At 69.7% G+C, this 57,671-nt stretch carries 46 protein-coding genes, 1 tRNA gene and 1 pseudogene (1 of these 48 running past the window's edge); 27 read left to right on the top strand and 21 right to left on the bottom strand.

Features of this window, described 5'->3' with window-relative positions:
* The 7 genes from KXR53_RS29820 to KXR53_RS29790 form a co-directional block, all read left to right on the top strand.
* On the top strand, positions 1-1,006 hold the 3' portion of the coding sequence (locus tag KXR53_RS29820; RefSeq protein WP_437379120.1) for an ABC transporter substrate-binding protein. Its footprint begins 71 nt before the window's first position; only the last 1,006 of its 1,077 coding nucleotides appear in the window; the start codon falls outside the window, past its left edge; it ends in the stop codon at positions 1,004-1,006.
* 196 nt (positions 1,007-1,202) lie between these two features.
* On the top strand, positions 1,203-2,108 hold the full coding sequence (locus tag KXR53_RS29815) for an ABC transporter permease (protein ID WP_437379118.1): 906 nt from the start codon (positions 1,203-1,205) through the stop codon (positions 2,106-2,108).
* Positions 2,105-2,884, top strand: a complete 780-nt coding sequence (locus KXR53_RS29810) for an ABC transporter permease (protein ID WP_437379116.1) — start codon at positions 2,105-2,107, stop codon at positions 2,882-2,884. The genes KXR53_RS29815 and KXR53_RS29810 overlap by 4 nt, the downstream gene beginning before the upstream one ends.
* Positions 2,871-3,935, top strand: coding sequence for an ABC transporter ATP-binding protein (locus KXR53_RS29805; RefSeq protein WP_437379114.1), 1,065 nt, complete (start codon positions 2,871-2,873; stop codon positions 3,933-3,935). Before KXR53_RS29810 ends, KXR53_RS29805 begins: the two co-directional genes overlap by 14 nt.
* Complete coding sequence (locus tag KXR53_RS29800) at positions 3,935-4,534, top strand: cysteine hydrolase (RefSeq protein ID WP_437379112.1); 600 nt, start codon at positions 3,935-3,937, stop codon at positions 4,532-4,534. The genes KXR53_RS29805 and KXR53_RS29800 overlap by 1 nt, the downstream gene beginning before the upstream one ends.
* A 157-nt stretch (positions 4,535-4,691) precedes the next feature.
* On the top strand, positions 4,692-6,917 hold the full coding sequence (locus tag KXR53_RS29795; protein WP_437379110.1) for an MGH1-like glycoside hydrolase domain-containing protein: 2,226 nt from the start codon (positions 4,692-4,694) through the stop codon (positions 6,915-6,917).
* Between the two features lie 259 nt (positions 6,918-7,176).
* Positions 7,177-8,103, top strand: coding sequence for a LysR family transcriptional regulator (locus tag KXR53_RS29790; protein ID WP_437379108.1), 927 nt, complete (start codon positions 7,177-7,179; stop codon positions 8,101-8,103).
* A gap of 187 nt (positions 8,104-8,290) precedes the next feature.
* On the opposite strand, the gene KXR53_RS29785 is transcribed toward KXR53_RS29790, so the two are convergent.
* The 9 genes from KXR53_RS29785 to KXR53_RS29745 all read right to left on the bottom strand — a co-directional run bounded on the left by KXR53_RS29785 (position 8,291) and on the right by KXR53_RS29745 (position 19,574).
* Entirely contained in the window at positions 8,291-9,679 is a 1,389-nt protein-coding gene (locus tag KXR53_RS29785) for an MmgE/PrpD family protein (RefSeq protein WP_437379106.1), read from the bottom strand.
* 20 nt (positions 9,680-9,699) lie between these two features.
* Entirely contained in the window at positions 9,700-10,740 is a 1,041-nt protein-coding gene (locus KXR53_RS29780; protein WP_437379104.1) for a serine hydrolase domain-containing protein, read from the bottom strand.
* A 19-nt stretch (positions 10,741-10,759) separates the two neighbouring features.
* Positions 10,760-11,527, bottom strand: a complete 768-nt coding sequence (locus tag KXR53_RS29775; RefSeq protein WP_437379102.1) for an ABC transporter ATP-binding protein — start codon at positions 11,525-11,527, stop codon at positions 10,760-10,762.
* Complete coding sequence (locus KXR53_RS29770) at positions 11,524-12,390, bottom strand: ABC transporter ATP-binding protein (RefSeq protein ID WP_437379100.1); 867 nt, start codon at positions 12,388-12,390, stop codon at positions 11,524-11,526. The genes KXR53_RS29775 and KXR53_RS29770 overlap by 4 nt, the downstream gene beginning before the upstream one ends.
* Positions 12,383-13,303, bottom strand: a complete 921-nt coding sequence (locus KXR53_RS29765; protein ID WP_437379098.1) for an ABC transporter permease — start codon at positions 13,301-13,303, stop codon at positions 12,383-12,385. Before KXR53_RS29765 ends, KXR53_RS29770 begins: the two co-directional genes overlap by 8 nt.
* Before the next feature lie 8 nt (positions 13,304-13,311).
* The gene (locus KXR53_RS29760; RefSeq protein WP_437379096.1) at positions 13,312-14,385 is read right to left on the bottom strand and encodes an ABC transporter permease; all 1,074 of its coding nucleotides are present in this window, start codon (positions 14,383-14,385) and stop codon (positions 13,312-13,314) included.
* 3 nt (positions 14,386-14,388) lie between these two features.
* The gene (locus KXR53_RS29755) at positions 14,389-16,026 is read right to left on the bottom strand and encodes an ABC transporter substrate-binding protein (RefSeq protein ID WP_437379094.1); all 1,638 of its coding nucleotides are present in this window, start codon (positions 16,024-16,026) and stop codon (positions 14,389-14,391) included.
* Positions 16,027-16,293: 267 nt separating this feature from the next.
* Complete coding sequence (locus KXR53_RS29750) at positions 16,294-17,721, bottom strand: M20 family metallopeptidase (RefSeq protein ID WP_437379092.1); 1,428 nt, start codon at positions 17,719-17,721, stop codon at positions 16,294-16,296.
* A 23-nt stretch (positions 17,722-17,744) separates the two neighbouring features.
* Positions 17,745-19,574, bottom strand: a complete 1,830-nt coding sequence (locus KXR53_RS29745) for a S9 family peptidase (protein ID WP_437379090.1) — start codon at positions 19,572-19,574, stop codon at positions 17,745-17,747.
* A 304-nt stretch (positions 19,575-19,878) separates the two neighbouring features.
* Here KXR53_RS29745 and KXR53_RS29740 point away from each other — a divergent pair, with 304 nt between their 5' ends.
* Positions 19,879-20,904, top strand: coding sequence for a lipase family protein (locus KXR53_RS29740; protein WP_437379088.1), 1,026 nt, complete (start codon positions 19,879-19,881; stop codon positions 20,902-20,904).
* A 147-nt stretch (positions 20,905-21,051) separates the two neighbouring features.
* Here the strand turns inward: KXR53_RS29740 and KXR53_RS29735 are convergent, their stop codons facing one another.
* Both KXR53_RS29735 and selD read right to left on the bottom strand, forming a co-directional pair.
* A complete protein-coding gene (locus KXR53_RS29735; RefSeq protein ID WP_437379086.1) occupies positions 21,052-21,657 on the bottom strand; it encodes a PAN domain-containing protein in 606 nt (201 codons plus the stop codon).
* A gap of 334 nt (positions 21,658-21,991) precedes the next feature.
* Entirely contained in the window at positions 21,992-23,071 is a 1,080-nt protein-coding gene (gene selD, locus KXR53_RS29730) for a selenide, water dikinase SelD (RefSeq protein WP_437379084.1), read from the bottom strand.
* 263 nt (positions 23,072-23,334) lie between these two features.
* On the opposite strand from selD, the gene fdnG reads away from it, so the two are divergent.
* The 8 genes and pseudogenes from fdnG to KXR53_RS29690 all read left to right on the top strand — a co-directional run bounded on the left by fdnG (position 23,335) and on the right by KXR53_RS29690 (position 33,331).
* A complete protein-coding gene (fdnG, locus tag KXR53_RS29725; protein WP_437379082.1) occupies positions 23,335-26,424 on the top strand; it encodes a formate dehydrogenase-N subunit alpha in 3,090 nt (1,029 codons plus the stop codon).
* Between the two features lie 13 nt (positions 26,425-26,437).
* Positions 26,438-27,379 (top strand): formate dehydrogenase subunit beta, encoded by a 942-nt coding sequence (fdxH, locus tag KXR53_RS29720; RefSeq protein ID WP_437379080.1) that lies wholly within the window; start codon positions 26,438-26,440, stop codon positions 27,377-27,379.
* On the top strand, positions 27,376-28,086 hold the full coding sequence (locus KXR53_RS29715; RefSeq protein WP_437379078.1) for a formate dehydrogenase subunit gamma: 711 nt from the start codon (positions 27,376-27,378) through the stop codon (positions 28,084-28,086). The genes fdxH and KXR53_RS29715 overlap by 4 nt, the downstream gene beginning before the upstream one ends.
* A gap of 48 nt (positions 28,087-28,134) precedes the next feature.
* Complete coding sequence (gene fdhE, locus KXR53_RS29710) at positions 28,135-29,052, top strand: formate dehydrogenase accessory protein FdhE (protein ID WP_437379076.1); 918 nt, start codon at positions 28,135-28,137, stop codon at positions 29,050-29,052.
* 1 nt (position 29,053) lies between these two features.
* A complete protein-coding gene (selA, locus tag KXR53_RS29705) occupies positions 29,054-30,484 on the top strand; it encodes an L-seryl-tRNA(Sec) selenium transferase (protein WP_437379074.1) in 1,431 nt (476 codons plus the stop codon).
* Between the two features lie 70 nt (positions 30,485-30,554).
* Positions 30,555-31,286 carry a tetratricopeptide repeat protein gene (locus KXR53_RS29700; protein ID WP_437379071.1) on the top strand — a complete coding sequence of 244 codons (732 nt, stop codon included), beginning with the start codon at positions 30,555-30,557 and terminating at the stop codon, positions 31,284-31,286.
* Positions 31,283-33,118, top strand: a pseudogene (gene selB / locus KXR53_RS29695) (selenocysteine-specific translation elongation factor); the annotation flags it as partial. The gene KXR53_RS29700 and the pseudogene selB, both read left to right, overlap by 4 nt.
* A 117-nt stretch (positions 33,119-33,235) precedes the next feature.
* A tRNA-Sec gene (locus tag KXR53_RS29690) sits at positions 33,236-33,331 on the top strand.
* Between the two features lie 220 nt (positions 33,332-33,551).
* Here KXR53_RS29690 and KXR53_RS29685 read toward each other — a convergent pair.
* Genes KXR53_RS29685 through KXR53_RS29660 form a run of 6 tightly spaced genes read right to left on the bottom strand, consistent with a single transcriptional unit; the run spans position 33,552 to position 39,938 of the window.
* Positions 33,552-34,295, bottom strand: coding sequence for an ABC transporter ATP-binding protein (locus KXR53_RS29685; RefSeq protein ID WP_437379068.1), 744 nt, complete (start codon positions 34,293-34,295; stop codon positions 33,552-33,554).
* On the bottom strand, positions 34,292-35,146 hold the full coding sequence (locus tag KXR53_RS29680; RefSeq protein WP_437379066.1) for an ABC transporter ATP-binding protein: 855 nt from the start codon (positions 35,144-35,146) through the stop codon (positions 34,292-34,294). The genes KXR53_RS29685 and KXR53_RS29680 overlap by 4 nt, the downstream gene beginning before the upstream one ends.
* Complete coding sequence (gene nikC, locus KXR53_RS29675) at positions 35,143-36,054, bottom strand: nickel transporter permease (RefSeq protein ID WP_437379063.1); 912 nt, start codon at positions 36,052-36,054, stop codon at positions 35,143-35,145. Before nikC ends, KXR53_RS29680 begins: the two co-directional genes overlap by 4 nt.
* Positions 36,055-36,062: 8 nt before the next feature.
* Entirely contained in the window at positions 36,063-37,109 is a 1,047-nt protein-coding gene (locus tag KXR53_RS29670; RefSeq protein WP_437379061.1) for an ABC transporter permease, read from the bottom strand.
* Positions 37,110-37,115: 6 nt separating this feature from the next.
* Positions 37,116-38,699 carry an ABC transporter substrate-binding protein gene (locus tag KXR53_RS29665; protein ID WP_437379058.1) on the bottom strand — a complete coding sequence of 528 codons (1,584 nt, stop codon included), beginning with the start codon at positions 38,697-38,699 and terminating at the stop codon, positions 37,116-37,118.
* 42 nt (positions 38,700-38,741) lie between these two features.
* Positions 38,742-39,938, bottom strand: coding sequence for a mandelate racemase/muconate lactonizing enzyme family protein (locus KXR53_RS29660; RefSeq protein WP_437379056.1), 1,197 nt, complete (start codon positions 39,936-39,938; stop codon positions 38,742-38,744).
* A gap of 112 nt (positions 39,939-40,050) precedes the next feature.
* Between KXR53_RS29660 and KXR53_RS29655 the strand changes: the two genes are divergently transcribed.
* From KXR53_RS29655 to KXR53_RS29615, 9 genes are all read left to right on the top strand, one after another.
* Entirely contained in the window at positions 40,051-40,731 is a 681-nt protein-coding gene (locus KXR53_RS29655; protein ID WP_437379053.1) for a GntR family transcriptional regulator, read from the top strand.
* A 6-nt stretch (positions 40,732-40,737) separates the two neighbouring features.
* Positions 40,738-41,652, top strand: a complete 915-nt coding sequence (locus KXR53_RS29650) for a dihydrodipicolinate synthase family protein (RefSeq protein WP_437379051.1) — start codon at positions 40,738-40,740, stop codon at positions 41,650-41,652.
* Positions 41,653-41,799: 147 nt separating this feature from the next.
* On the top strand, positions 41,800-42,894 hold the full coding sequence (locus KXR53_RS29645; RefSeq protein WP_437379049.1) for a Gfo/Idh/MocA family protein: 1,095 nt from the start codon (positions 41,800-41,802) through the stop codon (positions 42,892-42,894).
* 27 nt (positions 42,895-42,921) lie between these two features.
* Positions 42,922-43,827, top strand: coding sequence for a sugar phosphate isomerase/epimerase family protein (locus tag KXR53_RS29640; RefSeq protein WP_437379047.1), 906 nt, complete (start codon positions 42,922-42,924; stop codon positions 43,825-43,827).
* Positions 43,828-43,993: 166 nt separating this feature from the next.
* Positions 43,994-45,046: a LacI family DNA-binding transcriptional regulator gene (locus KXR53_RS29635; protein ID WP_437379045.1), complete on the top strand. Its 1,053-nt coding sequence runs from the start codon at positions 43,994-43,996 to the stop codon at positions 45,044-45,046.
* Positions 45,047-45,089: 43 nt separating this feature from the next.
* Positions 45,090-45,929 carry a phytanoyl-CoA dioxygenase family protein gene (locus KXR53_RS29630; protein ID WP_437379043.1) on the top strand — a complete coding sequence of 280 codons (840 nt, stop codon included), beginning with the start codon at positions 45,090-45,092 and terminating at the stop codon, positions 45,927-45,929.
* 109 nt (positions 45,930-46,038) lie between these two features.
* Entirely contained in the window at positions 46,039-46,971 is a 933-nt protein-coding gene (locus tag KXR53_RS29625) for a sugar ABC transporter substrate-binding protein (RefSeq protein WP_437379041.1), read from the top strand.
* Positions 46,946-48,025 carry an ABC transporter permease gene (locus KXR53_RS29620; protein ID WP_437379039.1) on the top strand — a complete coding sequence of 360 codons (1,080 nt, stop codon included), beginning with the start codon at positions 46,946-46,948 and terminating at the stop codon, positions 48,023-48,025. Before KXR53_RS29625 ends, KXR53_RS29620 begins: the two co-directional genes overlap by 26 nt.
* A gap of 5 nt (positions 48,026-48,030) precedes the next feature.
* On the top strand, positions 48,031-48,813 hold the full coding sequence (locus KXR53_RS29615) for an ATP-binding cassette domain-containing protein (RefSeq protein WP_437379037.1): 783 nt from the start codon (positions 48,031-48,033) through the stop codon (positions 48,811-48,813).
* 48 nt (positions 48,814-48,861) lie between these two features.
* On the opposite strand, the gene KXR53_RS29610 is transcribed toward KXR53_RS29615, so the two are convergent.
* On the bottom strand, positions 48,862-49,842 hold the full coding sequence (locus KXR53_RS29610) for an ABC transporter ATP-binding protein (protein WP_437379034.1): 981 nt from the start codon (positions 49,840-49,842) through the stop codon (positions 48,862-48,864).
* Positions 49,843-50,022: 180 nt separating this feature from the next.
* Here KXR53_RS29610 and KXR53_RS29605 point away from each other — a divergent pair, with 180 nt between their 5' ends.
* Both KXR53_RS29605 and KXR53_RS29600 read left to right on the top strand, forming a co-directional pair.
* Complete coding sequence (locus tag KXR53_RS29605; RefSeq protein ID WP_437379032.1) at positions 50,023-51,663, top strand: formylglycine-generating enzyme family protein; 1,641 nt, start codon at positions 50,023-50,025, stop codon at positions 51,661-51,663.
* A gap of 34 nt (positions 51,664-51,697) precedes the next feature.
* On the top strand, positions 51,698-52,198 hold the full coding sequence (locus KXR53_RS29600; protein WP_437379029.1) for a hypothetical protein: 501 nt from the start codon (positions 51,698-51,700) through the stop codon (positions 52,196-52,198).
* Positions 52,199-52,281: 83 nt separating this feature from the next.
* Here the strand turns inward: KXR53_RS29600 and KXR53_RS29595 are convergent, their stop codons facing one another.
* Genes KXR53_RS29595 through KXR53_RS29585 form a run of 3 tightly spaced genes read right to left on the bottom strand, consistent with a single transcriptional unit; the run spans position 52,282 to position 57,498 of the window.
* A complete protein-coding gene (locus tag KXR53_RS29595; RefSeq protein ID WP_437379027.1) occupies positions 52,282-52,617 on the bottom strand; it encodes a hypothetical protein in 336 nt (111 codons plus the stop codon).
* A 2-nt stretch (positions 52,618-52,619) separates the two neighbouring features.
* On the bottom strand, positions 52,620-57,032 hold the full coding sequence (locus KXR53_RS29590; RefSeq protein ID WP_437379025.1) for an RHS repeat-associated core domain-containing protein: 4,413 nt from the start codon (positions 57,030-57,032) through the stop codon (positions 52,620-52,622).
* 10 nt (positions 57,033-57,042) lie between these two features.
* A complete protein-coding gene (locus KXR53_RS29585) occupies positions 57,043-57,498 on the bottom strand; it encodes a DcrB-related protein (RefSeq protein WP_437379023.1) in 456 nt (151 codons plus the stop codon).
* Positions 57,499-57,671: the final 173 nt, after the last annotated feature.

Here is a 57,671-nt window from a genome sequence, read left to right as displayed (position 1 = left end):
GCTGCCGCTGCGCCGGGCGCGGGCGGCGGAGACCATCTATGTCCTGAACTGGCAGGGCTACGGCACCGACGAGGCCTGGGCCCTGAAGGCCTTCGCCGAGAAGACCGGCATCGAGGTCAAGCACGACTACTTCAACTCCGAAGAGGAGATGCTGACCAAGCTGCGCACCAACCCCGGCACCTACGACGTGGTGCTGATCAACAGCGCCCGCACCCTGCAGGCCCAGGCCGAGGAGCTGCTGGAGCCGATCGACCTGTCCAAGGTCGCCAACGCCGCCGACCTGGCGCCGGCGCTGCGCGACCACGCCAATTTCCACGAGGACGGCAAGACCTATGGCGTGTCCTGGCTGTGGGGCATCAACGCCCTCGGCCTGCGCCGCGGCAAGGTGAAGACGGACAGCCTGGCGGTGCTGACCGACCCGGCCTATGCGGGCCGCGTCGCGCTGTTCGACGACGCCGTCACCGCGATCGGCATCGGCGCCCTGATGACCGGGCAGGACATCAACGCGCCCAAGGACATGGACGCCGTCGCCGCCAAGCTGAAGGAGCTGAAGCCGGGCGTGAAGCTGCTGTGGTCCAGCGAGGACCAGTGGAACAAGGCCTTCGCCGCCGGCGAGTTCGACGTGTCGATCTACTGGTCGGGCGCGGCCGTGCGGTCGCAGCGCAACTTCAAGCTGCCGGTCGATTTCGTGGTGCCGAAGGAAGGCGGCATTGGCTGGATCGACGGGCTGTCGGTGCCCGCCACCAGCACGAAGAAGGAGGCGGCGCTGACCTTCATCAACTATATGGTCGACCCCGGCTTCTACGATTATTGGGCCACCAATATCGGCGCCCCGGCCTCGGCCAACGCCAAGGCCATGGCGGCGCTGCCGGCCGACGACCTGAACAAGCAGATCCACAAGCAGGAATACCTGTCGCAGCTGCAGTTCATGTCGCCGCTCTCTGACGACCAGCGGACTGCCTTCTCCGACCTGTGGCAGGAGACGAAGGCGTTCTACGCCGGATAGGCTTGGCTCGCGGCGTTGCCCCTCCCGCTTGCGAATCCCACTTCGAAGATCTCACCGTCATTGCGAGCGCAGCGAAGCAATCCATGGGGCAGCAAGAGCGGCGGCATGGATTGCTTCGTCGGCTGCGCCTCCTCGCAATGACGATTTGGGCGGGAGAGTCTGAGTTGGAAGCGACTGTGACCACAGGCGGCATCAGATGACCGAACTGGCAGCGACCAGTACGCCCGCGGTGGCACGGCCGGCGCAGGAAAAGCGCGGCTGGATGGCCACGGCGGCGCTGCTCATGCCCGCTTATGGCTGGCTGACGCTCGCCATCTTCCTGCCGCTGCTGATGATGCTGGGCTTCAGCTTCCTCAAATACGCTCCCTTCGGCGGCAGGGCCATCGTCTGGACCCTCGACAACTATCTCGCCTTCCTGAAGCGGCCCTATCTGCGCGACGTCGCCTGGACCTCGCTGTCGATCGGGATCTGGACCACGCTGATCTGCGCCGTGATCGGCCTGCCGGCGGCGCTGGCCCTGGCCCGCTCCACCTTCGGCCGCACCCGGCAGGTGCTGTTCCTGCTGGTGATCCTGCCGTTCTGGACCAATGGCCTCGTCCGCGTCTTCTCCTGGACCATGGTGCTGCGAGACGGCGGGCTGATCGACGGCCTCTACCATTGGATCGTGCCGGACGCGGCGCCGCTCGGGCTGCTCTACTCCTACCCCGCCATCATCGTCGGGCTGGTGCATGCCTACCTGCCCTACATGATCCTGACCTGCTACCTGTCGCTGGTCGCGATCGACGACCAGATACTGGAGGCGGCACGCAGCCTCGGCGCCCGCGCGCCCGTGGTGTTCTGGAAGATCATCCTGCCGCTCTCCACGCCGGGGCTGATCTCCGGCTCCGTCCTGATCTTCGTGCCGGTGATCGGCAGCTTCATGGAGCCGCGCATCCTCGGTGGGCGGGTCGGCGTCACCATGGGCACGGTGATCGAGGACCAGTTCACCCAGGCCTTCAACTGGCCGCTGGGCGCCGCCCTCTCCTTCACCATGCTGGCGATCGTGCTGGCGATCTTCGCCCTGGCCTCGCCGGTGCTGAAGCGGCAGGGGATGGGCCGATGAAGCGCCTGGGCCTCGCCCATCTCTGGGTCGTCATCGCCTTCCTGTACCTGCCGATCGCGGTGATGGTGGTGATGGCGTTCAACGCCTCGCCGCTCTACGAGCTGCCCTTCAGCTTCTCGCTGGACTGGTTCGCGAAGCTGCCGGGCAATGAGCGCCTGCTGTCGGCCAGCGGCAACAGCCTGATCCTGGCCGTCGTCACCGCCATCCTGGCGACTGCGATTGGCGTGCCGGCGGCGCTGGCGCTGTCGCGGCGGAAGTTCCGCGGCCGGTCGCTGCTGCAATTGCTGCTGCTGCCGCCGATCGCCATCCCCTGGCTGATCACCGGCACGGCGATGCTGGTGTTCTTCTTCTCCACCGGCATCGGCCGCGGCCTCTTCGCCATGACCATCGGCCATGTCGCGCTGGCCATCCCCTATGTCGTGCTGGTGGTCGGCACCGGGCTGCAGTCGCAGCGCGCCGATTTGGAGGAGGCGGCGATGAGCCTGGGCTCCACCCCGCTGCACGCCTTCTTCAGCATCACCCTGCCGCTCCTGCTGCCCAGCATCATCGCCGCGGCGCTGTTCGCCTTTGCCGTGTCGCTGGACCAGTTCGTGGTCTCCTATTTCCTGGCCACGCCCGGCGTCACCACCCTGCCGGTGGAGATCTACTCCGCCATCCGCAAGGGCTTCACGCCGGAGATCAACGCCATCTCCACCATCCTGCTGGGCGCCTCGATGATCCTGGTCCTGGCCTTCGCCCTGCTGTCGAACATGGGAGGCGCCCGTGAGCGGCGTTGAGGTTTCCGCCGTCAGCAAGCGCTACGGCGCCGCCACCGTCCTGGACCGGATCAGCGCGCGGTTCGAGGCCGGGCGCTTCACCAGCCTGCTCGGCCCCTCCGGCTCCGGCAAGACCACCCTGCTGCGCATCGTCGCCGGCTTCGTCGTGCCGGATGAGGGCGAGCTGCGCATCGGCGCCGAGGAGGTGACGCGGGTGCCGGTGTGGAAGCGCCGCATCGGCATGGTGTTCCAGTCCTACGCCCTGTTCCCGCACATGACCGTGCTGCAGAACGTGACCTTCGGGCTGAACCGGCGCGGCGTGCGCGGCGCCCAGGCCGCGAAGGAGGCGCGCGAGGCGCTGGAGATGGTGCGCCTGTCCGGTTTCGAGAGCCGCAGCCCGAAGCAGCTTTCCGGCGGACAGCAGCAGCGCGTGGCCCTGGCCCGCGCCATCGTCACCAAGCCGACCGTGCTGCTGCTGGACGAGCCCTTGTCGGCGCTGGACCGGCGGCTGCGGCAGGAGATGCAGGTCGAGCTGAAGCGCATCCAGCGCGAGAGCGGCCTGACCACCATCTTCGTCACCCACGACCAGGAGGAGGCGCTGACCCTGTCCGACCGCATCGCCATCCTGGACCGCGGCCGGATCGTACAGGACGGGGCGCCGGGCGAGATCTATGAGCGGCCGCGCACCCGCTTCGCCGCCGGGTTCCTGGGCGACGCCAATTTCCTCGAGGGCACGGTCACGGCGGGCGGGGTCGAGGTGCCGGGCGGCGGCATCGTCCGGGTCGCGGGATTGCTGCCGGCGGCCGGGTCGAAGGCGACGCTGGCGGTGCGGCCGGAGAAGATGCAGATCCTGCCCCCGAACACCGCCCACACCTTCGAGAATGCGATGCCGGCGATGCTGCGCGAGGTGATCTATGCCGGCGCCGTCTCGACCTACCTGCTGGCGGGGCCGGACGGGCGCGAGCTGAAGGTCTTCGCCCAGAACCGGTCGCAGGATGGCGCAGGGCTGCAGCCCGGCGCTTCCGTCACCCTGGGCTGGTCCGCCGCCCACACCATCGCGCTGGAGGATTGATGCCGCGCTTCGGGCCGCTGTCGCCGAACACCGTCCATGTCGCCATCGACCTGCAGCGCCTGTTCGCCGAGGACACGGTGTGGTCGACCCCGACGCTGATGAGCGTGGTCCCCAACGTCGCCGCGCTGGTCAAGGCCAAGCCCGGCCGCACCCTGTTCCCGCGCTTCGTGACGCCGGAACGGGCCGAGGACGCGCCCGGCACCTGGCGCCGCTATTACACGCATTGGGCCGCGGTGACCCGGCCGAAGCTGGCGCCCGGCATGCTGGATCTGGTGGCGGAGCTGGCGGCGCTGGCCCCGGAAGGCAGCGTCATCGACAAGCCGACCCATTCCGCCTTCGCCGCGCCGGACTTCGTCGACCGGCTCGCCGCGCTGGGCGCCGACACGCTGATCGTCACGGGGGTGGAGACGGATGTCTGCGTCCTCGGCACCATCCTCGACGGCATCGACCGCGGCTTCCGCATCGTCGCCGTGTCCGACGCGATGACCAGCTCGTCGCTGCCCGGCCACCACGCCACGCTCGACCTCATCCTGCCGCGCTTCGACCAGCAGGTGGAGATCGTCACCACCGAAGCGGCCCTCAGGGCCTGGAGTCGGTAGAAGAAGCGGCACTTGCATTTATCCGTCATGGCGAGGCGCGCAGCGCCGTGGCCATCCAGGGCCGCTCGCATCGGCCCCTGGATGGCCACGCCCCTTCGGGGCTCGCCATGACGGATTGGGAAGACATGGCAATGACGATTTTCGGCATGAGGTCCTGATGCTGCGCGATACGACCGTCCCGCTTGCCCGGGCCTGGAACACCTGGTCCAGCCGCCCGGCCGAGATGGTGTTCCTGCCGCTGGGCGTGCGGGTGACGCCGCTGGCCTATGCCGACAGCCGCCGCGCTGCGACGCTGTTCCCGGCGAAGTCCGTGCGCTACGGCCGCCACGCCCTCGACGGCAGCCTGGTGGAGCTGGACCTGGACCACGCCGGCACCCGCCTGGCCTGGCGCTGGGCCAAGCGCGGGCCGTTCGAGCTGTCCGGCACCTGGCGCACACAGAAGACCGGCGAATGGGGCCTGCGATTCTGGTTCAACCTGTGCCTGTCGGCCGAGGAGGGACAGACCGTGCGCTGGGACCCGGCCGGCGCCGCCGTGGTCAAGGTCGGCCACCGCTTCGTCGCGCTGGCCAGTGCCGAGCCGCCGGTGCAGGTGACCGGCCACGCCACGGTCGAGGCCGTGGCCGAGGATTACGAGACGCACGGCTATTTCCATCTCGGCTCGCGGTCGGAGGCGGCGCCGGTGCTGGCGCTGCGCTTCAACCTGGAGATGATGCGGAACGGAGGCATCGGCGTCGCCGTGGCCGACCGGGCGGACCTGGCGGTCGAACGCGCCAGGGGCCTGGCGGCCGAGCCGGGCGAGGCGTCTGCCCTGCCGGGCCAGACCGGCGCCCAGGCCGGTGCGTTGGACGCGCTGCGCGACGTGATGGCCTGGAACACGGTGTGGGACGAGGTCAACCATCGCCCCTACACCTCGATCAGCCGGAACTGGAACCTGTCGAAGTTCGGCGGCTTCGGCGTCTGGCTGAACGACCAGCTCTACAACGCGCTGCTGACCGGGTACCTCGACCAGGAGATGGCGCGGGAGAATCTGGCGGCGTCGCTGGCCAGCGCCACGCCGGAAGGCAACCTCGCCTGTCTTTTGACCGCCAACGACGCCTGGGTCGACCGCACCCAGCTGCCGATCGGGTCGTTCCTGCTGTGGCTGATCTATCTCCGCTCCCGCTCGCGGCCGATGCTGGAGCTGACCTACGGCACGCTGGCGCGCAACCACGCCTGGTGGTGGCGCGAGCGCGACCCGCGCGGCCGCGGCCTCGTCTCCTACGGCACCTCGGATGTCGGCGAGGGGCTGTACAAGGGCACGTCCTTCGGCGCCCGCAACGAATCCAGCATGGACAACTCGCCGATCCATGACGAGGCGGCGTACGACCCGGAGACGCGCACCCTGCGCTGCGAGGATGTCGGGCTGAACAGCCTGCTGGCCTTCGACGCCGAGGTGCTGTCCTGGATCGCGGCCGAGCTGGGCGACGAGGCCGCCGCGGCCGCTCATGCCGAGACCGCCGCCCGCACCCGGGCGAAGATCGGCGCCGAGCTGTGGGACGAGAGCCGCGGCATCTTCGCCAACCGGCTGTGGTCCGGCGAATTCGTGCGCAGCCTGGGGCCGACCAGCTTCTATCCGCTGATCTGCGGCGCCGCCTCGCCGCAGCAGGCGCAGCAGTTGCTGGCCCATCTCGAGGACCCAACCACCTTCGGCGGCGAATTCGTCATCCCCGGCACCACCCGCGACGACCTGGCGGCGAAGGACAATTCCTACTGGCGCGGCCGGATCTGGCCGCCGCTCAACTGGATGGTCTGGCACGGGCTGCGCCGCAACGGCTTCGAGGCCGAGGCGGCGAAGCTGGCCGAGGACAGCCTGCGCCTGTTCCGCCGCGCCTGGGACGAGCGCCGGCTGTGCCCGGAGAACTACAACGCCGAGACCGGCGAGCCGATGGACCAGCCCGACACCGAGGGCTTCTACAGCTGGGGTGCGCTGATGCCGGCGCTGGGCGTCGCCCGGGTGATGGACGTCAACCCCTGGGGCGGCTGGGAGGTCGTCAATGACGGCGCCGACGCGACGCTGGGCCCGATCGCCAGCCCGGCCGGAGCGGTGACGGTCGCGATCGAGGGCGGCGTGCTGGCGCTGCGCCAGGGCAGCCGGGTCCTGCTGGAGACGAATATCCGGGGCCGGCTGTCGCAGCTGCGCTTCGCCGAGGGCGACATCGCCGTCACCCTGCCGCCGGAGCTGCCGGTCGGCGCCTGGCTGCGCTTCCCGTCCCTGGCGCCGGACCGCGTGCTGGACCTGCGGGTCGGCGACGAAGCCGCCCTCTGGCAGGCGGAGGCCGGCGTCATCGTCGACCTGCCGCCCGGCGCGGCCGGCCGCAGGCTGCGGATCTTCCTGGCCGCGTAGAGCCGTCGCTTCCTGCCCAAGCCGCGGGCATCGCCCCGCATAATGCCTCCGCCCTGGTCACCGCCGCCCCCGCCGGGGCGCGCGGCGGCCTGGGCACGGCCGTTTCCCCGGCTGGTACGCCGCCTGCATCCGCTTCGGTTCCACAGTCGCTGCGGATGACGCAGTATCGCGCATCGGGACCTTGCGGCCCCTCTCCCGTCCGGGCCCATCCCGTCGAGACGCGTATCGGAGCAGCCCCGAACCCGAGCGGAGGCCCCTGATGGAAGTGAAATGGCTGGAGGATTTTCTCAGTCTGTCCGCGACATCGAGCTTCTCCCGCTCCGCCGATGAGCGGCACGTCACCCAATCGGCCCTGAGCCGCCGCATCCGGCAGCTGGAGAGCTGGATCGGCGTGCCGCTGTTCGACCGCACCAGCTATCCCGTCCGGCTGACCGCGGAAGGCCAGGACTTCCTGCCGCGGGCGCGGAAGATCCTGGATCTGGTGCAGCAGACCCGCGCCGAGCTGCGCGACCGGCACGAGGCCGCGGCCGAGATCCTGTCCTTCGCGACGCTGAACACCCTGTCCCTGACCTTCTTCCCGACCTGGATCCGCGGCCTGGAGAGCCGGCTCGGCCCGATCCGGACCCGTTTCGAGACGCGGCCGACCTTCGCCGGCATCATCGCGACGCTGCTGGACGGCCATTGCGACTTCCTGCTGACCTACGCCCATGAATCCGTGCCGCTGATGAGCGACCTCGCCTATTGCGAGCACCGCTGCCTGGGCGAGGAGCGGGTCATCCCCGTCTCCGCCCCGGACGGGCGGGGACGGCCGCTGCACGCGATCGAGGGCGGCGGGCCGATCCAGTATCTGAGCTACGGCACCGGATCCTTCTTCGGCCATGGCCTGGCCCGGCTGTTCGCCGGGCGGCCGCTGCCGCTGGCCGTGGTCTATGAGAACGCGATGTCGGCCGGCCTCAAGGCCATGGCCCTCGCCGGGCGGGGCCTCGCCTGGATCCCGGAGAGCCTGATCGCGGAGGAGCTTCGTTCCGGCGCGCTGGTGCGGGCCGGCAGCCCAGCCTGGACGCTGATCGTGGAGATCCGCCTCTACCGCGCCGCCGCCGGCCGCCCCTGCGCCGACCGGTTCTGGTCGGCGGTCCCCGACTGGCGGGACGCGATGCCGTCACCCCGCCGGGCCTCGGCGGGGTGACCGCTGGCGGTCATCGTAGGCAGAGCCGGCCTTGCTCAATGGCGCAGTCCGCCCCCTCACCCTCCCGCCGCCTTCGGCGTCGGGCCCCTCCCTCTCCCCGAGGAGAGGGGAATCAACGCGGCGCCCCATACACCTCTCCTTGGGGAGAGGTCGAAATCGCGTCAGCGATTTCGGGTGAGGGGGCGACTCAGGCCCATCCGCTATCTTGGCGCATATGGGCCATCGCCAGCGGCTGCTCCAGGAACGTCAAGCCGTCCTGCCGGTCCAGCGCGTCGAGGCGGTCGTACAGGCGCTCGATCTCTGCGGGGTCGAGCGCGCCGCGGCAGCAATCGGCGAATTTGGCGCGCCGATCCGCGTCGTCGAACGGGTCGGCGATGCTGCCTTTCGCCTCCGCGCGCTCGGCCGAGAGGATCCGGCCGTCGGCGAGCCGGATCGTGACCCGGTGCGGCAGCGGCCTCGGGCCTGCCGCCCGCTCCTCCTCCCGTGACCAAGCGGTCATCGTGATGCGCGGCAGCAGCGCATGTACTGCTGGCGCCCCGACCGCCGCTTGGGTGAAATCCGACAGCTCCAGCCGGTCCTTCAGCAGGGCCAGGGCGACGCAATACGGCATCGAGAAGCGCGCCTGCATCTCGTCCTCCGGGCGCGGATAGGCGAGGTTGCGCTGGTTGGCGATGCCGACCAGCGTCTCCACCGCGACCACCTCCGCCGCTGCGAAGCCATGCTGCGCCCTGAGGTCGAGGACGATGTCGACCGCGTTGTGGGTCGAGCCGCAGCAGGGGTGGCGCTTCGGCATCAGCCCGTCGCTCTCGATCACATGCGGGCTGCCGATCGACACCCCGTCCCAGCCCGCGGCATCCGGCCCGCCGAACAGCTCGTGGAAGCCCTGCGGCGCCTCGAGGATGTCGAGCCGCCCGGTCATGCCGCACTCCGCCAGCGCCGCGGCCTCGACCGCGTTGCGCGCGGCCAGGCCGGCGTGGAGCGGCTTGGCCGGGGTGCCGAACTGGCCCTTGACCCCGGCGGCCATGCTGACGGCGAGGCTTATCGCCCGGGCGATGCCGGCCGCGTCCAGGCCGCGCAGCCAGGCGACGCCCGCCGCGGTGCCGATGCAGCCGACCGTCGATGTGGCATGCCAGCCGGTCGCGTAGTGGGACGGGTTGACGCCGCGCCCGACCGCGGCCTGCGCCTCCAGCCCGACCAGATAGGCGTCGACCAGCCTCCGCCCGGATACGCCGCGGGCCAGCGCCACGCCGAGCAGCGCCGGCACCAGCACCGCCGAGGCATGGCTGGCCGCCGGACGGAAATTATCATCGTAGTCGAGCGCATGCGCCGCCGTGCCGTTGACCAGGGCCGACAGCGCCTCCGAGCCCAGCCCGCCGCCAATCAGGTTGCAGCGCGGGCCGGCGGCAACCGTGCCGGCGAAGGCGGCGCGCACGGCGCGCACCGACGGGTCATCGGCCCCGGCCAGCATGCAGGCGACGGTGTCGGCGACGGCGTGGCGGGCCCGCAGGCGCGCGAGATCGCTGAACGCGACGCCGGACCGGCTCCATTCCGCGATCGCCTCGATGACGCTGGCCATGGCGCGCTGTCTCCCCTGGCTTATCCGGCGCGGCAGGCGTCGAGGACGAGGCCGAGCAGCCGGCCGAACTTGAACCGGTCGACCTCCGGCCCGACCGGCTTCCCGTCGATCTTCTCCGTGTCGGCGCGGTGGACGACGACGAGATCGAGCGGCGGGATGACGACGCAGTAATGGCCGCCGGCGCCCTGGGCGCTGTAGGTGCCCTCCGGCACGACCACGCCGGGGAAGGCGATGCCCTGGCGCGACACCCACCACATGTAGCCATAGGCGCCGCGCGGGCCGGCATCGGAATAGGGCAGCACGCTGGCCGCCGCCCAGCCCTGCGGCACCACCTGGCGGTCGCGCCAGCGCCCGTCGCGCAGGAACAGCAGGCCGAAGCGCGCGAGGTCGCGGGTCGACATCCGGAACGGATAGGCGTGGTGGACCGAGCAGGGATCGGGCTCAAGCCAGCCATCCGCCTGCTCCGCATCGAAGCGGAAATCCTGCATGCCGACCGGCGCCGCGATCCGGTCGCGAAACGCGGCGTGGATGCTGCGGCCGATGAGCTGCCGGTAGATCGTGCCGAGCGCGTTGAAGTCCCAGTTGCTGTAGCACCAATGGGCGCCCGGCGCCTGGGAGTGGCGCGGCGGCTTCAGCGACTTCATCCAGGGCGTCTCATATCCGGCGGGGTGGTAGATGCCGGACCGTGCGGTCAGCAGGTCGTAGATGGTCGCCTGCTTCTCGCGCTCGCTCAGCCGCTCACGGTCGTCGATGCCGAGCGTCTCCAGGGTCAGCGACAGGTCGATCGTTCCGTCGTCCTGATGCGTGCCGATCAGGGCGCTGAGAAAGCTCTTGCGCATCGAATGGCACAGATAGCGCCGGGCGACGTCGCCGCGGCTGGCGACCACCCGCCCGCCCTGCACGATCATCAGCGCGGCGGTGCCGATCCGGTCGGCTTGGGCCCAGACGCGATCCAGGTGCTCGAGCGACCATCCGGCCGACCGCAGATCCTCGACCATCTCCCAGGTCGTCCCGGGCCAGTGGTCGGCCTCGACCCGTTCGGCTGCGCTGAGCTGATCCACCTTCCCCTCCTCCGCCCCGTCAGGACGCCGGCCGGTAGCCGATGCTCGCCTCCAGGAAGTCGCGCGTGTACGGCTCGCGCGCTCGGCGGGCGCGGACGCCCTGCGCGGTCATCTCCTCGACGATGCGGCCCCGGTCCATCATCGCGATGCGGTCGCAGAGATGGGCGATGACGGCGATGTCGTGGGTCACCATCAGATAGGTCAGGCCGCGCTCGCGCCGCAGCGCCTTCAAGAGGTTCAGGATCTCCGCCTGGACCGAGACGTCGAGCGCCGAGGTCGGCTCGTCCAGCAGCAGGATCTCCGGCTCGATGATCAGGCTGCGGGCGATGGCGACGCGCTGCCGCTGCCCGCCCGACAGCTCGTGCGGATAGCGGTAGCGGAAGCCGCCGCCCAGGCCGACCGCCTCGAGCGCCGCGTCGATCCGCTGCTCCGGCCGGTCGAAGCCGTGGATGCGCAGCGGCTCGGCCAGCACGGCCCGGACCATCTTGCGTGGATGCAGCGAAGCGTAGGGGTCCTGGAACACCATCTGGACGCGGCGGAAGAACGCCTTGTCGCGCTTGCGCGGCACCTCCCGGTCCCGGAACAGGACCGACCCGCCATAGGCGGTGTTGAGCCCGGCCAGGGCACGCAGGACGGTCGACTTGCCGCAGCCGGATTCGCCGATCAACCCGAAGGATTCGCCCTGGCGGAGGGCGAAGGACACGTCGTCGACCGCGGTCATCGCCGCGGCGCCGGACCCGAAGGTGACGCGCAGGCCGACCGCCTCCAAGATCGTATCGGCGGTCATGCCACGGCCCCGCCGTGCAGCGTCGGCCCGTCGAGCCAGGCCGGATCGCGGCTGGGCACCTGCAGCGTGTCGACCGGCCGGTCGAGCCGCGGCAGGCTGTCGAGCAGGGCGCGGGTGTAGGGATGCTGGGCCCGGTGCAGCTCCCGCGCCGGGATGTCCTCCATGATCCGCCCGGCATACATGACCAGCACGCGGTCGCAGAAATCGGCGACCAGGTTGAGATCGTGGCTGATGAACATCAGCCCGGTGCCGCGCCGGGTGACGAGGTCGTCGAGGATGGTCAGGACCTGCCGCCGCACCGTCACGTCGAGGGCCGAGGTCGGCTCGTCGGCGATGATCAGGTCCGGCTCCGGGATCAGCATCATCGCGATCATGACGCGCTGGCCCATGCCGCCCGAGACCTCGTGCGGGAACAGGCGGAACACCCGCTCCGGGTCGCGGATGCGGACGGCGTCCAGCATCTCCAGCGCCCGCGCCTTCGCCTCGCGCGCGCCGACCCGATGGTGCAGCCGGTAGGCCTCGGTAATCTGCCGGCCGACCCGCATCAGCGGGTTCAGGGAGAATTTCGGATCCTGCAGGATCATCGAGATGCGATTGCCGCGGATCGCCCGCATCCGCCGCTCCGACGCGGCGAGCAGGTCGATGCCGTCGAAGTCCAGCCGGGCCGCGGTCACCCGCGCCGCCTTGGGCGTCAACTTCAAAATTGACCGACCGGTCAGCGATTTGCCGGAGCCGGATTCGCCGACGATGCCGACCTTCTCGCGCCCGATGGCGAAGGAGATGCCGCGCACGGCCTGCAGCACGCCGTGGCCGCCGGGGAAGGTGATGCGCAGATCCTCGACGGTGAGCAGCGGGTCAGCCATGGCGGGGGTCCAGGATGTCGCGCAGCCCGTCGCCGAACAGGTTGAAGGCCAGGCTGGTGAGGAGGATGGCGCAGCCGGGGATCGCCGCGATCCACCAGCTGGTCAGCACGAATTCGCGGCCGCTGGACAGCATCGCGCCCCATTCCGGGCTGGGCGGCTGCGCGCCGAGGCCGAGGAAGCCGAGGCCCGCGGCGGTCAGAATGATCGCCGCCATGTTCAGCGTGATCCGCACCACCACCGAAGGCAGGCACATCGGCACCACATGCGACAGGATGATCCGCAGCGCGGACGCCCCCTGCAGGCGGACCGCGGCGATGTAGTCGGAGCTGCGGATCGACAGCGTCTCCGCCCGCGCCAGCCGCGCGATCGGCGGCCATGCGGCGAGCGAGATGGCGATGACCGCGTTCTCGATGCCGGGGCCGAGCGCGGCGACGAAGGCCAGCGCCAGGACCAGGCTGGGAAAGGCCAGGAAGATGTCGACGATGCGCATCAGCACGATGTCGACCCAGCCGCCGAGATAGCCCGCCGTGGTGCCGATCAGGAGGCCGACCGGCGCCACGATCAGCGCCGTCAGCACGGCGATGTAGAGCGTGATCCGGGCGCCGAAGACGATGCGGCTGAACACGTCGCGGCCGAGCTCGTCGGTGCCAAGGATGTGCACGGCCGAGGGCGGCTGCAGGCGGATCGAAAGATCCTGGGCGTAGATGTCGTGGGTCGCGATCAGCGGCGCGAAGACCGCCGCCACGACCATCAGCAGGATGATGGCCAGCCCCAGCAAGGCGGAGGGGTTGCCCCACAGCCGCAGCAGCCTGAGCCGGAGCTGCTGGGCGCGGGCCTGGAGGGGCGAGGTCGGGACCGGGGCCCGGAGCCAGCTCTTCAGCGAGCCGATGCGGGTGGCGGTGTTGCTTGGCATGTCCGCGCTCATCGGGTGCGAGGGTCGAAGATGCGGTACAGCAGGTCGCAGAACAGGTTCAGCGCGACGAAGATCACGCCGATCAGCAGCGTGCAGCCGACCACCGCGTTCATGTCGCCGGCGAGCAGCGTGTTGGTGAGATAGCGGCCGAAGCCGGGCCAGGCGAAGACCGTCTCGGTCAGCACCGCCCCTTCCAGGAGGAAGGCATAAGACAGGGCCACCACCGTCACCACCTGCACCGCGATGTTGCGGAAGGCATGGACCCAGACGGTGCGGGCCCAGGACAGGCCCTTGACCCGCGCCGCGATCACATATTCCTGGCCCAGCTGCTCGATCATGAAGCTGCGGGTCATCCGGCTGATATAGGCAAGGGCGCCGAAGCCGAGGATCGAGGCCGGCAGGATGATGTGGCGGAAGGCATCGCCGAACGCCTCCCACTGCCCCTGCAGGGCGGTGTCGAGCAGCAGGAAGCCGGTCATCGGCTCGATGTCGAACTCGTAGACGAAGTCGATGCGCCCGGGCCCGCCGACCCAGCCGAGCGTGGCGTAGAACAGCACCAGCCCCATCAGCCCGAGCCAGAAGGTCGGTGCCGAATAGCCCAGCAGGCCGACCACGCGGACGAGGTGGTCGACCGCGCTGTCGCGATACATCGCCGCCAGCACGCCCAGCGGGATGCCGAGCCCGGTGCCGATGATGATGGCGACGCTGGCCAGCTCCAGCGTCGCCGGGAAGACCCTGGCGATGTCCTCGACCACCGGCTTGCCCGTGGTCAGCGCCGTGCCGAGGTCGAGGCTGGCGATGTCGCGCAGGTAGCGCAGGAACTGGACCCAGACCGGCTGGTCCAGCCCGAGCTGCCGATACATCGCGTCATAGGCCGCCTGGCTGGCGTTGTCGCCGAGGATGGCGGTGACCGGATCGAGTGGCAGCAGCCGCCCGATGAAGAAGGTCAGCGCCGCGAGCCCGAACAGGGTGACGGCGACCGACAGGACGGTCCGGCCGGCCGCCAGCGCCCAGGACGACAGCGCCTTCCGTCCTGGGGCCGCGGGCCGGCGGGGAACGGCGATGGGGGCGGCGTCGACCATGCGCTACTTGCCGACCAGCTCGTAGTAGGTGCGGAAGCCGTTCCAGCTCCAGTTCTTCAGCGATTTGCGGATGCCGGCGACGTTGTACATCTGGAACATGATGGCCATCGGCCCCTGCTGCATGATCTGCAGCTGCAGGTCGCGGTACAGCGCGTTGCGCTTCTCCGGATCGGGCTCCAGCAGCGCCGCGTCGATCTTCTTGTTGGCGTCCTCGGAATGGAAGGCAGCCCGCCAAGCCGGATACTGGGTCAGCTTCGCCTCGGCCCGGTTGTCCGGGTTGTAGACCAGCCGCGAGGCGTTGCCGTGCGCGTCGGGCACGCCGGTCTGCCAGGCCTGCATCGCGGTCTGGAACTCCCGCCCCCGCACCCGGCTGAACAGCTGGGCGTTGGCCATGCGTTCCAGCGTCAGCTCGACGCCGATCTTGGCGGCGTTCTGCTGCACGCTCTGCGCGATCGGGGCCGAATGCGGCAGGGTGCCGATGAAGACATTGGCCTTGAAGCCGTTGGGATAGCCGGCCTCGGCCAGCAGCGCCTTGGCCTTGTCGAGATCGAGCGAGAAGGGCTGCCCCTCCTTCTCGTCGAGCGCGCCGACCGCGCCGATCTGGACGAAGCTGGCCCGCGGCACACCGGTGTAGGTCATCACCGTCTTGGCGAGGCCCTCATAGTCGATCAGGTAGCGCATCGCCAGGCGGACCTTCTCGTTCGCGAAGATCGGGTCGGCGTTGTTGAAGATCCAGAAGAACAGCTGCGGCTTCAGCACCCGGACGACCGACACGTCGGGCGAGCTCTCCAGGTCCTTCAGGTCCTCCGGCGTCAGGTCGCGCGCGACGTCGACATCCCCCTGGGTCAGCAGCAGGCGCTGCGTCCCCGCCTCCGCCACATGGCGGATCAGGACGCGCTTCAGCGCCGGCGCCTGGCCCCAGTAGCTCTCGTTCGCCTGCAGGACGACAGATTCACCGGCGTTCCACTGCACCAGCTTATAGGGCCCGACGCATTCGGTGCGGGTCGCGAGATACTTGTTGCCGAGGTCGCCGTTCACCTCGTTGGCCATGATCGTCTTGCGGTCCATGGTGGCGGAAACGCGGTTGGCGGCGATCGCCTGCAGGATCAGGCTGGTCGGGTAGGGCTTGTCGAGCTTGAGGACGAGGGTGGCGTCGTCGGGCGCCGTGATCTGGCTGTCGACCTTGTCCTTGGTGAAGCCGTATTCGGTCAGCGTCGCCGCATTGCCGAAGCCGAGCTTGACCACCCGCTGCATCGACCAGGCGGTGTCCGCCGCCGTCGCCGGGTTGCCGGAGGGGAAGGTGGCGCCGCGGCGCAGATGGAAGGTGATCTGCAGGCGGTCGTCGGAGACGTCCCAGCTCTCGGCGAGGAGCGGCACCACTTTGGCCTCGTCCGCCGGGTCGAAGTCGACCAGGGTGTCACAGGTGTTCTTGACGATCTCGTCGGTCACCACCTCGCCGATCTGGGCCGGGTCGAAGGTGCTGATCGCATCGATGTTCCAGGCCATGACCAGCGCGCTCGACGGCGTCGCCGCCCCGGCGGCGAAAGGCGCCGCGGCGAGGACGGCGCCGCAGACCGCGCCGAGAGCGCGGCGGCGGAGCGGACGGGATCCGGACGACGCCGGGATCGGACGGGCGAACATGGATCGAGCCTCCGTGCTGTTCTGACTGTTCTGATGGTGTCGTCGGCGCCCTTCCTGGACGTCTTTTTGGACCGCCGATGCCGCGGGCTCGCTTACCGGCGCGGTCTGCCCCCTCACCCTCCCGCCGCCTCCGGCGTCGGGCCCCTCCCTCTCCCCGAGGAGAGGGTTTCTTCACCTCTCCTCCGGGAGAGGTCGAAATCGCGTCAGCGATTTCGGGTGAGGGGGCGGCTCCGGCCTATCCACTCACTCGGCGCTTACTGCCTAGCCTCAAGCGGCTTGCGGCCGCGGCTGCAGCGGCGGCTGCACCTCCGGCGGGATCGGGCAGACATAGGGCGTGACCGCCGTCCGCTCCCGGTGGTCCTGCTTGGCCCGGGCCAGCAGCAGCTCGTCGCTCATCACGTCGAGCGCAGTTCCGGCCATCGCCTTCGCCGCATGCACCATGCCCTTGTGCGCGGCAGGCGCCTTGCCCTGGGCGGTGATCTGCCAGGAATGGCCCGGCGTGCCGATGGCATGGGTCGCGACCCGCGCTTCCACCGTCGGCACCACCCAGCTGACATCGGCGACGTCGGTCGACCCGATCATCGGCTCGCCCTTGGCCTCGCGCGGCACGATGAAGTCGCAGAGCGGCGTGTCCGGCCGCGGCGGGACGCCGACGCGGCGGTAGTCGGTGAGGATGTCCTCCTCGCTCAGCGTCGCCTGGATCTGCGCGGCATAGTCCCGGTCCGCCGCGTCGAAGGGCACCGGGCCGAGACGCTGCAGGTTCTGGTGCATCGCCTCCGCCAGCGGCGTGTTGCCGAGCATGTTGGAGACGGCGCTCATGATCGAGATCGCGACCGTGGTCTCGGTCATCAGTGCGGCGCCCTGGGCGATCTTCTTGACCCGCTCGTTCAGCGCCAGCATGCCGGCCAGGTCGCGCGCCCGGATGGCGTAGCGCACCTTGGCCGAGGCCTGCACCACATTCGGCGCGATGCCGCCGGAATCGAGCATGGCGTAGTGGATGCGGGCGTCCGACGGCATGTGCTCGCGCATGTAGTTGACGCCGACATTCATCAGCTCGACCGCGTCCAGCGCGCTGCGCCCGAGATGCGGCGCCGCGGCGGCGTGCGAGGCGCGGCCGGTGAAGTGGAAATCCATCCGGGTGTTGGCCAGCGACAGCGCCTCGCCGACCCGGGTCAGCGATGCCGGATGCCAGGTGATGGCGATGTCGACATCCTTGAACGCGCCGGCGCGCACCATGAAGGCCTTGGCCGCCCCACCCTCCTCCGCCGGGCAGCCGTAGTAGCGCACGCGGCCGGGCCGGCCGGTGGCCTCGAGGAAGTCCTTGACCGCGGTGGCGGCCAGCATGGCGGCGGAGCCGAGCAGGTTGTGGCCGCAGCCATGGCCGTAGCCGTTGCCCGGCAGCGGCTTCGGCTCGGCGATCCCCGCCTCCTGGCTCAGCCCCGGCAGGGCGTCGTATTCGCCGAGGATGGCGATCACCGGTCCGCCCTCACCCGCCTCGCCCATCACCGCGGTCGGAATGCCGGCGAGGTTCTCGGTCACGCGGAAGCCCTGGGCCTTCAGCATGGCGGTGTGCTCGGCGACCGACCGGTACTCGGTGTAGGCGATCTCCGGCATCCCCCAGATCCGGTCGCTCAGCGCCTCGAACTCCGTCCGCTTGGCGTCGACCAGCTGCCAGATCGTCTCGGAATTCTGCATGATCGTCCCTTTCGGTCCTGAAATCAGAGATGGCGGTCGAGGAAGGCGGCGACGGCGCCGAACACCGTCTGCCGGTTGTCCAGCCGCGCGAAGCCGTGCCCCTCATGCGGCACGCGGATGTATTCGACCGGCCGGCCGAGGCCGCGCAGGCAGGAATGGACCATCTCGCTTTCGCCCGGCGGCACGCGCGGATCGTCGAGCCCCTGCGCGACCAGCAGCGGCACGCGGATGCGGTCCAGCCTGTGGATCGGCGAGACGCGCTCAAGGAGATCCCTGTCGGCGACCGGGTCGCCGTATTCCGCCGCCCGCAGGCGCCGGCGCCAGGGGCCGGTGGTCTGCAGCAGGGTGTGGAAATTGGCGATGCCGTAGAATTCGATGCCGAGGCGCCAGAGCTCCGGATACTCGGTCAGCGCCGCCAGCACCATAAAGCCGCCATAGGAGCGGCCAAAGATCCCGATCCGGGTCTCGTCGATCTCGTCCTGCGCCCCCAGCCACAGCCGCACCGCCCTGAGGTCGGCGACGCTGTCCATGCGGAGCTCGACGTCGTCGAGATGCTGGTAAGGCCGGCCATAGCCGGTGCTGCCGCGGACATTCGGCGCCGCGACCGCGATGCCGCGGGCCAGCATGTACTGGATGTCGGCGCGGAAGGTGGGGGTCCACTGCGCCTCCGGCCCGCCATGGACGATGACGAGCGCCGGGAAGCCGCCGGCCGGCGCCTCGCCCTTCGGCCGGTACAGCAGGAACGGGACCTGCAGCCCGTCGAAGCTCGAGGCGCGGCGCACCACCGGCTCGACGAAGCCGCCGGTGTCCAGCTCGCCCTTGGACGCGTCGGTGATCCGGGCCGCGGCGCCGGTCGTCAGGTCGAAGCCCCAGATGTCGGGCGGCGTCGCCGCGCCTTCGAGCGGGAAGACCAGGCCGCTGCTGTCCGGCCGCCAGGAGACCGAGCCGATCACGCCGGGCGGCAGCCCCTCCACCGCCGTCTCCGCGCCGCTGTCGAGGTCGCGGATCAGGATGCGGTTCCAGCCCTCCTCGTTGACGACAAAGGCGATGCGGCTCTGGTCGGGCGACAGCGCCATCGCCTCGACGTCCTTGCCCTCGATCGTCACCAGCCACCGAAGGCTGCGGTCGGCGAGAGAGAAGAAGGCGACGCCCTGGAAGTCCCGCCCCTGGTCGGTCAGCAGATAGGCGCCGCTGCCATCTTTCCGGAACTTCGCCGCGGCGTAGCGCGCCCGGCCATCATGCGGCAGCAGCGGCTCATAGGCGCCGGTGTCGAGGTCGAGCCGGAACAGGTCCTGGTCGGTCATCGCCCGGGTGCAGTCCCGCACCAGCAACGCCCTGCCGTCCGGGAAGAAGGCCATGACCTCGCGGTACAGCTCGCCTTGATACACGCAGGTCGCCCGGCGGGTCGCGACCTCCATCACATGGATGTCCACATGAGTGCGGTCGCGCGTGTTCGCGGCATAAGCGATCCGTTCCCCGTCCGGCGACCAAGCGCCCCAGACATGGACCACGGTCGGGTCGTCGGTCAGCGCCACCGGCGCGGCGTCGGTGCCGGGGATCAGCCAGAGCTGGTGCCGCTCGTCGCCGCCGCGATCCATGGTGAAGACCAGGTCCCGGTTCTTCGGGCTGAAGGCGAGCGCGCCGACCGGCTCCTCGGTCTCCGCCGCCCGCCAGGCGGTGCCGCCGCCGGCCGGCTGCAGCCAGATCTGATGGAAGCCGGTCTCGTCGCTCAGGAACGCCATCAGCCCGCCGTCGGGTGACAGCGCTGGATTCCTGGCGCTGCGGATGTCGAGATACGGGCGGATCGCGGCGCGCGGCGCCGGGTCCGCTTGAACGGTCCCGCTGTCTGACACTGATCGCCCCCTGCCCGGGCAGCCGGCCTTCGCATCCGGGCCGGCCGCACGCCCATCAAATGGGCACGCTCAAATTGTGGTCATGATGTCGCCCAGTGGCAGAGGCGGCCAATTCATAATTGTCCAGCTCCTATTCCGGATCGGCATAAAGATCATCCGTCCGGAGCCGCCTTCGCAGGCGTAATTCTCAATAAATTTTACTCAACTGAAAGTTGTTGATCCGATATCTTTTTCGGGCGGTCATGATGGCCCGGCCCGTCCGTTGCCGGATGGCCGTAACCCGCAACCGGACAGAGGGAGCATCATGACGCCGGAGGCGATGAAGCAGGCGGCCACCCAGGGCAGCCCGTCCGATATCTTCGCGATCAGCTATCTCCAGCTCTGCCAGATCTCCTACTTCAAGCCGGAGGAAATCGCGACCGCCGTCGGCAGCATGCCGCCGCCGGGAGAGATGGCGCCGAATCCCGCCATCGGCAGCTGGAGCGTGGTCTGGGGCCCGGCCAAGGACTGGGACGACAGCAACCTCGCCTATGCCGCCGCCTATGTCGATGCGCCGACCGGCCTGCCGGTGCTGCTGGCCGTGTGCATCCGCGGCACCGACGTGGACATCGACGATCCCTGGGGCATCCTGAAGCAGATCTTCGAGGACCTTGACGTGCCCAAGCAGGTGGCGCTGCCCTGGGCGCCGGACGATCCGGCCCGGATCGCCGACGGCACCCTGTCGGCGCTGAAGGTGATCGAGGGGCTGAGCTGGGAGAACCAGAGCCTGTCGGATTTCGTCACCGGCTATCTGGGCAACCCGGCGAACCAGACGCCGGTGCTGGTGGTGACCGGGCACAGCCTGGGCGGCTGCCTGACCACCGTGGCCGCGCCCTGGCTGCAGAACCTGCTGCAGACGGCCGGCGTCTCGGCCCCGATCGTCCCGGCCACCTTCGCCGCGCCGACGGCGGGCAACGCGGATTTCGCCACGCTGTTCCAGAGCGCCTTCAGCTACGCCCCGCGCTATTGGAACGCGATGGACATCGTGCCGCGCGCCTGGTGGGACTTGACGGGCATCGAGACGATCTATGAGCCGTGCAAGCTGTCGCCGCCCTCGGAGGTGCAGGCCGGGCTGAGCTATTTCGAAGGCAAGCTGCAGGGGATCAGCTACGTCCAGCCGGCGGAGGACAGCACGGAGCTGCCCGGGGCCTGCGACAGCTCGGCCGGCGACTGGGTCGACCAGGCCGGCATCCAGCACAGCACCGTGACCTATATGAACATGCTGGGCGGGGTGAACATCCTGCCGCCGGACCCGGTCCCTCCGATCGTCATGTACAAGCCGCAGGGCTGAGCCCGGCCAGGAGCCGCCATCTCCATCCCCGGCATCCCCGGCGGCATCGGACACCGGGGATGCCGGATTTGAAAGGCGAAATCGAGATGGTCGCGTCACCCGCGGATCTGCGACATGTTCGGCTCACCGGCCGCGACGCCGATCTCGCTAGTCGGGCGCCGGGACCAGGTTCGTTCCAGGATCGATCGGGACTGACGCCCGCCGGAACTTGACGCCGGAGACGGTGTGTTCGTTGGCAACGGGGTATGGAACACGCGTCTTGAGCCAGCACCGGCCGCGTGGCCCTTGAAAGCCGCGTCGAGCATATGTCCACGCCGCGCACTGTCGGTCGCCGGCACACGCGTTTTCGCAGGATCTCCAGGAGTCCGTCTCGAAATTCGTGTAGTCCATTCCGGGACGATCGGTGCGATCCTCCGCCTTCAGCTCATCCGGATCGATGTATTCGCGCGGCCCGGAACGACAGCAGTTGCTTCTGACCAGTTCCGGCACCCGGTGCTTGAGCCAGCACCGGCCGGTGGGCCCCTGGAAGCCCGGCTTGACCCAGGTCCAGGCCTGGCATCTGGGATCGCCGCCGCAGCTGTTTCGGCACACGGACGCCGAACCGGCGTTGAAGCTGTCGTAATCCGAGCCGGGCAGGTCGAACCCATCGACCCCTTGCGCGCCGGCCGGCTGGATCAGCAGCAAGAGGGCCGCGACAAGCGCCGGCAGATAGGCCCGGAGCACCCGCTGACCATGCAGGAAAAAAGCTCCCATAAATCACCTCTCAACATCAATTCTGGCTTAAATCGAATTTCCGAAAGCACCTCCAGCCTTCCTGTATGCATTAAATTGCTACGTCGAAATTGCGCTCAGGTTTTGCCAACCGGGCGACTGCACTCGGTTGCGATAAGAAGTACCAGAAGTCGCTTCCGGGACACTGCAGCAGACGGCCCGGTCTTCCGTTTGGCCGCTTCCGCACCGGCTATTACGTTCGGATAGCATATGGGGCGGAACGACGCATCGTACGTTCGTATGATATGCCTGCAATCCTCACGCGGCGTCCCGCTCTCCACCCTGGGCCGCCTGTCAGGCTCCGCGTCAGCAGGCGTCAGCCCTCGATGCGGACACTGGCCGGGCCGGCCTCGACCACGCCGATACGGCGGGCGGCCGGATAGCCGGCGGCGACGATGCGCGCCAGCAGCGCGTCGGCCCGGTCCGCCGCGCAGGCGATCAGCAGGCCGCCGGAGGTCTGCGGGTCGGTCAGCAGGTGGCGGCGCCAGTCCGGCATGTCGGGCGGCAGCGCCACCTCCGCCCCGTAGCTGGCCCAGTTGCGGTGCGAGGCGCCGGTGACGAAGCCGTCCCGCGCCAGCATCCCGGCCTGGGCGAAGAGCGCCGGCGCGTCGCCGGGGATCGCCAGCGTGACGCCGGCCCCGCGTGCCATCTCCAGCGCATGGCCGAGCAGGCCGAAGCCGGTCACGTCGGTGACCGCGTGCACCGCCTCCTCCCGCCCCAGCTCGGCGCCGATCCGGTTGAGCTGCGTCGTGCTGGCGATCAGCTCGGCATAGCCCTCGGGCGGCAGCACCTGCTTCTTGAAGGCGGCGGAGTAGATGCCGACGCCGAGCGCCTTGGTCAGGATCAGCGCGTCGCCCGGGCGCGCGCCCGAGTTCCGGCGCAGCTCGGCCGGCCGGCAGGTGCCGATCACCGCCAGGCCGTAGATCGGCTCCGGCGCGTCGATCGAATGCCCGCCCGCGACCGGGATCCCGGCCTCGCCGCAGATCGAGGCGCCGCCGGCCAGGATCTGGCGCACCGTCTCCGCCGGCAGCTTGCCGAGCGGCATGCCGAGGATGGCCAGTGCGAAGATCGGATGCCCACCCATGGCGTAGACGTCGGAGATCGCGTTGGTGGCCGCGATCCGCCCGAAATCGCGCGGGTCGTCGACCACCGGCATGAAGAAATCGGTGGTGGCGATGACGCAGCGGTCGTCATCGAGCTGCCAGACCGCCGCGTCGTCGCCGGTCTCGGTGCCGACCAGGAGCTGGCGGAACGGCGCCGCCGCCGGCTGCCCGGCCAGCAGCTCCTGCAGCACGGCCGGGGCGAGCTTGCAGCCGCAGCCGCCGCCATGCGCCAGGCTGGTCAGCCGGACGGGCGGAACGGCGACGGGATCGGGATCATCGGGACGGCTGCTCATGGTCGGGCTCGCGCAGGCGCTGGTGAAGGCACGCGACGATTAGACGGCGCGGCCCGGCGCATGGTCAATCCGGGCTCGCGGGACCACCTGCGCAGCGGCGGGCTCAGGCAGCTACTGCGAATCATTATTAACCCTTTGAAAACTTTATTTTATTTATTGAGTCGACGAACCATCGCCCCTTTGACATTGGAACCCTTCCAAGCGTAGCATTTCTCCTAATTCGATATGTCTTTTGCGGAACAGGCTTCCGGGGAGGCTCCAGGATGGACATGAAGCTCTCGCGCCGCGGCTTCCTGAAAGGGGCCGGCGCGGGTGTGGCGGGCACGACGCTGGGGGCCTTCGGCTTCGGCGAGATCGAAGCGGCCTACGCCGCCGCGATCAGGCCCTTCAAGCTCGCCAACACCACCGAGACCCGCAACACCTGCACCTATTGTTCGGTGGCCTGCGGCCTCATCCTCTACTCCAAGGGCGACCTCCGGAAGGGCGAGAAGGCGGAGATCACCCATATCGAGGGCGACTCCGACCACCCGACCAACCGCGGCACGCTGTGCCCGAAGGGCGCGGCGCTGCTGGACACGGTCAAGTCCGCCCAGCGGCTGCACTACCCGATGCTGCGGCGCCCGGGCTCGGACAAGTTCGAGCGGATCTCCTGGGACGAGGCGCTGGACAAGATCGCCCGCGCCATGAAGGACGACCGCGACGCCAACTTCATCGCCAAGAACAAGGACGGGGTGACGGTCAACCGCTGGCTGACGACGGGGTTCCTCGCGGCCTCGGCGACCACCAACGAGACTGCCTTCTGCACCTACAAGGTGGTGCGAAGCACCGGGATCGTCGCGTTCGATAACCAGGCGCGCGTCTGACACGGCCCGACGGTGGCGAGTCTCGCCCCGACGTTTGGCCGTGGAGCCATGACGAACTCCTGGACCGACATCAAGAACACCGACCTCGTCATCATCATGGGCGGCAATGCCGCCGAGGCCCATCCCTGCGGCTTCAAATGGGTGACCGAGGCCAAGGCCAACCGCGGCGCCAAGCTGATCGTCGTCGACCCGCGCTTCACCCGCTCGGCGTCGGTGGCGGATTTCTACGCGCCGATCCGGCAGGGCACGGACATCGCCTTCCTCTTGGGCCTGATCCGCTACTGCATCGAGAACGACAAGGTGCAGTGGGAGTATGTGAAGGCCTTCACCAACGCCAGCTACGTGGTCAAAGAGGGCTTCGGCTACAGCGACGGCCTGTTCACAGGCTATGACGAGCAGAAGCGCGACTACGACCGGTCGAGCTGGGACTACGAGATCGGCCCCGACGGCTATGCCGTGGTCGACGACACGCTGCAGCACCCGCGCTGCGTGTGGAACCTGCTGAAGCAGCACGCCGCCGTCTACACGCCGGAGATGGTCGAGCGCATCTGCGGCACGCCCAAGGACAAGTTCCTGAAGGTGGCCGAGATGGTCGGCGAGACGTCGTCGCCGACCAAGGCGATGACCTCGATGTACGCGCTGGGCTGGACGCAGCATTCCAAGGGCTCGCAGAACATCCGCGCCATGGCGATGCTGCAGCTGATCCTGGGCAACATCGGCATCCGCGGTGGCGGCATGAACGCGCTGCGCGGCCATTCCAACATCCAGGGGCTGACCGATCTGGGGCTGATGTCGAACCTGCTGCCGGGATATCTGAACATCCCGCAGGACAAGGAGCGCGACTTCGCCACCTACATGTCGACCCGCGGCTACAAGCCGCTGCGGCCGAACCAGATGAGCTACTGGCAGAACTACAAGAAGTTCTTCGTCAGCTTCCAGAAGTCGATGTGGGGTGCGGCGGCGACGCCGGAGAACGACTTCGCCTATGACTGGCTGCCGAAGCTCGACGTCTCCGGCTACGACGTTCTGCGGGCCTTCGAGCTGATGCACCAGGGCAAGATGAACCTCTATTTCTGCCAGGGGTTCAACCCGCTGCAGGCCTTCCCCGACAAGGCCAAGCTGGCCGAGGCGCTGGCCAAGCTGAAGCTGCTCGTGGTCATGGACCCGATCGAGACCGAGACGGCGCGGTTCTGGGAGAACCACGGCATCTACAACGACGCCGACCCGGCCAAGATCCAGACCGAGGTGCTGCAGCTGCCCACCACCTCCTTCGCCGAGGACGAGGGGTCGCTGGTCAATTCTGGGCGCTGGCTGCAATGGCACTGGCCGGGAGGCTCGCCCCCGGGCGAGTCCAAGACCGACGTCTGGATCCTGTCGCAGATCCATCTGCGCCTGAAGGAGCTGTACAAGACGGAGGGCGGGGCCCTCCCCGACCCGATCCTGAACCTGAACTGGGCCTATGCCGACCCGAACGAGCCGACGGCCGAGGAGCTGGCGAAGGAGATGAACGGGTCCGCCCTCGTCGACCTGTTCGATCCGACGGACCCGAGCAAGAAGATCCTCGAAGCCGGCAAGCAGGTGCCGAACTTCGGGGTGCTGCGCGACGACGGATCGACCGCCTGCGGCTGCTGGATCTACGCCGGCTGCTTCACCGAGGCCGGCAACATGATGGCCCGGCAGGACAATTCCGATCCGGACGACACCGGCACCTTCCCGAAATGGGCGTTCTCCTGGCCGGCCAACCGGCGGATCCTGTACAACCGCGCCTCTTGCGACCTATCGGGCAAGCCCTGGGACCCGGCGCGCAAGATCATCGAATGGGACGGCAGCAAATGGGCCGGCTACGACGTCCCCGACATCGCCCCGACGGCGAAGCCGGAAGATGTCGGGCCCTTCATCATGAACCCGGAAGGCGTGTCGCGCCTGTTCACCCGGGGCATGATGCGGGACGGCCCGTTCCCGGCGCATTACGAGCCGTTCGAGAGCCCGGTCGCCAACCCCGTCGCGCCGAAGGTGCGGGGCAACCCGGCGGCGCGGGTGTTCGCCGACGACTTCGCCCAGTTCGCCGACATCGCCTCGCCCGAGTTCCCCTACGCCGCGACCTCCTACCGGCTGACGGAGCATTTCCACTACTGGACCAAGAACAACCACGTGAACGCGGTCCTGCAGCCGGAGTTCTTCGTCGAGATCTCGGAGGAGCTGGCGGCCGAGAAGGGGATCGCCAAGGGCGGCTGGGTGCGGGTGTGGTCGAAGCGCGGCTCGGTCTTCGCCAAGGCCGTGGTGACCAAGCGGATCCGGCCGCTGACCTGCGACGGCAAGACCGTGCATATCGTCGGCATTCCGATCCATTGGGGCTTCGTCGGCGCCGCCAAGAAGGGCTTCGGGGCGAACGTCCTGACGCCGTTCGTCGGCGACGCCAACATCGAGACGCCGGAGTTCAAGGCCTTCTGCGTCAACATCGAGGCCTCGTCCGGGCCGCCGGTGGCGTAAGGGAGGAGAGAGCATGTTTCCCCCGATCCCCAACCCCACCGTCGCCCCGGCCGCCCCGAAATTCGGCGAGAAGGACCTGATCCGCCGCTCGGCCTCCACGATCACCCCGCCGGCCGAGCGGCAGACCGAGGTTGCCAAGCTGATCGACGTCTCGAAATGCATCGGCTGCAAGGCCTGCCAGGCGGCCTGCGTCGAGTGGAACGACACGCATGAGCCGGTCGGCGAGAACCTCGGCGTCTACGACAATCCGGCCGACCTGACGCCGGACATGTTCACGCTGATGCGCTTCACCGAATGGGAGAATCCGGAGACCCAGAATCTCGAATGGCTGATCCGCAAGGACGGCTGCATGCATTGCGAGGATCCGGGCTGCCTGAAGGCCTGCCCGGCGCCGGGCGCGATCGTGCAGTACTCGAACGGCATCGTCGATTTCGTGCACGAGAACTGCATCGGCTGCGGCTACTGCATCAAGGGCTGCCCGTTCAACATCCCGCGCATCTCCAAGGTCGACCACACGGCCTACAAATGCACCCTCTGCTCCGACCGCGTCGCGGTCGGCCAGGGCCCGGCCTGCCAGAAGGCCTGCCCGACCCAGGCCATCGTGTTCGGCACCAAGGAGGAGATGAAGGAGTGGGCGGACTTCCGGATCAAGGACCTGAAGTCCCGCGGTTTCGAGAACGCGGGGCTGTATGACCCGCCCGGCGTCGGCGGCACCCATGTCATGTATGTGCTGCACCACGCCGACAAGCCGGAGATCTATGCCGGCCTGCCGAAGGACCCGACCATCAGCCCGATCGTCGAGACCTGGAAGGGCGTGACCAAATATGTCGGCCTCGGCGTCATGGGTGTCGCCGCGGTCGCGGGCGTGCTGCACCATCTGTTCGCGGGCGCCAACCGGGTGACGCCGGAGGATGAGGAGAACGCCGAGAAGCTGACGGAGGAGCGACGCTCATGACTGCCGCTGCCGACCGCCGGCCGGACGACGTCCTGCCCGGCGACGACGTCCATCCCGGCAAGCCGGTGATCGTCGACCGCTACACGGTCGGCGCCCGGATCAACCACTGGATCACGGCGACCAGCCTGGTGCTGCTCGCCCTGTCCGGCCTGGCGCTGTTCCACCCCAGCCTGTTCTTCCTGACCGCGCTGTTCGGCGGCGGGCAGATGACGCGGACGCTGCACCCCTGGATCGGCGTCGTCCTGTTCTTCTCCTTCGCCGGCCTGTTCATCCGCTTCTGGAAGGCCAATCTGTGGAAGAGCGAGGACAACACCTGGCTGCGCCGGGCGCGCGACGTCCTGACGGCGCATGATGAGAACCTGCCCGAGCTCGGCAAGTACAATGCCGGCCAGAAATTCGTGTTCTGGGGCATGTCGATCCTGATCATCATCCTGATCGGCAGCGGCTTCGTGGTCTGGGACCAGTATTTCTATCCGTTCACCACGATCCCGCAGAAGCGCATCGCCATCCTGGTGCATGCGACGGCGGCGGTGGTGATCATCTGCGTCTGGATCATCCACGTCTATGCGGCGATCTGGGTCCGTGGCACCATCGGCGCCATGACCAGGGGCCGGGTGACCGGCGGCTGGGCCTGGCGCCACCACCGCAAATGGCTGCGCGAGCTGGTGGCGCGGCGGCCCGGCGCCGACAAGAAGGCGGCCCAGTAAGCAGAGACGAGTCCGCGTCACGTGGCCCGTCGGGTTCGTGAGGATGAGATGAACGACAAGACGGCCAGGCCCGACCCGACCGTGATCGGCGAGGTCGCGGCCCCGCCCTTCGCCCGCCTGCCCGACCCGCTGACGCTGTTCGTCGACCGCGCCCTGCGCCTGCGGACCCTGGCCGCCCGCAGCGAGATCGGCCCCTACCTCCGGTTCCTGTCCGATCTCGCCGAGATGCAGTACCGGATCCAGGACGACCTGCCCGAGCCGGCGATGCCCGACGGCGCGGCGCTGGCGCGCGCCCGGGCCCATGCCATGCCGCCGCTCGACCGCGCCGGCTTCGCGCCCGACGCGGTCTTCGCGGCGACGTTCGACCGGCTCACCGCCGCCGCGGCCGGGATCGCGATGCCGCCAGCGGCGGCCGCGGCGCTGGAGCGGGTGCGTACGGCCGGCCGGGCGCAGGGCGAAGCCATGCTGCGCGCCGTTCTGGCCAGCGCCATCCCGGCCGACGCCCTGGCCGAGCACGCCTTCATGGCGGCGGCGCTGCAGGTGCATTTCGCCCGGCTGGCGGCCCGGCTGGATGCCGGGGCGCTGGTGCCGGTCGGCATCGGGGCCTGCCCCTGCTGCGGCGGCCCGCCGGTCAGCACCATGGTCGTCGGCTGGCGCGGCGCGCACGGCACAAGGTTCTGCGCCTGCGGCCTGTGCGGCACGTATTGGCACCATGTCCGCGTCCAATGCGTGCTGTGCGGCGGCACCAAGGGCATCGGCTACCAGGAGGTCGAGGGCGGCGCCGGCACGGTGAAGGCCGAGACCTGCGACAGCTGCCACCGCTATGTGAAGGTGCTGTACCAGGTGAAGGAGACGGATCTGGAGCCGATGGCGGACGACGCGGGCAGCCTGGGCCTCGACCTCTTGATGCAGCAGCAGGGTGAGTACGAGCGCGGCGGCTTCAACCCGTTCCTCTTGGGCTACTGAGATGGCCGGCGACGCCGCCCGCCCGTCCCTTTCCCGACTGCGCGATCTGCCCTCGGTCGACCAGGTGCTGAAGACCCCGGCCGCCGCCGCGGCGCTGGCGGCCTTCGGCCGCGCCCAGACCGCGGCCGCGGTGCGCGGCGCCTTGGCCGTGGCGCGCGAGGCGGTGCGCGCCGGCGCGCCGGCGCCGGATGCGGACGGCGTGGCGGCGACCGCCGCGGCGACGCTGGCGGCCGGCGCCCGCTCGACCCAACGGCCGGTGTTCAACCTGACCGGCACGGTGCTGCACACCAATCTCGGCCGCGCCCTCTTGACCGAGGCGGCGGTCGAGGCGGCGGTCGAGGCCATGCGCAGCCCGGTTTCGCTGGAATTCGACCTCGCCACCGGCCAGCGCGGCGAGCGCGACGACCATCTCCGGGCGCTGCTGCGCGAGCTGACCGGCGCCGAGGACGCCACCGTGGTCAACAACAACGCCGCGGCGGTGCTGCTGGCGCTGAACACCTTCGGCCACGGGCGGCGGTCGATCATCTCGCGCGGCGAGCTGATCGAGATCGGCGGCGCCTTCCGCATGCCCGACATCATGGCGCGCGCCGGCACGGTGCTGACGGAGGTCGGCACCACCAACCGGACCCATCCGAAGGACTATGCGGCGGCGCTGGGGCCGGAGGCCGGGCTGATCCTCAAGGTCCACACCTCGAACTACCGCATCGCCGGCTTCACCGCCGAGGTCGCGGCGCGGGAGCTGGCGCCGCTGGCGCGGGCGCACGGGATCCCGCTGGTGCACGATCTCGGCTCCGGCACCCTCGCCGATCTCGCCGCCATCGGCCTGGCGCATGAGCCGACGGTGCGCGAGGCCGTGGCCGACGGTGCTGACCTCGTCACCTTCTCCGGCGACAAGCTGCTGGGCGGGCCGCAGGCGGGGTTCATCGTCGGCCGTACCGAGCTGATCGCCGCGGTCAACCGCAACCCGATGAAGCGGGCGCTCCGGGTCGACAAGATCCGGCTGGCGGCGCTGGAGGCGACGCTGCGGCTGTACCGCGATCCCGCCCGGCTGGCGGAGCGCCTGCCGACGCTGCGCCTCTTGGCGCGCCGGGCCGAGGCGATCGAGGCGCAGGCCGGACGGATCCGGCCCGCCGTGGAGAAGGCCCTGGCCGGCCGCGCCGCGGTCGAGATCCGGCCCTGCCTCAGCCAGATCGGCTCCGGCGCCCTGCCTTTGGAAACCCTGCCGAGCGCCGCCCTGGCCCTGACGCCGCCGGAGGGCGGCGGCCGGGCGCTGACCGCCCTCACCGCCGACCTGCGGCGGCTGCCGGTGCCGGTGATCGGCCGCATCGCCGACGGCGCGCTGCTGCTGGACCTGCGCTGCCTGGAGGACGAGGCGGGGTTCCTGGCCTCTCTCGCCGCGCTCGATCCCGGAGCGGACCATGGGTTGGCTTGACCGCCTTCGCACGGGCCGAGCGGGGCCGCTGCCGGGACCGGCTGCCCCCTTGCCCCCCGTCGCGGAGCGGATGGCGGCCGCCTCCGCGGCGGCGCGCGCCGGCGACCACGCCGCAGCCCTCGCCATCTGGGGACCGCTGGCCCGCGAAGGCATGGCCCGGGCGCAGAGCAATGTCGGCGCCTGTTTCGCCGAGGGGCTGGGCGTTGACCGTGATCCGGCGCTCGCCGTCCGCTGGCTAGGCCTGGCGGCGGAGGCCGGCGATCCCGTCGGCCAGCGCAACCTCGCGACGCTGTATTTCCGTGGCGACGGCGTGAAGCGGGACGACAGGCGGGCGGCCGCCCTGTACCGCGCCGCAGCCGAACAGGGCGACGCCGCGGCACAGGACATGCTGAGCTGGATGCTGGTCGAGGAGGGCGGCGCCATCTTCGATCCGGCCGAGGCACGGCACTGGGCGCTCCGCGCCGCGGAGCAGGGCGTGGCCGCGGCCATGACCCGGCTCGGCATGCTCTATCACAACGCGCTCGGCGTGGCGCGCGACCCCGCCGAGGCGGTTCGCTGGTGGCGCATGGCCGCCGACCGAGGCGATCCCGACGCGCAGTCGATGCTCGGCGCGGCTTATCATCTGGGGTCCGGCGTGCCCGCGGATCCCGTCCAGGCGCTGGCCTGGCTGATGCGGGGCGGCGCCGGCGGCAGCACGCTCGCCGGCCGCTTCCTCGGACCGGCCCGGGCCGCGCTCGACCCCGCCGGCGTCGCCGAGGCCGAGCGCCTCGCCCGCCGGCCCCTGCCGGAGGTGGCGCCATGATCATCGGCACCGCCGGCCATATCGATCATGGCAAGACCGCGCTGGTGCGGGCGCTGACCGGCGTCGACACCGACCGGCTGAAGGAGGAGAAGGCCCGCGGCATCACCATCGATCTCGGCTTCGCCTACCGGCCGACGCCGGCGGGCGAGGTGCTGGGCTTCATCGACGTGCCCGGCCATGAGCGCCTGGTCCACACCATGCTGGCCGGCGCCTCCGGCATCGATTTCGCTCTGCTGGTGGTCGCGGCCGATGACGGCGTCATGCCGCAGACGCGCGAGCACCTGGCCATCATCGACCTGCTGGGCATTCCCCGCGGCGTCGTCGCGCTGACCAAGGCCGATCTCGCCTCCGCCGAGCGGCGCGCGGCGGTGGCGGCGGAGATCCGCGCCGCGTTGGCCGGCACGGCTCTCGCCGGGGCCGACATCCTGCCGGTCTCGGCCGTCACCGGCGAGGGCGTCGCCGAGCTGGGCGAGCGGCTGGCGCTGGAGGCCATGGAGTTCGCCGGCCGGGAGGCGGCGGGGCGGTTCCGGCTGGCGGTCGACCGGTCCTTCACCCTGCGCGGTGCCGGCACCGTCGTCACTGGGACGGTGCTGTCGGGAACGGTCGCGGTCGGGGACCAGCTGGTGGCCAGCCCGTCCGGCCTGCCGGTGCGGGTGCGCTCGATCCATGCGCAGAACCGCCCGGCCGAGCGCGGCCGGGCCGGCGAGCGCTGCGCCCTGAACCTGACGGGGGAGCGGGTGTCGCGCGAGGCGTTTGCCCGCGGCGACGTGGTGCTCGACCCCGCCCTGCATGCCCCAACGGACCGCGCGGACGCGACGCTGCGGGTGCTGCCGGGCGAGCGCAAGCCGATCGGGCAGTGGTTCCCGGTGCGCTTCCACACCGCCGCGGTCGAGGTCGGAGCGCGGATCGTGCTGCTGGGCGACGATCCGATCCCGCCGGGCGGCGAGGCCTTCGTGCAGCTGGTGCTGGACCGGCCGATCGCGGCCGCGGCCGGGGACCGATATGTCGTCCGCGACACCTCGGCCCAGCGCACCATCGGCGGCGGCCGACTGGTCGACCTGCGCGCCCCCGCGCGCAAGCGGCGGGGCCCGGAGCGCCTGGCCCAGCTGGCCGCCCATGCTTTGGACGACCCCGAGGCCGCGCTGGCGGGGCTGCTGGCGGTGCCGCCGCGGCTGATCGATCTGGCCGCCTTCGGGCGGGACCGGGTGCTGGGGGCCGCCCGGCTGGACGAGATCGCCGAGCGGCTCGGCCTCGTCCGCATCGCCGTGGGGGAGCAGCTGTTCGTCCTGACCGCCGACGACTGGACGCGGCTGACGCAGGGTCTGCTGGAGACGCTCGACGCCTTCCACCGCGACAACCCGGACCTGCCGGGCATCGGCTTCGAGCGGCTGCGCCTGCAGTCGCAGCCACGCCTGCCGGCATCCGCCTTTGCCGCCCTGCTGCGCGGGCTGGCACGGGCCGACCAGGTGGCGCTGGACGGCGCCTGGGTCCGGCTGACCGGTCACGAAGCGCATCTGACCGAGGCCGACGAGGCGCTGTGGGCCGAGATCCGCCCACGCCTGGGCGGCGGCGCCCGGTTCCGGCCGCCGCGGGTGCGCGACATCGCCGGCGAGACCGGCCTCGACGAGGCGGAGGTCCGGCGGCTGCTGAAGCGCGTCGGCCGCATGGGCCGGGTCGACGAGGTGGCGCACGACCATTTCTTCCTGCGCCCGACCGTGGCCGAGATGGTCGGCATCCTCTGCCGCCTCGCCGTCGACCTGCCCGAAACCGGCTTCACCGCGGCGCAGTTCCGTGATCAGGTGGATAGCGGCCGCAAGGTCGCGATTCAGATCCTGGAGTTCTTCGACCGCCACGGGGTGACGCTGCGGCGGGGCGACCTGCGGCGGCTGAACCGGCACCGTCTGGATCTGTTCCGCCCGCCTGGCGGCGACGCGTCGGTCGCGGAGCATGGAGGAGAATCGTCCCCGGTGGGGCGTCCGGACTTCAAATCCGGGAGGGGCCGCGAGCCGGTCCTTGGTGGGTTCGACTCCCACTCTCTTCCGCCATTTCCGCCGGGTCGTGCCTCATAGACGTCGACATAGGGCCGCTCAGCGGCGAGGTCCGCCCCCCTCACCCTCCCATTCGCTATCGCGAATGGGCCCCTCCTTCTCCCCGAGGAGAGGGGAACAGGAGCCGCAACTCCTTCACCTCTCCTCGGGGAGAGGTCGAAATCGCGTCAGCGATTTCGGGTGAGGGGGCGGCTCCGGCCCATCCATTCGTCAACGGTCAGGCTCCGCCATAGGCCTCGCTGGCGGCCAGCAGCTCCCGCGTATAGGGATGCTCCGGCTGCCCTGCGCGCAGGGTCGCGGCGTCGAAGCCGTCGACGATGTGGCCGCCCTGCATCACCGCGATGCGGTGGCACATATGGGCGACGACGGCGAGATCGTGGCTGACCAGGATGTAGGTCAGGCCGCGCTGCGCCCTGAGATCCATCAGCAGGTTGAGGATCTCGGCCTGGACCGAGACGTCGAGGGCGGAGGTCGGCTCGTCGAGCAGCAGCACCTCCGGCTCCAGCATCAGCGCGCGGGCAATCGCCACGCGCTGGCGCTGGCCGCCGGACAGCTGGTGCGGATAGCGGAAGGCGGCGGCGCGCGGCAGGCCGACCGCGTCCAGCGCGGCGCCGACCGCGTCCGCGGGTGGGACCAGCCCCTGGTTGCGCAGCGGCTCCAACAGCTGGGCCTGGATCGTCTGGCGCGGATGCAGCGACCCGTAGGGGTCCTGGAACACCATCTGCACCCGCTTGAAGAAGGCGCGCGGCCGGTCCGGCGGCAGCGCCGTACCGTCGAGCCGGACCTCGCCGACATAGCCGGTGATCAGCCCCGCGATGGCGCGCAGCACCGTCGACTTGCCGCAGCCGGATTCGCCGACGAGGCCGAAGGTCTCGCCCGCCGCGACGGAGAAGGAGACGCCGTCCACCGCCGGCGGCGCGTCCGCGGCGAAGCGGATGCCGAGATCGCGGACCTCGATCACGGAATGCCTCCCGCCGTCAGCCAAGCCGGGTCGCGGCGCAGCACCGGCAGCCGGTCCTGGACGCGGTGGATCGAGGGCAGCGACGCCAGGAGGCCGCGCGTGTAGGGATGCTTGGCCTTGTCGAGATCGGCGGCGCGCAGCGTCTCCATCACCCGGCCGGCATACATGATGACGACCCGGTCGCAGAAGCGGCGGACCAGGTTGAGATCGTGGCTGATCAGGATCAGGCCCAGGCCGCGGCTGTCGATCAGCTCGTCGAGCAGATGCAGCACCTCGAGCCGCACGGTGACGTCGAGCGCCGAGGTCGGCTCGTCGGCGATGACCACGTCGGGCCCGGCGATCAGCATCATCGCGATCATCACCCGCTGCCCCATGCCGCCGGAAATCTCGTGCGGATAGAGCCGCGCAACCCGGGCAGGGTCGCGGATCTTCACCGCCTCCAGGATTGCCAGGGTCCGTTCGCGCGCCTCGCGCGCCGGCCCGCGGTGATGCAGCCGCCAGGCCTCGGCGATCTGCTCGCCGACCGGTACCACCGGGTTCAGCGAATAGCGCGGGTCCTGCAGGATCAGGCCGATGCGGCGGCCGCGGAGGTCCGTCATCTGCCGCTCGGTCGCGGCCAGCAGGTCGAGGTCGCGGAAAGCCAAGCGATCGGCCGTGACCTGGGCGCTGGGCGGCAGCAGCCGCATCAGGGCGCGGCCGACGGTGGACTTGCCGGCGCCGGATTCGCCGACGATGCCCAGCTTCTCGCGCCCGAGGGTGAAGGACACGCCGTGCACTACCGGCACGGCGCTGTCGCCGCGGCCGAAGGCGATGCGGAGGTTGCGGGCCTCGATCAGGGGCGCGTCGGTCATTCGCCGAGCCTCGGGTCCAGCACGTCGCGCAGGGCGTCGCCGGCCAGGTTGAAGGCCAGGCTGACCACCGCGATGGCGATGCCGGGCGCGGTGATCACCCAGGGGCAATCGATCATGAATTCGCGTCCGGTGGAGACCATGGCGCCCCATTCCGGCAGCGGCGGCTGCGCCCCGAGGCCGAGGAAGCCGAGGCCCGCGGCGGTCAGGATGATGCCGGCCATGTTCAGGGTCAGGCGCACCACCACCGAGGGCAGGCACATCGGCAGGATGTGGCGGGTGATGATGCGCGTCTTCGACGCCCCCTGCAGCCGCACCGCGGCGATGAAGTCGGCGCGGCGGAGGCTGAGCGCCTCGGCCCGGGCCAGCCGGGCCATCGGCGGCCAGGCGGTCAGCGCGATGGCGATGACGGCGTTGGTGATGCCGGGGCCGAGCGCGGCGGCGAAGCCGAGCGCCAGCACCAGCCCTGGGAAGGACAGGAAGATGTCGGTGACGCGCATCAACACCTCGTCCGCCCAGCCGCCGAGATAGCCGGCGCAGGCCCCGATCAGCAGACCGATCGGGGCGACGATCACGGTGACGAGCATGATGATGTAGAGCGTCGTCCGCGCGCCGTAGACGACGCGGGCGAAGACGTCGCGCCCGAACTCGTCCGTGCCGAACCAGTGCGCCGCCGAGGGCGGCTGCAGCCGGTTGACCATGTCCTGCGCCGTCGGGTCCCAGGCGGTGAGCCAGGGGGCGGCGACCGCCGCGACCACCAGCAGGATGATGACACCGAGCCCGGCGAGCCCGAGCGGATGCCCGGCGAAGCGCCGCCAGCCCTGGTAGAGCTGCTGCATCGCCGACTGGAAGACGGTCTGCGGCGCGTCGGCCCGAAGCCAGGCGCGGAGTCCGCTGCGGGGAGCGCTCATCGTGGCCGTCATCGGGTGCGGGGATCCAGGATGCGGTAGAGGCGGTCGGAGATGATGTTGATGGCGAGGAAGACGATGCCGATCAGCAGCACCGCCCCCATCACCACGTTCATGTCGTTCATCTTCAGCCCCCGGGTCAGATACTGGCCGAGGCCCGGCCAGCCGAACACCGTCTCGACCAGCACCGCGCCGTCGAGCAGCCCGCCGAAGGTGAGCGCGATCACGGTCAGCAACTGCACGCGGATGTTCTTGAAGGCGTGGACCCAGATCATCCGGCGGCGAGACACGCCCTTGGCCCGGGCGGCGGTGATGTATTCCTGGCCTAGCTGCTCCAGCATGAAGCTGCGGGTCATCCGGCTGATATAGGCGACCGAGTAGTAGCCGAGCACGGCGCCGGGCAGGATGATGTGGGCCAGCGCGTCGCGGAACACCTCCCATTCGCCCTGCAGCGCCGTGTCGAGCAGCAGCAGCCCGGTGATCGGCGGCACCAGCCCCTCGTTCAGGATGTCGATCCGGCCCGAGGCGGCGACCCATTGCAGCCGGGCGTAGAACACGATCAGCGCGATCAGGCCGAGCCAGAAGATCGGCACCGAATGGCCGGCCAGCCCGATCACCCGGGCGACATGGTCGACGGGCTTGCCGCGGTTGACCGCGGCGGTGATGCCGAGCGGCACGCCGAGCAGCGTGCCGCAGAGGATGGCGACGAGGGCGAGCTCGATGGTGGCCGGGAAGACGGTGAGGAGGTCGGCCGCGACCGGCTGCCCGGTGGTCAGCGACCGGCCCATGTCTCCGGTCACGACCCGGCCGATATAGGACAGGAACTGCCACCAGACCGGCTGGTCGAGGCCGAGCTCGCGATACACCCGCTCATAGGTCGCGCTGTCGACCTCCGACCCCGTCACCGCCAGCACCGGGTCGGCCGGCAGCAGCCGCCCCATGGAGAAGGTGAGCAGCATCAGCCCGACGAGGGTCACGACGACCGACAGGGCCCGGCCCGACAGGCGCCGCGCGCGCAGGAAGCGCGCGGGCCGGTTGAAGGTGTCGACCGCCGTCATCGCCGCTCAGTTCTTCTTCACGTCGAGCCAGCGCGTCGACCAGGTCGGGTTGCCGGCGTAGCCGGTGACGCCCTGGCGGATGACATAGGGGTCGGTGCGCTGCAGGACGATGACCAGCGGCGGCACCATCTCCTTGAACTTCCGGTCGATCTCGGCGAAGAGCTGCGACCGCTTGGCCGGGTCGGTCTCGGCCTTCGACTGGATGACGAGCTTGGTCAGCTCCGGCGCATCCATCGCCGTGCGCCAGAGATAGTAGCCGCCCAGCTTCGCCTCGTCGCGGTTGTCCGGATTGTAGGCGTATTGCACCAGCGTGCCGAACGGGTCGGGCAGCCGCGTGCCGGAATTGCCGACCAGCACCTGGTAACGGCGGGCGCGGAAGTCCGGCGTGTGCTCGCCGGGCACGACCTCGAACTCGACCCCGGCCTTGCGCGCGCTGGCCTGCAGCGCGACGGCCATCTTCAGCAGCGCGTCGCCCGAGGGGTAGAGCGTCTTCTTCAGCCCGTTCGGGTAGCCGGCCTCGGCCAGCAGCTTCTTGGCGAGCTCGGGGTCGTACTGGTAGCCGGTCGGCTCGCCCGCCGGGGCGCCGGGCATGCCCCTGGGGATGATCGACTGCCACGGGAAGCCGTTGAAGTTCATCGTGGTCTCGGCCAGCGGCTTCCAGTCGAGGATGTGCTGAAAGGCTTCGCGCACCTTCGGTTTGGCGAGGTCCGGGTCCTGCGTGTTCATGGCGATGTAGTAGAAGCCGAGGCCCGGCCCCGGATCGACCGTGGCGCCCTTGGCCTTCAGCGCCTCGATGTCGCTATTCGCCATGTACTGGCCGACATCGATGTCGCCGGCCTCGATCTGCAGCCGCAGATTGCCGGACTCCGGCACGTGCCGCATGACCACGCGCTTCATCGCCGGCGCGCCGCCCCAATAGTCCGGCCGCGCGTCACACAGCAGGATGTCGTTCGGCCGCCACGTCGTGAGCTTGAAGGGGCCGCTGCCGGCGCTGTTGGCCTTCAGCCAGTTCTGGGCCAGGTCGCCATTCTGCTCGTGCTGCAGCGCCGTCTTCTTGTCGATGATGCCGAGCGAGGCGCCGGCCAGGGAGTAGAGCACGAGGTCGGTCGACACCGGCTCCGGCAGGCTGATGACCAGGGTCCGTTCATCCTTGGCCTGGACCAGCTGCTCCACATTGTCCTTGGTGAAGCCCCAGAGCGCGATGTCGGTCGAGCCGACCTGTCCCATCTTGACCACGCGCTGGATGGTCCAGGCCGCGTCCTCCGCCGTCACCGGATTGCCGGAGGAGAAGGTCGCGCCCTGGCGCAGCGTCATGGTGATGGTGCGCTTGTCGTCGGAGACGGTCCAGCTCTCCGCCAGCATCGGCCGGATCGTCCCGAGATCGTCGGGCTTCACCATGACCAGGTTGTCATAGAGATTCGAGATGATCTCGGAGACCGTGCGCGCATTGATCGCCGCCGGGTCGAGCGAGGGCACGGCGCTCAGCTGGGTGCCGATGACCAGCGCGTTCGCTGGCGATGCCGCCTGCGCGCCCGGCAGGCCGAAGGCGAGCGCCAGGGCCGTGGTCGCGGCCAATAGGGACAGTCTCATTCTCGTCCTCCCTGATGGGGCGGATGCCCGCCTTCTTGGTTGTTACGGAAACGCCGTCGAGCCGTCGGGGCGGAGGCCGACGCGCCGCTCCCAATGGATGTAGCCGTCGGCCTTCAGCACATCCTCGTCGATCTCGACGCCCCAGCCCGGCCGGTCGGGGCGCAGCTCGAGATAGCCGTCGCGCGGCAGGTAGGGGTCCTTGACATACCAGGCGCCGTCCGAGGCCTGGCTGCGCGCGCCGCCGCCCCCAGCCTCGAAGGCGTAGTTCGGGCCGTGCGGCAGCCGGTATTCGAGGATGCGGAAGTTCGGCTGGGCCGCCGAGAAATGCAGGTTCACCGCCGTGGCCAGCGGCCCCATCGGGTTGTGCGGCGCGACGGTGACGTAATGCGCCTCCGCGATCGCGGCGATCTTGCGCATCTCGAGCAGGCCGCCGACCACGCAGATATCGGGCTGGATGATATCGGCGCCACGAAGGGAGAGCAGCCGCAGGAACTCGAACCGGCTGTACAGCGACTCGCCCGTCGCCAGCGTGCAGGCCAGCTGCCGCTTCAGCTCGCCCCAGGCCTCGACATTCTCGGGGCGGATCGGCTCCTCGAAGAACAGCGGGTCGTAGGGGGCGAGCGCATTACCGAGCTGCACCGCCTGCTGCGGCTCGAAGATGCGGGCGTGAGCGTCGAAGGCGATGTCGTAGTCGCTGCGCACCGTCTCGCGCAGCGTGCGGAAATACTCGGCGCTGGTGCGCACCACCTCGCCCCAGCGGTTCTCGTAGATGTTGATGCGGTAGGGGCTGAGCTTGAAGGCGGTGAAGCCCCAGCCCTCGTTCAGCCGGTCGAACTCCTCCCGCGCCGCCGGGGCGTCGGGGGCGGTGTAGACGCCGGCATAGACCCGCACCCGGTCGCGGGCATGGCCGCCGAGCAGCATGTAGACCGGGACGCCGAGCGCCTTGGCCGAGATGTCCCATAGGCAATGGTCGATCGCCGAGATGGCGGCGAGGGTCAGCGCGCCGGGCGGGAAGCGCGACTGCTGCAGCAGGTACTGGACGATGAACTCGATCCGGCGCGGATCGCGGCCCTGCAGGAAGGTGAAGAGGTAGTCGAGCAGCGGCACCAGCGCCCGGTCGGGCCCGTGGTTGTAGCACTCGCCCCAGCCGGTGAGGCCGTCATCGGTGTCGATCGCCACCAAGAGGCGCGGGCGGTCCTTGTCGCGCGTCATATAGGTCCGCAGACGGTCGATCTTCACGCGCTTTTCCTCCCCGCCCCGCCGCTGCCCGGCGCTCTGCGTCTCGCGGCTAGACTTAATCTCATGAGACTTGATATATCAAGTCCCAACTGGATCCACCGAGAGGCCCCGCTTGCAACGCCCGCTGCCATCCCTCGACCCGAAGATGCTGAAGGGGCTGCGCGAGCATGTTCACGAGCAGCTGCGCCAGGCCATCATCTCCGGCCAGCTCCCGACCGGCACGCTTCTGAACGAGCGCCAGGCGGCGGCGCAGCTGGGCGTCAGCACCACGCCGCTGAAGGAGGCGCTGCGCCGGCTGGAGCTGGAAGGGCTGGTGCGGACCGAGCCCCGCCGCGGCATCCGCATCACCTTCGACGCCGCCCAGGCCGAGGAGATGGCGCTGGCCCGCGCCGCGCTGGAGAGCATGATCGCCCGCCAGGCGGCGGCGCGGATCACGGACGAGACGCTGGCCGCGCTGCGCGCGGTCGGGGAGAGCATGCGGCAGGCGACCGAGGCCGGCGCGGTGCGCCGGCTGATCGCGCTGAACGAGACCTTTCACGACACCATCCACGCCGCCTCGGGCTGCCGCTACCTGCAGCGCCTGCTGGCCGGGCAGCTCGTCTACGACAAGGCGGCGCGCCGCTTCCTGCTGGGCGACCCCGAGGAGCGCGGGCGGGCGCTGCAGGAGCATCTGAGCATCCTCGCCGCCCTCGAGGCGCGGGACCCGGACGCGGCGGAACGGGCCATGCGCGACCACATCGTGCGGTCGGGCCGGCAACATGTGCAGACGGCGTTCGCGCGCCGGAAGGAGTAGCTGAGAATGGACATCCAGAACGGCCTGCGGCGCGCGCTGTGCGGCATCTCGGGCGTGCATGCGACCGCCTATTCGGCCGATGGCGGCGTCGACGCGGATCTCACCGCCCGCATCGTCGACCGCATCGCCGCCGGCGGCATCCACAATGTCGTCGCCGCCGGCAACACCGGCGAATTCTACGCCCTGTCGCCCGACGAGGTGCGCCTGGTGCACGACGCCGCGGTTTCGGCCGCCGCCGGCCGCAGCCGGGTGATCGCCGCCGTCGGCCGGTCGCTGACCGAGGCGATCGCCCTCGGCCGCCGCGCCAAGGAGGCCGGGGCGGACGCGATCATGTCGCACCAGCCGCTCGACCCCTTCGCCGCGCCGCAGGCCCAGGCCGCCTATTTCCGGGCGATCGCGGACGCGGTCGACCTGCCGCTCGTGGCCTATGTGCGCTCCGACGCCATGGGCCTCGCCGATCTGCTGTCGGTCGCCAACCACCCCAATGTCGTCGGCGTGAAATTCGCCACCACCAACCTGATGCTGCTGGCCGAATGCGTACGGTCGAGCGACGCCGGCACAGCGGTCTGGGTCTGCGGCCTGGCCGAGGGCTGGGCCGCGCCCTTCTACGCGCTCGGCGCCCGCGGCTTCACCTCCGGCCTGGTCAATGTCGACCCGGCCCGGTCGCTGGCCATCCACGCGGCGCTGGAGGCGGGCGACTATGCCAAGGCCCGCGCCCTGGTGGCCGAGATCGCGCGCTTCGAGGCGCTGCGCACCCGCTACGGCAACGGCGCCAATGTCACCGTGGTCAAGGAGGCGCTCGGGCTGCTCGGCTTCCCGGTCGGCCAGGTGCGCCTGCCCGGCCTGCCGGCCCTCGACCCCGCCGACCGCGAGACGCTGACGGGCGAGATGGCGCGCTGGGGCCTGGCCGCACGGAGCTGACGGCGCAGGCGCGCCGAAGCGCCGGTAACGTACGTCAAGCCTGATCAACGATCGAAGTGATGGTCCTTCTACAGGAGGATATTCACCCGCTTGTCTGCGACGGCGTGAGTCGGTAACGTACCTCAAAACACGTCAAGGGAGGCCGTCGTGGAGGTGTCGTCGGGTTTCACGCCCGACCCCGAGATCCGTTGCCGCGACCATCGCATCGGCGCGATCGGGGCCGGGTTCATCATGGCGGATGTGCAGCTGGCGGCGTATCGCGAGGCGGGGTTCCCGGTCGTCGCCATCGCCAGCCGCACTCCGGACAAGGCGCAGGCGGTGGCCGAGCGCTGGGGCATCCCCCGGGTCCACGCCACGCCGGCGGCGCTGATCGCCGACCCCGAGGTCGAGATCCTCGACATCGCCTTCCCGCCCGACCAGCAGCCGGACCTGATCCGCCAGGCGCTGCGCCAGCCGCACATCAAGGCGATCCTGGCGCAGAAGCCGCTGGCGATGGACCATGCCGAGGCCAAGCGCCTCGTCGAAGAGGCCGCGGCCGCCGGCAAGGTGCTGTCGGTCAACCAGAACATGCGCTTCGACCAGTCGATGCGGGTGCTGAAGCAGCTGCTGGACCGCGGCGCGCTGGGCACGCCGGTGCTGGCGACGATCGAGATGCGGGCGATCCCGCACTGGCAGCCCTTCCTCGAGGCCTATGACCGGCTGACGCTGCTCAATATGAGCATCCACCATCTCGACGTGCTGCGCTTCCTGTTCGGCGACCCGGTCGAGATCTACACGGCGGCGCGGACCGACCCGCGCACCGGCTTTCCGCATCGCGACGGCATCTGCTGCTCCACCCTGTCCTTCCCGGGCGGGCTGGTGGCGGTGAGCCTGGAGGATGTCTGGTCCGGCCCGCGCCAGGAGGGCTTCGCGAGCGACATCTACATCAAATGGCGGGTCGAGGGCACCAAGGGCCTCGCCCAGGGCACCATCGGCTGGCCGGACTATCCGAAGGGCAGCCCCAGCACGCTGGCCTATTGCGCCCCGGAGACCGGCGGCCAATGGATGCGCCCGAGTTGGGACACGATGTGGTTCCCGCACGCCTTCAAGGGCGTGATGGAGCAGCTGCAATATGCGGTGAAGACCGGCGAGCCGCCGCTGCTGAGCGGCGCCGACAACGTCCGCACCATGGCTCTGGTCGAGGCCGCCTACCGGTCCCTGAGCGAAAAGCGCGCCGTCCGCCTGGCGGAGTTCGGCGTCTGACAACGAGAAAACACGGAGGAACGCGTCATGATCCAGGTGGGCATCTTCTCCGGCTACTTCCCCTATTCGCTGCCGGAGACGGCGAAGAAGATCCGGTCGCTGGGGTTCAACACCGTCCAGCTCGACCTCGCCTTCAAGGACATGGACCTGTCGACGAGCGCGATCACGCGGGAGAAATGCCGGACCATCCGCGAGACCTTCCGCGACCACAACCTGCCGGTCTGCGCGATCAGCGGCTACACCAACATCGTCCATCCGGACCCGGCGGCGCGGCAGGCGAAGCTGGAGCATCTGCGGACGCTGATCCGCCATGCCCGCGACCTGGGCAGCCCCTATGTGATCAGCGAGACCGGCACCTTCGCCACCGAGAGCGACTGGGTGCACCACCCGAAGAACAAGACCGAGGAAGGCTACGAGGAGTGCCGCGCGGTGATCGCCGAGCTGGCCCAGACCGCCTATGACCACGGCGCCGTCTTCCTGGTCGAGACCTATGTCAACAACGTCATCGGCTCGGTCGAGGAGACGCTGCGCCTGTTCGCCGACGTGCCCAGCCCGGGCCTCGGCCTGCTGATGGACCCGACCAACTATTTCGAGGCGCACAACATCGACCGGATGGACCGCGAGCTGAACCGGATCTTCGATGCGCTGGACGACCGCATCCGCATCGCCCATGCCAAGGACGTGAAGCGGTCCGGCGCCGACAAGTCGGAGAAGCACGCCGACATCGACGCATCGGAGGCGCACAGCTTCCGCGGCGTCGGCGAGATCGAGCTGCCGGCGCCGGGGCTGGGCGAGCTGAACTACGACCTGTATCTGCAGCGGCTGTCCCGCCGGCACCCGAACATCCCGCTGATCATCGAGCATCTGGAGGAGGCCGACGTGCCCCGCGCCAAGGCCTTCATCGACGGCAAGCTGCGGGCGTTGGGGCTATAAGCTTGGCCGGAGTCCTCCCCCTCACCCGAAATCGCTGCGCGATTTCGACCTCTCCCCGAGGAGAGGTGAACGACCCCTCTCCTCGGGGAGAGGGAGGGGCCCGACGCCGAAGGCGGCGGGAGGGTGAGGGGGAAACTCTATCGGCAACACGAGCACCGGAACCTGAATGAAGCAGGCCACCTCCCCCTCCCCCGCCAAGGCCCGCATGGTCGACATCGCCCGCGAGGCTGGGGTCAGCCTGGCCACGGTCGACCGGGTGCTGAACGGCCGCGAGGGCGTGAACGCCGAGACCGCGAGCCGGGTGCAGGCGGTGGTGCAGCGGCTGAACTATGCCCCCAACCTGGCTGCCAGCCTGCTGTCGCGTGGCCGGGCGCTGCAGTTCGACATCGTGCTGCCGGCCGGCAGCAACACCTTCATCCGCGACCTGGGCGAGGCGGTGTTGGCGGCGGAGCAGGACTTCACCGCCTTCGGGGTGCGGCCGCGGCTGCACCTGATCGAGGGCTTCGATCCGGACGGCCTGGCCGAGACGCTGCGCCGTGTCGGCCAGGCCAGCGACGGCGTCGGCTTCATCGCCCTCGACCACCCGGCGGTGCGCGAGGCGGTGGCCGAGCTGGCGGCGGCCGGCGTGCCGGTCGCGACAATGGTCTCGGACCTGCCGCAATCGGCCCGCATCGGCTATGTCGGCGTCGACAACCGCGCCGCCGGCCGCACCGCCGGCGACCTGATGGGCCGCTTCCTGGCCGGCCGCAGCGGCGAGGTCGGGCTGATCGCCGGCAGCCTGTCCTATCGCGGCCATGAGGAGCGCGAGGCCGGCTTCCGCGCCGTGCTGCGCGAACGCTTCCCGAACCTGACCGTCCCGGCCCTGGTCGAGGGCCATGACAGCGTCGAGCAGAGCGCCGCGGTGACGGAGCGGCTGCTGGCCGCCCATCCCGGGCTGATCGGCCTGTACAATATCGGCGGCGGCAACCGCGGCGTCGCCGAGGTGCTGCGCCGGCGGCCGCCGGACGCGCCGCGCATCGTCTATATCGGCCACGAGCTGACGCCGCACACCCGCCGCTTCCTGATCGACGGGATCATGGACGCCGCGATCAACCAGAACCCGCGGGCCGAGGCAGCGGAGACGCTGCGGCTGCTGCTGGGCCACCACAGCCGCCCGGGCCCGGCGCAGCCGGTCGCGCCGGTGCGGATCGAGATCTTCACCAGAGAGAACCTGCCGTGAGCGGCCAGCCGGCGAAGCCGGACTCAAAGACCAGGAGGACCCCATGCCCTTTCCCCAACTGACCGAGGCCGACCACGCTGCCTTCTGGCGCGACGGCTACGTGGTCAAGCGCGGCTTCTTCGACGCCGAGGAGATCAGCCTGCTGCAACAGGCGATCGCGCAGGACGAGGGCATCCGCAGCCATGTCGTGGCGCTGAAGGACAGCCTGGGCGGGTCGACCGAGCTGGCGCTGTGGAACCACCCCGGCGACGACCTGTTCGGCGCCTTTGCCCGCTGCGAGCGCATGGTCGGCGGCGCCGAGAAGCTGCTGGGCGGCGAGGTCTACCACTACCATTCCAAGCTGACGATGAAGCGGCCCCGGGCCGGCGGCGCCTGGGATTGGCACCAGGATTACGGGTACTGGTACAACAATGGCTGCCTCTATCCCGACATGTTGTCGGTCGCCATCGCCGTCGACCGGGCGACCAAGGAAAACGGCTGCCTGCAGATGATCCGCGGCAGCCACAAGCTGGGCCGGATCGACCATGGCCGGGTCGGTGGCCAGACCGGCGCCGACATGGAGCGGGTGAACCAGGCGCTGGCGCGGCTGCCGCGCGACTATATGGAGATGGAGCCGGGCGACGCCTGCTTCTTCCACGCCAACACGCTGCACGCCTCGGAGCAGAACAAGTCCGAGCACCCGCGCAACGTGATGCTGTGCTGCTACAACGCCGCCTGGAACGACCCATACAAGGCGCATCACCATCCCAGCTACACCAGGCTGGAGAAGGTGCCCGACGACCGGATCAAGGCCCTGGGCCTGACGCTCGACGCCGACCACCGCGCCTTCTTCGACCCGGAGCGGGACGAGACCGTCGAGGCCAAGACGCAGCCGGAAGGCTGAGGCCGGAGCCATGGCGATCCCCGTCGCCGGGCTGGCCGCAACTGTGTCAGTCTAGACGCATGTCCGCCCGTCGATAGCGAGAAGGCGGCGATAACAAGGGGAGGAGCGCATGTTCAGGCGATTGTCGCTGCTGCTGTGCAGCGTCCTGCTGGCGCTGGCCGCGCCCGCCATGGCCCAGGCCAAGACCTATTACTGGATCTCGCACGGATCGCCGGCGGACCCGGTCTGGACCTATTTCCTGGCCGGCGCCAAGCAATGGGCCGCCGATACCGGCCAGACAGTGAACACTTCGTTCCACAACGGCGATGTGCCGTCGCATCAGGAAGCGGTGCGCGCGGCGATCTCCGCCAAGGCCGACGGCATCGTCACCACCAGCCCCGACCCGGGCAGCCTGGTCGAGGTGGTGAAGGAGGCGAAGGCCGCGGGCATCCCGATCATCAACTTCAACACGCCCGACCCCAAGGCCGGCTTCGACGCCTATGTCGGCGGCGACAACGTCACCTTCGGCCGGAACTGGGCGCAATACCTGGTCGACAAGGGCCTGGTGAAGTCGGGCGATTTCGTCTGGCTGCCGGTCGAGGTCCCCGGCGCGACCTATGGCGTGCAGGAGGAGGAAGGCATCGCCAGCGTGTTCAAGCCGCTCGGCATCACCTGGGAGGTGACCGACAACACGCTGGATCAGGCCGAGGTCATCAGCCGCATGGTCGACTACCTCACCGCCAACCGGCAGAAGATCAAGGCCATCATCGGCCTGGGCGACCTGGTGACCGGCAGCATCAAGCGCGTCTTCGACCAGGTCGGCGTCAAGCCCGGCGAGATCCCGGTCGTCGGCTGGGGCAATTCGCTCGACACCACCCAGGAGGTCCTCAACGGCTACGTCAACGCGGCGCAGTGGCAGGATCCGCAGGCGACCAGCTATGTCGCCCTGTCGCTGGCGGCGATGGCGTCCGGCGGCATCCCGCCGGGATTCAACGTCATCACCGGCGCGCTGTACGAGAAGGACAAGGCCGAGATCTATGACAAGATCCTCTCCGGCAAGTGACGCTGCGCCGGAGGCATCCGCGGCGGCCGGTGCCGCCGCGGATGCCGCTCTCCGGGGCCGCCCGTCCTTCGACCACCGGTCGATCGTCCATCGCCTGGTGGCCAAGCCCGAATTCGGGCCGTTCATCCTGCTGGTGGTCGAGCTCGCCGTCTTCTGGGCCATCAATCCGGAATTCCTGTCACCCCAGAACATCAGCAACACCCTGGCCTTCACCGTCGAGCTCGGCCTGATCGCGCTGGCCATGACGCTGCTGATGACGTCCGGCGAATTCGACCTCTCGGTCGGCTCGGTCTTCGGCTTCGCCCCGGTGCTGATGTGGACGCTGTTCAACAGCGGCGTCGTGCCGCTGGAGGTTGGCTTCGTCGCCGCGATCGCCGTCGCCGCCCTGGTCGGGCTGGTCAATGGCTGGTTCGTGACCCGGCTCAGGATCCCGTCCTTCCTGGTCACGCTCGGCATGCTGCTGGTGGTGCGCGGCACCGCGCTGTTCATCACCGACGGCTTCCCGCAGCGGACCTGGAATGCCGGCGGCAACTGGCTGGCCGAGCTGCTGGCCGGGGACTTCTTCATCGGCGGCTTCCGCCTCTACATGTCGCTGTTCTGGTTCATCGCCGCCGCGGTGGCGATGGGCTATGTCCTGAACCAGACCAAGGCCGGCAACTGGATCCAGGCCGCGGGCGGCAATCCCGGCGCGGCGCGGGCCCGCGGCGTGCGCGTCGGCCGCACCAAGATCGCGCTGTTCGTGCTGTCGGCCACGATGGCCGCGCTGGCGGGGGTGATCAGCTCGATCCGCACCTCGGCGGCCAACCCGAACAGCGGCACCGGCTACGAGCTCGAGGTCATCGCCATGGTCGTCATCGGCGGCACGGCGCTGAGCGGCGGGCGCGGCACCATCCTCGGCACGGTCCTGGGCATCTTCATCCTGCGGGTGATGCGCAACGGCATCGTGCTGATCGGCGTGCCCGGCCTGGCCTACAACATCTTCATCGGCGCGATCATCCTCGGGATGATGGCGCTGCACTCCTGGCTCGAACGCCGGCACCAGGCGGGGACCTGACAGCGATGGCCGAACCCCTGATCCGCATGGCCCACATCACCAAGTTCTACGGCCGGGTCCGGGCGCTCGAGGACGTCAGCGTGACGGTCGGCGAGCGCGAGATCGTCGGCCTTCTGGGCGACAACGGCGCCGGCAAGTCGACGCTGATCAAGATCCTCTCGGGGGCCGTGCTGCCGACCAGCGGGGACATCTTCATCCGCGGCCGCAAGGTGGAGATCAGAACCACCACCGACGCGATCGCCCACGGCATCGAGACGATCTACCAGGACTCGGCGCTGGTGACGCAGCTGTCGATCGCCCGCAACCTGTTCCTGGGCCGCGAGCCGATCCGGGGGCCGCGCCTGCTGAACCGCATGGACCACGCCGCCATGGAGGCGGTGGCGCGCGACCTGATGAAGAAGGTCGGCATCAGCAAGGACATCCCGCCCGACACGCCGATCGGCTCGCTGTCCGGCGGCGAGCGCCAGGCCGTGGCGATCGCCCGCGCGATGCATTTCGACAGCGAGCTGATCATCCTCGACGAGCCGACCAACAATCTGGGCGTGGCCGAGACGCAAGGCGTGCTGCGCTTCGTGCGCAACGCCCGGGATTCGGGGCATTCCTGCATCTTCATCGCCCACAACATCCACCATGTCTTCCAGGTGGTCGACCGCATCGTCGTGATGCGCCGCGGCCGCGTGGTGGCGGACGACATCGATCCCAAACACACAAGCATCGAGGAGGTCGAGCGGGTCATCACGGGATTGGCGGCATACGGTTCCAATGTCGTCGTTACGCCGACCGCGTAGCCGCCGACGCCTTCGAGCACACACCAGATCCCCCCAGGAACTCCCGGGCTAGACATCGTCGCGGATGCAGGCGAAGCGGTGGCCGGGCGCCGCCTCGCGCAACGGCGGCACCGCCCCGGCGCAGGCCGGCAGGGCGTGCGGGCAGCGGGTGCGGAAGACGCAGCCCGAGGGCGGGTCGTGCGGGCTCGGCGGCTCGCCGGCCAGGCGGATCCGCTGTGGCCGGCCAGCCATCGCCAGGCGCGGCGCCGCCGACAGCAGCGCCCGGGTGTAGGGGTGGCGGGGCGCGGTGAAGATCGCCGCCGCCGGCCCCTCCTCCATCACCCGGCCGAGATAGAGCACGACGACCCGGTCGCACAGATGCCGCACCACCGGCAGGTCGTGGCTGATGAACAGCATGGTCAGGCCGAGCTCGGCCCGGAGCGAGGACAAGAGCGCCATCACCTGGGCCTGGACCGAGACGTCGAGGGCCGAGACCGGCTCGTCCGCTACCAGGAAGTCGGGCCGGGTGGCCAGCGCCCGGGCGATGGCGATGCGCTGGCGCTGGCCGCCGCTGAAGGCGTGCGGATAGCGCTCGGCATGCTCGGGCTGCAGCCCGACCTGGAGCAGCAGCTCGCGCACCCGGCGCCGGCGCTCCGCCGCATCGGCCAGGCGGTGGATGCGCAGCCCGTCGGCGATCTGGGCGCCGACCCGGCGCCGCGGGTCGAGGCTGGAGAACGGGTCCTGGAACACCAGCTGCATGCGCCGGCGCAGCCGCCGCAGCGCCGCCCGGTCAAGCGCGGCGAGGTCGGTGCCGTCGAACAGCACCCGCCCGGCGCTGAGCGGCTGCAGGCCGAGCAGCAGCCGGCCGATCGTGCTCTTGCCCGAGCCGCTTTCGCCGACCAGGCCGACCGTCTCGCCGCGCGCCAGCGCCAGGCTGACATCGGTCACCGCCTGCACCGGCCGGCTCAGGCCGAACACGCCGCGCCCGCCGAAGCGGCGGCCGATGCCCTCGGCCACGACCAGAGGCGGCGTCACAGCGTCCTCCAGCACAGGTCTCGCATCCTCCGTTGCGCCCGCGGCGCGATCGGCCGCTGACCGCAGAATGCCCCAACATCGCCAAAGAAATCAGCCATCTTGCCCGTCTGGACGGCGCCCGGTCCCGCGGTTAGGACTATGTCCCGAACACGAGGCCCGAGGCGCGGCGCCTGGGGCGGCACAGGAGGCGTCGCTATGCCCGTTTGGCAGCCTGTTCGACTGGCGGGGATCGTCGTGGTTCTCGCATCGCTGGCCGCTGCCGCCCAGACGCCGCCGCCCGCTGAGATGCCGTCCGCCGAGACGCCGTGGGCCCAGACCTTCACCAACCCGCATCCGGCCGAGGACGACCTGGTCCTGCCGATGCCCTGCGGCGGGGCCATGGCCTTCCGCCGCGTCGAGGTCGAGAGCGGCGGCTGGCTGAACGACATGCGGGTGGCGCTCGGCGGCTCCGACCCCGATCTGGGCGTGATCGACGACCGCCGCTTCGACAATATCGCGGGCGCCTTCACCCCGACCGGAGACCAGACCCGGCGCTACTTCTATATCGGCAAATACGAGGTGACCCGGTCGCAGTACGAGGCGTTGAGCGGCACCTGCAGCCCGCCGACCATGCGGGGCCGGGAGCCGGTCGTCGACATCTCCTGGTTCGACGCGCTGGCCTTCGCCGAGCACTACACCGAATGGCTGATGGCCCATGCCCGGGACAAGCTGCCGAAGGAGGGCGAGCTGTCGGGCTATCTGCGCCTGCCGACCGAGGCGGAGTGGGAGTTCGCCGCGCGGGGCGGCATGGCGGTCTCGGCGCTCGACTTCGTCGGCGACCGCTTCCCGATGGCGGGCGGCAACCCCGCCAGTTCCATCTGGTTCCAGGGCAGCCAGTCGGCCGGCGGCCGGATCCATCCGGTCGGGCTGCTGCAGCCGAACCCGCTCGGCCTCTACGACATCCTCGGCAACGCCTCGGAGCTGATCTTCGAGCCGTTCCGGCTGAACCGGCGCGGCCGGCTGCACGGCCAGGCGGGCGGCTTCATCATCCGCGGCGGCGACTTCCTGACCCCACTCGATCAGGTGCGTAGCGCCACCCGCACCGAGTTGCCCTATTTCTCCGAGAAGACCGGCCAAGCCACGGCGCTGCGCCAGGTCGGGTTGCGGCTGGTGATCGCCGCGCCGGCGATCGTCTCGGCCGAGCGGCTGACCGCGCTGCAGAAGGAATACGAGGCGCTAGCGGCGCCCGATCCGGGGCAGGAGACCGCGCAGCAGGAGTCGACCGCCATCCGCGACCTCGACACCGCCGCCCTGACCACCGACGACCCGGCCCTGCGCGCCAGGCTGCAGCGGATCTCGCAGGATCTGCGCAACGCGATCACCGAGCGCAACGACGCGCGCGACCGCGCCATCCGGCTGATGATCAATCTCGGCGCCTTCTTCGGCAACAAGCTGCGCACCGACCAGCTGCGGCTGGCCAGCGTCGGCAAGGCGATCGACGACGTGGCGCGGCCGGCCCTGGCGGAGATGCAGCGGCGCCTCAACGGCAGGGCGGAGGGCATCGAGGCCCTCGCCCGCGCCGAGCAGCAGGTGGCCGAGATGGAGGCGCAGCGCGAGGCGCTGCGGGTCGGGGTGAGGCTGTCGCTCGAGAACTACGCCGACACCGTCTTCACCATGGCCGGCGACTATTCGCCGGAGGTCATCCAGGCGCAGTTCGAGCTGCTGAAGAGCGAGCTGCAGGCGCGCAATGCGGGCGAGCTGATCCCGTATGCCGCCTTGTTTGTCGCGCATATGGAGGCCTATCGCGCCCAGGGCACGGCCGACCCCGCGGCATGGATGAAGGATCTGAACCGGTAGCGCCGCGGCCGCGGCGCAGCGAAGGGGACCCGAGATGACGAGACGATTGGCAGCGATCCTCGCCCTGGCCGGAACGGCCGCGGTGTCCGGCTGCGCCGGCAGCGGCGACCCGCATGAGGGCGGCTTCATCACCGGCGTCACCAATCTGATGTCGGGCGGCTATCAGCAGCGGATCGACCAACGCCAGGCGGAGGTGGCGTCGCTCGGCGCCGAGCAGGCCCAGCTGCAGGCCCGGGCCGACGCGATCCGGCAGGAGCAGGCGCAGGTGGACCGCGAGCTCGGCGCCGCGCGGACCCGGATGGCGCAGCTGAACCGCCGCATCGCCGCGCTGCGGGCCAAGGCTTCGGCCGCCGACGCCGCCAAGCTGGATGATGCCCAGCGGCGCCTGGCGCTGGCCCGCAGCAAGGCGAGCGAGGCCGCCAACCGCGACCGCGCGACCAGCGACCGCGCCGCCGACGTCGCCGATCTGCAGCAGGTGCTGGATTCGGTCGGCGGCCTGGTGGACGAGATCGCCCGGACGACGCCGACGAGCTGAGGCAGGCACCCCGTTGTTGCACGTTCCGGCGCCGACGACGGCGGCCGGGTTGCGCCGACACATCTTCCGGCGTTGATTAGCGTCTACTTCTTTCCTGGCATCAATCTCGCTATGTCGTCGGCACTGAGGCCGATGTCATCCGCGATACTGGCCAAAGGAATCCCCACCACGCCTTCTATGGACCGCAACCAGCGGGCAAATCCCAGGAACACATTTTCGTTTGACTTATCGACCTCGAAGATTCCGTTACTTATATGCGATTCGTGTATCCGGTCGATCAGGTCACTGAAGGTCGCTACATTCTCTTTGATTTCCCGCAACTCGAGCTTCTCGATCTCTCGAATCAGATGCGTCTCCTGCTCCAAACTCATGATGGTTGGATACTGGCTTGCAAGAGACGCGAGTTCCTTGATCGACATGGCTAGAACGGCGAGTTGTCCAGGGGGATATGCGCGGCATTCGGGTCGGAAGCGAATGGTCCCCAACGGCCGCCGGCTCCGGGCGGCAAGGTTCCTCCCGGCGGGGGCCCCGCCAGATAGTTCCCGCCTGGCCCCCTGATGCTGACGGTTGGTCCCGTTGCCGCATTCGAGCCCGGATAGTTCTGGACCGCGTTCGGGTTGATTCCGTGCCCCCACATGCGATACGGGCCCTCCTGATATCTGAATCCCCCCGTCGGGAACTGCTGCGGATTGGGCTGCCACATGTTGGGCAGCCCTCCCGGTTGCGGCTGTCCTTGCGCCGACCACGCTTGAACATCCGCGTAATTCATTCTCCCGTTTCGGACCATCTGCGAGGGATCAGTGGGTCGGGCCGCGAATCTGCCGGTCTGGGAGTCCCTCCACCGGTTCACGTTGCGATCCCAGTGGCAACTTAATCCAAGCGGATCAACCCACATGATCGGGTTCGGCGCGAACCGGTACAAGTTCTCGCCACCCATAAGGCCAATCGGATCCGGGCCAATGAAACAACCTTCGTCCGGCGCAAAATATCGAAATCTGTTGTAGTGAAGATTGGTTTCGACGTCGTGATACTGCCCCTGGAACCGAAGCGGATTGGGCACCAGGGCAATCCTGGTTGCCGCCACACCGCCCCAGGCCTTCAGCTCCCCCTGCCATACGATCGCGCCGTCATCGTTCGTCACTTCCTGCGGCGTGCCGACGACATCGCAGTGATAGTGAAAGACCTGCCCCTCGCCGTTCGGTTCGGCGCGCCGGATCTGCGCCAATGGCCGGAAGCTCCGCGGCTCGAACAGATATACCACCGCGAGCGGGTCGGAGACCGCCGCGCCCGGTCGCCCGCTGCCTTCGGCAAGGAGCAGGTCCCCCGTCCAAAGGAATTCCGTCCGCGCCTCCGCGAGCAGCGGCACCGGTGTCTCGGCCAGATTCGCCGCGGGTGGCCCCCAGGCCCGCGTCTCCTTCCACACGCGGCGGCCCAGCGCGTCATAGCCGAATTTCGTCTCGCGCCGGCCGAGGCGGCTGACCTCGATCACCGAGGCCAGCTGGTTGTCCGGCCCGTAGCCGTAGAGGACCTCTACGCCTTGACGGGCGCCCCTGGCCTCGCGGATGCGGTTGCCGCTGGCGTCGTACTCGAAGTGCCGGTCGCCGTGGACCAGCAGCCGGTCGCCGCGCGCGGCGCCGCCGAGGACATCCGCCGCCTCTCCCGAGGCGAGAATATTGCCGGCGGGGTCGACGACGAAATCCTCCGGCCGGTCGCCGGTCACCTGCAGCAACCGTTCGCAGGCATCGTATCTGTAGTTCCGGACGCCGCGATGCCAGTCGCCGATCGAGACGATCAGATCCGCAGGGTCGTATCGGTACCACCGGCCCAGCACCGGGTCTGCCGGCTTGCCCTCCGCCCATGCGCTTCGGCGCGCCAGCCGGCCCTGCGGGTCGTATTCGCTGACCGATTGCAGCGCCCCCGTCTGCCGAGCGACTTCCCGCCCGGCGTCGTTCCGCTCGACGCGCGCCACCGCTCGACCGGCGAAGCCGATATCGGCGAATTCGTCGGTATCGTCGTAACCGATCGCGATTTCACGTCCGTCCGGAAGCACCGTCGCAACACGACGTCGCCGCCCGTCGTAGCGGTGACGCAGGACATGCTGGTCCTGATGCTCCTCCAACAGATCGCCGGCCGCGTCGTAGACGAAGCGGACCGAGCGCGTCGGGTTGATTGCCTGGGACAACCGGCCCGCCGGATCATAGTCGAAGCGATGAACCGTTCCGTCGGCGAACCGCTTCTCGAGAAGGCGCCCCAGCGGATCACGACGATATTCTGTGACCCGCCCTCCCGCATCATCATGCCGGAGGAGACGGCCGGCCATATCGTAGATGTAGCGCTGCTCGCGCCCATCGAAGCCGACTTCCCGAACACGCCGGCCGGCGAGGTCGTAGTCGAAAACGTAGTGTTCACCCTTCGGGTTGATCAGCCCGATCAGATTGAGCTCGCTGTCATAGCGGTAGCTCAAGACGCTGCCGTCCGGGTTGGACCGACGAACCGGGTATGGCAGGCCGTCATACGCCCAGGCGGTTTCGCGCCCGGCCGCGTCGCGATGCAAGGTGACACGGCCTTCCGGATCATAGGCCAGCACGGTCCGGGCGCCATCGGGCCTATCGATCCGGATCACGCGGCCGGCATCGTCCCGCATCAGGCGGATCGGCGCTTCCCCGACGATCTGGCCGGCGACCAGCCGCCCTAGGGCATCATGGTCGAACCGCCGGCATACACCGCGCTCCGTCGCCTCCCAGGCAAGGTTTCCGGCTGTGGTCCAGCCAAAGCGGCTGCGAATGCCCTCCGCATCGAGGACGGCGATCGGGAGGCCGCGCAGATCACGGACGTAGCGCTGTTCCCGGCCTGCCGGATCGACATAGCGGGCCAGGTTGCCGCGCGCGTCATACTCGAATTGGTGGCGTCTGCCGCCCGGCTCCTCCACCTCGATCGGCTCATCGAGGCAGGGGAGCGTCAGCGCCTCCCGCCCATCCGCCGCGTAGCGCAGGCGAATGACGCCGCCGATCGGGTCCACGATCTGCGCCGGACGCCCCAGATCGTCATAGGCCCAACCCGACCGCCCGCCGATCGGGTTGATGGCGAGCACCACGCGGCCCGCCCCGTCGTAGTCACGCACGATGCGGCCGCCGCAGGTATCGATCTCCAGCGTCACGAGACCGAGCTCGTTCCAGTGGTACTCGGTGACGCCGCCGCGTCCGTCCCGGACGGTCGTCCTACGATTTGCCTCGTCGTAGGCGAAGCGACAGCGGAAGTATCCGCCGTCCCCCCAAGTGTTCACACAGCGGGCCGCCTTACCGCGCGCCGGATCATCCCACTCGAAATGAAACGCCAGTCCGCCCGGGCGGACCCGACGGACCATCAGGTCGCCCTGATACTCGTACGAGAAGACGGCGCCACCCGCCCTGCGCACCTCCAGAAGATGGCCCGAGGCATCATAGCGATAGGCAACGAGCCGCAGCTTCCCGTCGCCCGACGGCGCCTGGCCGTCAATGGCCAGGATCCGGCCCGCCGCGTCGGTTGCGACATCGAGCGTGCGACCGCCGCTGTCGACGATGCGCTGCAAGCGCCCGTCGGGGCCGCGGTCGACCACGATCGCGTTGCCGTTCGGGTCGGCTATGCCGACGAGGTGCCGCAGCCCGACAACCGCTCCCGTCGCGAAATCGAAGCGCAGCCCGCTGTAGTCGGTCACCCAGAAGCGGTCGCCCTCCGTGTGGAGGATCAGCCGCTCCGCCGTGTTGAGCGACGGATGGCCGGGTCTCGGCGGCTCGAACAGCACATACCGCCCGTCGTCGTGACGCAGGGTGAACAGACTGCGCCCGCCGCCGGGCAGGATCAGAGCCATGTCCAGCGAATTGTGCCAGCCGCGCCCGAGTTCGCCGTCGATCGTCGAGCTGGAGATCCACAGGCGGGACCAGGTCAGGGGCAACGGCCCGGGCAGCTCGAAATCGGTCTCGTTCGAGGCCAGCTCGCCGGTGGCCACATCGATCGGATCCGCCCTGAAGACGCGCGGCCCCAGCTTGTTGCCGGCATAGCCGCCGGCCATGCCCCCCGCAAACCCGCCGATCGCTTCGCCCCAAGCGCGGCCCTTGGCGCCGCCCAAGACCTCGCCGATGGTGCCGCCGAGCTTGGTTCCACCCCATCCGCCAGCCGCTCCGAGGCCTGCGGTGAGGCCGAACCGCCCCAACGCCATGAACCCGCCCAGCGTCGTGCCGCAGGCGCTGGCCCCACCGATGAACGCGGCTGCGCCGCCAGCGAGCAGCGCCACCGCTGTGCCGACGATCACCATGCCCTGTGCGATCTGCTGCAGGACCTGCGGCACCTCGGGGCTGATCGCGCGGTACTGCCCGGGATCGGCGCCGATGAAGACGTTCGGCGACCCCTCGGAGATCTTGGCATCGCAGACGGTGCGGTCGCCCTTGCGCGAGGCCGCCCCCATCTCGATGAACACGGTCCGGCTGCCCTCGGCCAGGAACTGCGGGCTCTGGTGGTCGCTGCAGGCGGCTACGTCCATGGTCGCCGGCGCCGAGGTTGCCCGCGCCGCCGGACGGTTGTTGATGAAGACGGTGAAGGCGCCGGTGGAGATCGCTCCGGTGACGGTCGTGTACTCCTGACCGATGCTCATCCCCGCGAGCGCGCCTCCCCCCGTTGCGGCCACCGCCCCGCCGACCGCCGCGACCACCGCCAGCGCCGCGCCGCCGGTGGCGACCGTCGCCGCCACGATGGCCACGCCGACCACGGCGCCGACGAGCGCACCCACCAGGAAGCCCATCATCGCGCTGCTGTGGGCGATCGGGTCCCCGAGACGGGCGGCGGCGAAGGCGGAGTCCATGGGTGGACCGTCAGGCCGTCGGTGCCGCCGGCGCGGCCCAGGAGAAGGTGCCGAGGATGCGCTGGAAGGTCTTGTCCGCGGCCGGGAAATCGGCCTCCGATGCAGTGTTGGTGATGGTCAGGACCCGCGCCGCGTCGATCATCGCATAGACCTGGCGCTGCTGCAGGAAACCCTGCTCCACGCTGTTCCAGCGAAACACGATCTCGACGCAGTCCCGGCCATCCAGCACGCCCTCGCGGCGCAGCTTCAGCCGGAAATCCTTGGCCCGGTGGCCCAGGTCATGCACCTGCCGCGACACGAAGGCGTCGAGATCCTCGCCGGTCTTCACCCGGTCCGACGCCACCAGGACGTTCGGCGTCACCGGCTGGCCGGCCTTGGCCGGCGCCGCGAAGATGGTCATGGTGCGGTCCGTCCAGTTGTCCGGAACGCTGATCGAGAAGTCGCGATTTACGCTGGTCTGAGCCACCCGAGGCCTCGTCTTTCGCTGCGATCACAGTTTCTTGAGCATGTCCGACGCCGCCTTGGCCGCGGCCTGCTTTGCCGCGTCCCCGGCCGTCCCCGCGGCCTGGCGCGCGGCATCGGCGACCTGCCGGCCGCCCGGCGGCGCGGAGGGCAGGTCGCCGGGGACGGCGTCGCGGG

The sequence above is a fragment of the Inquilinus limosus genome (genome assembly GCF_051487185.1).
Classification (GTDB): Bacteria; Pseudomonadota; Alphaproteobacteria; order DSM-16000; family Inquilinaceae; genus Inquilinus; species Inquilinus limosus_F.
The sequence above is the reverse complement of the archived record's forward strand: the minus strand, read 5'-3'. Positions and strand labels throughout refer to the sequence as shown.

What these genes read in the sequence shown, in the direction of transcription:
- KXR53_RS29770 (WP_437379100.1), bottom strand. Translation starts at nt 12,390, where the DNA reads ATGGCTGACCCGCTGCTCACCGTCGAGGATCTGCGCATCACCTTCCCC.
- KXR53_RS29815 (WP_437379118.1), top strand. Translation starts at nt 1,203, where the DNA reads ATGACCGAACTGGCAGCGACCAGTACGCCCGCGGTGGCACGGCCGGCG.
- selD (WP_437379084.1), bottom strand. Translation starts at nt 23,071, where the DNA reads ATGAGCAGCCGTCCCGATGATCCCGATCCCGTCGCCGTTCCGCCCGTC.
- KXR53_RS29605 (WP_437379032.1), top strand. Translation starts at nt 50,023, where the DNA reads ATGCCCGTTTGGCAGCCTGTTCGACTGGCGGGGATCGTCGTGGTTCTC.
- fdxH (WP_437379080.1), top strand. Translation starts at nt 26,438, where the DNA reads ATGTTTCCCCCGATCCCCAACCCCACCGTCGCCCCGGCCGCCCCGAAA.
- KXR53_RS29625 (WP_437379041.1), top strand. Translation starts at nt 46,039, where the DNA reads ATGTTCAGGCGATTGTCGCTGCTGCTGTGCAGCGTCCTGCTGGCGCTG.
- KXR53_RS29775 (WP_437379102.1), bottom strand. Translation starts at nt 11,527, where the DNA reads ATGACCGCCGATACGATCTTGGAGGCGGTCGGCCTGCGCGTCACCTTC.
- KXR53_RS29630 (WP_437379043.1), top strand. Translation starts at nt 45,090, where the DNA reads ATGCCCTTTCCCCAACTGACCGAGGCCGACCACGCTGCCTTCTGGCGC.
- KXR53_RS29650 (WP_437379051.1), top strand. Translation starts at nt 40,738, where the DNA reads ATGGACATCCAGAACGGCCTGCGGCGCGCGCTGTGCGGCATCTCGGGC.
- KXR53_RS29670 (WP_437379061.1), bottom strand. Translation starts at nt 37,109, where the DNA reads ATGACGGCGGTCGACACCTTCAACCGGCCCGCGCGCTTCCTGCGCGCG.
- fdhE (WP_437379076.1), top strand. Translation starts at nt 28,135, where the DNA reads ATGAACGACAAGACGGCCAGGCCCGACCCGACCGTGATCGGCGAGGTC.
- KXR53_RS29740 (WP_437379088.1), top strand. Translation starts at nt 19,879, where the DNA reads ATGACGCCGGAGGCGATGAAGCAGGCGGCCACCCAGGGCAGCCCGTCC.
- KXR53_RS29795 (WP_437379110.1), top strand. Translation starts at nt 4,692, where the DNA reads ATGCTGCGCGATACGACCGTCCCGCTTGCCCGGGCCTGGAACACCTGG.
- KXR53_RS29735 (WP_437379086.1), bottom strand. Translation starts at nt 21,657, where the DNA reads ATGGGAGCTTTTTTCCTGCATGGTCAGCGGGTGCTCCGGGCCTATCTG.
- KXR53_RS29790 (WP_437379108.1), top strand. Translation starts at nt 7,177, where the DNA reads ATGGAAGTGAAATGGCTGGAGGATTTTCTCAGTCTGTCCGCGACATCG.
- KXR53_RS29680 (WP_437379066.1), bottom strand. Translation starts at nt 35,146, where the DNA reads ATGACCGACGCGCCCCTGATCGAGGCCCGCAACCTCCGCATCGCCTTC.
- KXR53_RS29800 (WP_437379112.1), top strand. Translation starts at nt 3,935, where the DNA reads ATGCCGCGCTTCGGGCCGCTGTCGCCGAACACCGTCCATGTCGCCATC.
- KXR53_RS29760 (WP_437379096.1), bottom strand. Translation starts at nt 14,385, where the DNA reads ATGGTCGACGCCGCCCCCATCGCCGTTCCCCGCCGGCCCGCGGCCCCA.
- KXR53_RS29715 (WP_437379078.1), top strand. Translation starts at nt 27,376, where the DNA reads ATGACTGCCGCTGCCGACCGCCGGCCGGACGACGTCCTGCCCGGCGAC.
- KXR53_RS29665 (WP_437379058.1), bottom strand. Translation starts at nt 38,699, where the DNA reads ATGAGACTGTCCCTATTGGCCGCGACCACGGCCCTGGCGCTCGCCTTC.
- KXR53_RS29590 (WP_437379025.1), bottom strand. Translation starts at nt 57,032, where the DNA reads ATGGACTCCGCCTTCGCCGCCGCCCGTCTCGGGGACCCGATCGCCCAC.
- KXR53_RS29620 (WP_437379039.1), top strand. Translation starts at nt 46,946, where the DNA reads ATGACAAGATCCTCTCCGGCAAGTGACGCTGCGCCGGAGGCATCCGCG.
- nikC (WP_437379063.1), bottom strand. Translation starts at nt 36,054, where the DNA reads ATGAGCGCTCCCCGCAGCGGACTCCGCGCCTGGCTTCGGGCCGACGCG.
- KXR53_RS29600 (WP_437379029.1), top strand. Translation starts at nt 51,698, where the DNA reads ATGACGAGACGATTGGCAGCGATCCTCGCCCTGGCCGGAACGGCCGCG.
- KXR53_RS29595 (WP_437379027.1), bottom strand. Translation starts at nt 52,617, where the DNA reads ATGTCGATCAAGGAACTCGCGTCTCTTGCAAGCCAGTATCCAACCATC.
- KXR53_RS29635 (WP_437379045.1), top strand. Translation starts at nt 43,994, where the DNA reads ATGAAGCAGGCCACCTCCCCCTCCCCCGCCAAGGCCCGCATGGTCGAC.
- KXR53_RS29765 (WP_437379098.1), bottom strand. Translation starts at nt 13,303, where the DNA reads ATGCCAAGCAACACCGCCACCCGCATCGGCTCGCTGAAGAGCTGGCTC.
- selA (WP_437379074.1), top strand. Translation starts at nt 29,054, where the DNA reads ATGGCCGGCGACGCCGCCCGCCCGTCCCTTTCCCGACTGCGCGATCTG.
- KXR53_RS29810 (WP_437379116.1), top strand. Translation starts at nt 2,105, where the DNA reads ATGAAGCGCCTGGGCCTCGCCCATCTCTGGGTCGTCATCGCCTTCCTG.
- KXR53_RS29640 (WP_437379047.1), top strand. Translation starts at nt 42,922, where the DNA reads ATGATCCAGGTGGGCATCTTCTCCGGCTACTTCCCCTATTCGCTGCCG.
- KXR53_RS29615 (WP_437379037.1), top strand. Translation starts at nt 48,031, where the DNA reads ATGGCCGAACCCCTGATCCGCATGGCCCACATCACCAAGTTCTACGGC.
- KXR53_RS29755 (WP_437379094.1), bottom strand. Translation starts at nt 16,026, where the DNA reads ATGTTCGCCCGTCCGATCCCGGCGTCGTCCGGATCCCGTCCGCTCCGC.
- KXR53_RS29750 (WP_437379092.1), bottom strand. Translation starts at nt 17,721, where the DNA reads ATGCAGAATTCCGAGACGATCTGGCAGCTGGTCGACGCCAAGCGGACG.
- KXR53_RS29785 (WP_437379106.1), bottom strand. Translation starts at nt 9,679, where the DNA reads ATGGCCAGCGTCATCGAGGCGATCGCGGAATGGAGCCGGTCCGGCGTC.
- KXR53_RS29700 (WP_437379071.1), top strand. Translation starts at nt 30,555, where the DNA reads ATGGCGGCCGCCTCCGCGGCGGCGCGCGCCGGCGACCACGCCGCAGCC.